At 61.1% G+C, this 57,671-nt stretch carries 52 protein-coding genes and 1 tRNA gene (2 of these 53 cut by a window edge); 25 read left to right on the top strand and 28 right to left on the bottom strand.

The genetic code is table 11. The features are described 5' to 3' along the window. From LZ016_RS13655 to LZ016_RS13695, 9 genes are all read left to right on the top strand, one after another. Positions 1-240 carry the 3' portion of a glycosyltransferase family 2 protein gene (locus tag LZ016_RS13655; RefSeq protein ID WP_241448005.1) on the top strand. Its footprint begins 774 nt before the window's first position, so only the last 240 of its 1,014 coding nucleotides appear in the window; the start codon falls outside the window, past its left edge; it ends in the stop codon at positions 238-240. A 181-nt stretch (positions 241-421) separates the two neighbouring features. Further along, entirely contained in the window at positions 422-1,825 is a 1,404-nt protein-coding gene (locus LZ016_RS13660; protein ID WP_241448006.1) for a class I SAM-dependent methyltransferase, read from the top strand. Continuing rightward, positions 1,822-2,487, top strand: a complete 666-nt coding sequence (locus LZ016_RS13665) for a hypothetical protein (protein WP_241448007.1) — start codon at positions 1,822-1,824, stop codon at positions 2,485-2,487. Before LZ016_RS13660 ends, LZ016_RS13665 begins: the two co-directional genes overlap by 4 nt. Positions 2,488-2,635: 148 nt before the next feature. Continuing rightward, entirely contained in the window at positions 2,636-5,401 is a 2,766-nt protein-coding gene (locus tag LZ016_RS13670; RefSeq protein ID WP_241448008.1) for a glycosyltransferase, read from the top strand. A gap of 31 nt (positions 5,402-5,432) precedes the next feature. After that, entirely contained in the window at positions 5,433-6,470 is a 1,038-nt protein-coding gene (gene gmd / locus LZ016_RS13675; RefSeq protein ID WP_241448009.1) for a GDP-mannose 4,6-dehydratase, read from the top strand. 22 nt (positions 6,471-6,492) lie between these two features. Then, positions 6,493-7,392 carry a GDP-mannose 4,6-dehydratase gene (locus LZ016_RS13680; RefSeq protein ID WP_241448010.1) on the top strand — a complete coding sequence of 300 codons (900 nt, stop codon included), beginning with the start codon at positions 6,493-6,495 and terminating at the stop codon, positions 7,390-7,392. 5 nt (positions 7,393-7,397) lie between these two features. Next, positions 7,398-8,495 (top strand): glycosyltransferase family 4 protein, encoded by a 1,098-nt coding sequence (locus tag LZ016_RS13685; protein ID WP_241448011.1) that lies wholly within the window; start codon positions 7,398-7,400, stop codon positions 8,493-8,495. 358 nt (positions 8,496-8,853) lie between these two features. Continuing rightward, positions 8,854-10,353 carry a capsular polysaccharide export protein, LipB/KpsS family gene (locus LZ016_RS13690; RefSeq protein WP_241448012.1) on the top strand — a complete coding sequence of 500 codons (1,500 nt, stop codon included), beginning with the start codon at positions 8,854-8,856 and terminating at the stop codon, positions 10,351-10,353. Next, a complete protein-coding gene (locus LZ016_RS13695; protein WP_241448013.1) occupies positions 10,350-11,687 on the top strand; it encodes a capsule polysaccharide biogenesis protein in 1,338 nt (445 codons plus the stop codon). Before LZ016_RS13690 ends, LZ016_RS13695 begins: the two co-directional genes overlap by 4 nt. Here LZ016_RS13695 and LZ016_RS13700 read toward each other — a convergent pair. The 3 genes from LZ016_RS13700 to LZ016_RS13710 all read right to left on the bottom strand — a co-directional run bounded on the left by LZ016_RS13700 (position 11,648) and on the right by LZ016_RS13710 (position 16,555). Further along, a complete protein-coding gene (locus LZ016_RS13700) occupies positions 11,648-12,634 on the bottom strand; it encodes a glycosyltransferase family 4 protein (protein WP_241448014.1) in 987 nt (328 codons plus the stop codon). The two genes, LZ016_RS13695 and LZ016_RS13700, sit on opposite strands and share 40 nt — an antisense overlap. 170 nt (positions 12,635-12,804) lie before the next feature. Beyond that, positions 12,805-13,854 (bottom strand): polysaccharide biosynthesis/export family protein, encoded by a 1,050-nt coding sequence (locus LZ016_RS13705; protein WP_241448015.1) that lies wholly within the window; start codon positions 13,852-13,854, stop codon positions 12,805-12,807. Between the two features lie 331 nt (positions 13,855-14,185). After that, positions 14,186-16,555 (bottom strand): calcium-binding protein, encoded by a 2,370-nt coding sequence (locus LZ016_RS13710; protein WP_241448016.1) that lies wholly within the window; start codon positions 16,553-16,555, stop codon positions 14,186-14,188. 243 nt (positions 16,556-16,798) lie between these two features. On the opposite strand from LZ016_RS13710, the gene LZ016_RS13715 reads away from it, so the two are divergent. From LZ016_RS13715 to LZ016_RS13725, 3 genes are all read left to right on the top strand, one after another. After that, positions 16,799-18,721, top strand: a complete 1,923-nt coding sequence (locus LZ016_RS13715; protein WP_241448017.1) for a hypothetical protein — start codon at positions 16,799-16,801, stop codon at positions 18,719-18,721. A 461-nt stretch (positions 18,722-19,182) separates the two neighbouring features. Then, entirely contained in the window at positions 19,183-20,403 is a 1,221-nt protein-coding gene (locus LZ016_RS13720) for a DNA modification methylase (protein ID WP_241448018.1), read from the top strand. Next, positions 20,400-20,963, top strand: coding sequence for a DUF5681 domain-containing protein (locus LZ016_RS13725; RefSeq protein WP_366512930.1), 564 nt, complete (start codon positions 20,400-20,402; stop codon positions 20,961-20,963). The genes LZ016_RS13720 and LZ016_RS13725 overlap by 4 nt, the downstream gene beginning before the upstream one ends. A 123-nt stretch (positions 20,964-21,086) precedes the next feature. Here the strand turns inward: LZ016_RS13725 and LZ016_RS13730 are convergent, their stop codons facing one another. The 13 genes from LZ016_RS13730 to LZ016_RS13790 form a co-directional block, all read right to left on the bottom strand. Then, positions 21,087-22,868, bottom strand: coding sequence for a DUF885 domain-containing protein (locus tag LZ016_RS13730; protein ID WP_241448020.1), 1,782 nt, complete (start codon positions 22,866-22,868; stop codon positions 21,087-21,089). A 748-nt stretch (positions 22,869-23,616) separates the two neighbouring features. Next, positions 23,617-23,829: an excalibur calcium-binding domain-containing protein gene (locus LZ016_RS13735; protein ID WP_241448021.1), complete on the bottom strand. Its 213-nt coding sequence runs from the start codon at positions 23,827-23,829 to the stop codon at positions 23,617-23,619. A gap of 364 nt (positions 23,830-24,193) precedes the next feature. Beyond that, positions 24,194-24,784: an SOS response-associated peptidase gene (locus LZ016_RS13740; protein WP_277622833.1), complete on the bottom strand. Its 591-nt coding sequence runs from the start codon at positions 24,782-24,784 to the stop codon at positions 24,194-24,196. Positions 24,785-24,875: 91 nt separating this feature from the next. Further along, positions 24,876-25,589 carry an alpha/beta hydrolase gene (locus tag LZ016_RS13745; RefSeq protein ID WP_241448023.1) on the bottom strand — a complete coding sequence of 238 codons (714 nt, stop codon included), beginning with the start codon at positions 25,587-25,589 and terminating at the stop codon, positions 24,876-24,878. A 339-nt stretch (positions 25,590-25,928) separates the two neighbouring features. Continuing rightward, positions 25,929-26,867 (bottom strand): M23 family metallopeptidase, encoded by a 939-nt coding sequence (locus tag LZ016_RS15760; RefSeq protein WP_241448024.1) that lies wholly within the window; start codon positions 26,865-26,867, stop codon positions 25,929-25,931. A 250-nt stretch (positions 26,868-27,117) separates the two neighbouring features. Beyond that, a complete protein-coding gene (locus LZ016_RS15810) occupies positions 27,118-27,252 on the bottom strand; it encodes a hypothetical protein (RefSeq protein WP_436286371.1) in 135 nt (44 codons plus the stop codon). A gap of 278 nt (positions 27,253-27,530) precedes the next feature. Further along, positions 27,531-27,845 (bottom strand): hypothetical protein, encoded by a 315-nt coding sequence (locus LZ016_RS13760; RefSeq protein WP_241448026.1) that lies wholly within the window; start codon positions 27,843-27,845, stop codon positions 27,531-27,533. 138 nt (positions 27,846-27,983) lie between these two features. Beyond that, positions 27,984-28,664 carry a hypothetical protein gene (locus LZ016_RS13765; protein WP_241448027.1) on the bottom strand — a complete coding sequence of 227 codons (681 nt, stop codon included), beginning with the start codon at positions 28,662-28,664 and terminating at the stop codon, positions 27,984-27,986. A 112-nt stretch (positions 28,665-28,776) separates the two neighbouring features. Continuing rightward, positions 28,777-30,207 (bottom strand): DUF1254 domain-containing protein, encoded by a 1,431-nt coding sequence (locus LZ016_RS13770; RefSeq protein ID WP_241448028.1) that lies wholly within the window; start codon positions 30,205-30,207, stop codon positions 28,777-28,779. A 26-nt stretch (positions 30,208-30,233) separates the two neighbouring features. Further along, positions 30,234-32,558, bottom strand: coding sequence for an arylsulfatase (locus tag LZ016_RS13775; protein WP_241448029.1), 2,325 nt, complete (start codon positions 32,556-32,558; stop codon positions 30,234-30,236). Positions 32,559-32,801: 243 nt separating this feature from the next. Continuing rightward, a complete protein-coding gene (locus LZ016_RS13780; RefSeq protein ID WP_241448030.1) occupies positions 32,802-33,113 on the bottom strand; it encodes a hypothetical protein in 312 nt (103 codons plus the stop codon). Continuing rightward, entirely contained in the window at positions 33,113-33,769 is a 657-nt protein-coding gene (locus LZ016_RS13785; protein ID WP_241448031.1) for a hypothetical protein, read from the bottom strand. Before LZ016_RS13785 ends, LZ016_RS13780 begins: the two co-directional genes overlap by 1 nt. A gap of 71 nt (positions 33,770-33,840) precedes the next feature. After that, positions 33,841-34,002 carry a hypothetical protein gene (locus LZ016_RS13790; protein ID WP_241448032.1) on the bottom strand — a complete coding sequence of 54 codons (162 nt, stop codon included), beginning with the start codon at positions 34,000-34,002 and terminating at the stop codon, positions 33,841-33,843. A gap of 408 nt (positions 34,003-34,410) precedes the next feature. On the opposite strand from LZ016_RS13790, the gene LZ016_RS13795 reads away from it, so the two are divergent. The 10 genes from LZ016_RS13795 (at position 34,411) to LZ016_RS13835 (ending at position 43,327) form a co-directional block, all read left to right on the top strand. Further along, complete coding sequence (locus LZ016_RS13795; RefSeq protein WP_241448385.1) at positions 34,411-34,629, top strand: helix-turn-helix domain-containing protein; 219 nt, start codon at positions 34,411-34,413, stop codon at positions 34,627-34,629. 173 nt (positions 34,630-34,802) lie between these two features. Next, the gene (locus LZ016_RS13800) at positions 34,803-35,042 is read left to right on the top strand and encodes a DUF1294 domain-containing protein (protein WP_366512931.1); all 240 of its coding nucleotides are present in this window, start codon (positions 34,803-34,805) and stop codon (positions 35,040-35,042) included. Positions 35,043-35,640: 598 nt separating this feature from the next. After that, a complete protein-coding gene (locus tag LZ016_RS15765; protein ID WP_366512943.1) occupies positions 35,641-35,937 on the top strand; it encodes a histidine kinase in 297 nt (98 codons plus the stop codon). A 252-nt stretch (positions 35,938-36,189) separates the two neighbouring features. Continuing rightward, the gene (locus LZ016_RS13805; RefSeq protein ID WP_241448033.1) at positions 36,190-36,708 is read left to right on the top strand and encodes a hypothetical protein; all 519 of its coding nucleotides are present in this window, start codon (positions 36,190-36,192) and stop codon (positions 36,706-36,708) included. Between the two features lie 748 nt (positions 36,709-37,456). After that, positions 37,457-38,062, top strand: a complete 606-nt coding sequence (locus tag LZ016_RS13810) for a hypothetical protein (RefSeq protein ID WP_241448034.1) — start codon at positions 37,457-37,459, stop codon at positions 38,060-38,062. Positions 38,063-38,808: 746 nt separating this feature from the next. Beyond that, complete coding sequence (locus LZ016_RS13815; RefSeq protein ID WP_241448035.1) at positions 38,809-39,120, top strand: hypothetical protein; 312 nt, start codon at positions 38,809-38,811, stop codon at positions 39,118-39,120. 153 nt (positions 39,121-39,273) lie between these two features. Next, the gene (locus tag LZ016_RS13820; RefSeq protein WP_241448036.1) at positions 39,274-40,170 is read left to right on the top strand and encodes a discoidin domain-containing protein; all 897 of its coding nucleotides are present in this window, start codon (positions 39,274-39,276) and stop codon (positions 40,168-40,170) included. 120 nt (positions 40,171-40,290) lie between these two features. Further along, positions 40,291-41,013 (top strand): hypothetical protein, encoded by a 723-nt coding sequence (locus tag LZ016_RS13825; RefSeq protein WP_241448037.1) that lies wholly within the window; start codon positions 40,291-40,293, stop codon positions 41,011-41,013. 108 nt (positions 41,014-41,121) lie between these two features. Further along, positions 41,122-42,318, top strand: a complete 1,197-nt coding sequence (locus tag LZ016_RS13830; protein WP_241448038.1) for a putative hexosyltransferase — start codon at positions 41,122-41,124, stop codon at positions 42,316-42,318. 88 nt (positions 42,319-42,406) lie between these two features. Continuing rightward, on the top strand, positions 42,407-43,327 hold the full coding sequence (locus tag LZ016_RS13835) for a sterol desaturase family protein (RefSeq protein WP_241448039.1): 921 nt from the start codon (positions 42,407-42,409) through the stop codon (positions 43,325-43,327). 40 nt (positions 43,328-43,367) lie between these two features. Here LZ016_RS13835 and LZ016_RS13840 read toward each other — a convergent pair whose 3' ends face one another. The 8 genes from LZ016_RS13840 to LZ016_RS13875 form a co-directional block, all read right to left on the bottom strand. Then, positions 43,368-44,348, bottom strand: a complete 981-nt coding sequence (locus LZ016_RS13840; protein WP_241448040.1) for an acyltransferase family protein — start codon at positions 44,346-44,348, stop codon at positions 43,368-43,370. A 180-nt stretch (positions 44,349-44,528) separates the two neighbouring features. Next, positions 44,529-44,747, bottom strand: coding sequence for an excalibur calcium-binding domain-containing protein (locus LZ016_RS13845; protein ID WP_241448041.1), 219 nt, complete (start codon positions 44,745-44,747; stop codon positions 44,529-44,531). A gap of 150 nt (positions 44,748-44,897) precedes the next feature. Further along, positions 44,898-45,251: a hypothetical protein gene (locus tag LZ016_RS13850; protein ID WP_241448042.1), complete on the bottom strand. Its 354-nt coding sequence runs from the start codon at positions 45,249-45,251 to the stop codon at positions 44,898-44,900. Between the two features lie 4 nt (positions 45,252-45,255). Next, a complete protein-coding gene (locus LZ016_RS13855; protein WP_241448043.1) occupies positions 45,256-45,480 on the bottom strand; it encodes a hypothetical protein in 225 nt (74 codons plus the stop codon). Between the two features lie 3 nt (positions 45,481-45,483). Next, positions 45,484-45,672, bottom strand: coding sequence for a hypothetical protein (locus tag LZ016_RS13860; RefSeq protein ID WP_241448044.1), 189 nt, complete (start codon positions 45,670-45,672; stop codon positions 45,484-45,486). A gap of 62 nt (positions 45,673-45,734) precedes the next feature. After that, the gene (locus tag LZ016_RS13865; RefSeq protein WP_277622779.1) at positions 45,735-46,325 is read right to left on the bottom strand and encodes an SOS response-associated peptidase; all 591 of its coding nucleotides are present in this window, start codon (positions 46,323-46,325) and stop codon (positions 45,735-45,737) included. A gap of 69 nt (positions 46,326-46,394) precedes the next feature. After that, positions 46,395-47,288, bottom strand: a complete 894-nt coding sequence (locus LZ016_RS13870) for a helix-turn-helix domain-containing protein (RefSeq protein WP_241448046.1) — start codon at positions 47,286-47,288, stop codon at positions 46,395-46,397. A gap of 339 nt (positions 47,289-47,627) precedes the next feature. Next, positions 47,628-47,703: transfer RNA gene (locus LZ016_RS13875), tRNA-Thr, on the bottom strand. 165 nt (positions 47,704-47,868) lie between these two features. Here LZ016_RS13875 and LZ016_RS13880 point away from each other — a divergent pair. The 3 genes from LZ016_RS13880 to LZ016_RS13890 all read left to right on the top strand — a co-directional run bounded on the left by LZ016_RS13880 (position 47,869) and on the right by LZ016_RS13890 (position 54,867). Continuing rightward, complete coding sequence (locus LZ016_RS13880) at positions 47,869-49,254, top strand: PAS domain-containing protein (protein WP_241448047.1); 1,386 nt, start codon at positions 47,869-47,871, stop codon at positions 49,252-49,254. Positions 49,255-49,356: 102 nt separating this feature from the next. Continuing rightward, positions 49,357-54,003, top strand: coding sequence for an NAD-glutamate dehydrogenase (locus tag LZ016_RS13885; RefSeq protein WP_241448048.1), 4,647 nt, complete (start codon positions 49,357-49,359; stop codon positions 54,001-54,003). Between the two features lie 3 nt (positions 54,004-54,006). Beyond that, positions 54,007-54,867: an ATP-grasp domain-containing protein gene (locus tag LZ016_RS13890; RefSeq protein ID WP_241448049.1), complete on the top strand. Its 861-nt coding sequence runs from the start codon at positions 54,007-54,009 to the stop codon at positions 54,865-54,867. On the opposite strand, the gene LZ016_RS13895 is transcribed toward LZ016_RS13890, so the two are convergent. The 4 genes in view from LZ016_RS13895 to LZ016_RS13910 are tightly spaced (at most 32 nt apart) and all read right to left on the bottom strand, a layout consistent with a single transcriptional unit that may run on beyond the window. Continuing rightward, a complete protein-coding gene (locus LZ016_RS13895; RefSeq protein ID WP_241448050.1) occupies positions 54,787-55,083 on the bottom strand; it encodes a ribbon-helix-helix domain-containing protein in 297 nt (98 codons plus the stop codon). The genes LZ016_RS13890 and LZ016_RS13895 overlap by 81 nt on opposite strands. Then, entirely contained in the window at positions 55,083-55,805 is a 723-nt protein-coding gene (gene phbB / locus LZ016_RS13900; RefSeq protein ID WP_241448051.1) for an acetoacetyl-CoA reductase, read from the bottom strand. Before phbB ends, LZ016_RS13895 begins: the two co-directional genes overlap by 1 nt. A 32-nt stretch (positions 55,806-55,837) precedes the next feature. Next, positions 55,838-56,842 carry a ferrochelatase gene (gene hemH, locus LZ016_RS13905; RefSeq protein ID WP_241448052.1) on the bottom strand — a complete coding sequence of 335 codons (1,005 nt, stop codon included), beginning with the start codon at positions 56,840-56,842 and terminating at the stop codon, positions 55,838-55,840. Beyond that, on the bottom strand, positions 56,839-57,671 hold the 3' portion of the coding sequence (locus LZ016_RS13910) for a class I adenylate-forming enzyme family protein (RefSeq protein WP_366512932.1). It continues 832 nt past the right edge of the window; the window shows 833 of its 1,665 coding nt (coding positions 833-1,665); its start codon lies beyond the right edge, outside the window; its stop codon occupies positions 56,839-56,841. The genes hemH and LZ016_RS13910 overlap by 4 nt, the downstream gene beginning before the upstream one ends.

The raw sequence follows: 57,671 nt of genomic DNA on the forward strand, positions 1-57,671 counted from the left end.
CGGATCGCGGATGCGGTCAGGCGGGGGCAATACTGGCGCAATAGCTACGAGTATCGCGTCTACCAAAAGGCCATCGAGCAAGAGCCGGACCTGACCTTCATGACCGAGCGCAGTCGCCGCTACCGGGGACCAGGTGACCTCGTTGCGCTTGGAATCATAGAAGAGGTGCCAAAGGCCCGGCAGTCCCAAGTTTTGAGAAAACTCAGCGCCTTAGTACTCGGGCGGACAGCCTTGAATTGAGCGCGGGCATCTCTTTTCAAGTTGCCGCGGCGAGATATCGTCGGCAAGAACGATGGCCAATGGGGCAGGGAAGATTTCGATAAGCAAGATGAGACAAGATCGGATCAGTGACGCCCTGCTGCCGTCGTCAGGGACGGCTGCGCCTCGCTTGGGTCATGCGCTACTTTGGACGCCATCGTACGTGCGTGACGATAAGATCCTCTGGCACGTGCCTTTCTTCTTCTGGCTTCTCGAAGCAACGCGTCCGCGCCGGTACGTGGAGCTGGGCGTCGGCGAAGGCGTAGCCTACATGGCCGTCTGCCAGGCCCTGCATCGCATGCGCGCCCACGCACAATGCTTCGCTGTAGGCGAGTGGCGGAACGAAGACGGTCAAATCGCGGTACCGGAACGCCTCGCGGCACGAAATGCCGATTTATACGAGGACTTCTCGCAAATCCTCAGCGATGGCCTCGGCAAGGCTGCTGAGGTCATCGACGACGGCAGTGTTGATCTCATGCTTGTCGACCTCACTCAGGACGAAAGCATAGCGGCCTCAGTGCAGCAGACGTGGCTGCCGAAGCTTTCATCGACGGGTATCCTGCTTCTGAATGGCATTGGCGGCGCCGACTCTGAGAACGCGAAATTGGTGGAGGCCTTGTCGAGCAAGTCTCCAACCATCCAGATGCCTGGTGGTGACGGCCTTCTCGTAGTCCTCCCGAGCCGCGGTCCTGACGAGGAGCTCGCGAATATCGCCGCGCTCACGCCGGACGATCCTGCGCACAAGCTGATCGTGCAGATGTTCACGCGGCTGGGCGCCGGCGCTTATCACGAAGTCCACGCCCGGCAGGATTCTGACCGTGTCGAGGCGCTGGACGATCGGATCCGAGCGCTGATCGAAGAGCGCGACAGTCTTGCACAGCGCGTCGAAGAGCGGGATCGCCAGTACGATGCCCGCCATCGCAAGACCGCGATACTTCAGTCGCATGTTTTCGATCTACAGATCGCGGCGGAGGCAGCCCGTGCGGAGGCTCAGCGTCTGGCAGACGAGCTTTCGGGCGCTGCGACCGACCGCGAAGAAGCTGACGATCTCTTGCGGCAGGAGCGCTCCGCCCATCGGGACACACGTGAGCGCGCGGACAAGGCGAGTGCGGAAGTCGAAGCGCTGCGCGTATCTATGGAAGAGCTAACCGGTCGGGCCGAGGAGGCGGCCAAGGAAAGGGAGCGCCTGTCTGAAGAGCTCGCGGCCGAGCGCATCAAGCAAGCGGAATCGGTGGCTCTTCTACGTGCCGAGCGTCAGGATCGCATTCAGTTCGAGCGGGAGCGTGACAAGGCCGTGGCCGAGTCGGAAACCCTCGGGAAGCGAGTGGCGGAGCTGACCAGCGCTGCCGACCAGCACTATCGTACAGTGAAGGATCTGGTGGCCGCCCTTGCGGAGAACGAGAACCTCGTCATTGCCCTCACCGAGGAATTGCGTTCGCAGCGTCAAGAGAGTGAGGCGATCGCCACAGCATTGGCGATTGAGGCTGAAGAGGTGCGTGCGGCAAATGCGCCGAGTGCGTCGGGCGGGGGACTGCTCAATCGCTTGACTGGGCGTAAGCGCAGATGACGGAGCTGGTGGGGGAGTGGCCAGAACTTACGCTGCCGGAAGCGGAAGCTGCCTGTCTTCGCGAGAAATACGAGACGGCCCACGTCATCCTCGAATATGGATCGGGAGGTTCCACCGTTTTCGCGGCCCAGCTGCAGAACAAGTTCGTCCTGAGCGTTGAAAGCGACCGCGACTGGGCCTTGTCGCTGCAACATAAGATCGACGAGGCCAATCTCACTTCGGAAACCGTACTCTACCACGTCGACATCGGCATGACGGGTCGCTGGGGCCGGCCGAAAAACGACAGCTCGTGGCGGCACTTCCATCGCTACCCCACGAGCATCTGGACCGAACCTTATTTCAGGCCGCCTGATGTGGTCCTGATCGACGGTCGCCTTAGGCCGGCTTGCTTCGTGAATTGCTGCCTCAGAGCCAGCCAGCCGGTTACGATCCTGTTCGACGATTATGCCACCCGTCCGATGTATCATGTTGTCGAAGAACTGGTGAAACCGTCTTCTTTGGCGGGAAGAATGGCCGTCTTCCATGTCGAGCCGCAGGAATGGCCGAGCTGGTCGGAAGACCTCTTCTTGGAGCTTTCCACGCTAGTGTCGTTCGAAGCGGACACGGTCGACTACAGTCAACTGCCGGACATTCCGTTTCTCAGCGCACGCAAAGCAAACTGAACAGCAACTTCAAAGTATCGAAAGCGTACCTGTGAAACATATTACCGGCGGAATTAGCAAGATAGCTGCCAATCCAAGGAATGCGTGGGCCCGCTTACTCGCAGCGATGGATCTGTCGGAGAGCGGAGATTCTTATGCGACGGGGCGCGTGCTGGCGACGCTTCGCTACAAGGACGGTCTCAACCCGGAGTTGCTTGACCAGCTGACTGCGCTGATCGCGAGCACTACGCTGACTAGTGGCCCGTCGGTCAAGGTCGACATCCCTTCAGACTACAATCGCGGTCTAAAGACGTGCTTCCATCCGCCCTTCAGGGTGATCCGCGACGAGCCGGATTTTCCGAAGCCTTATCCGCCTGGCATGGCGCTGCCGCGTATCGTCGGCAACGCGAACGACTATAGCTTCATCGAGGAGGTCGCGGACCTTCTCGCGAGCCCATCGGCCGACCTCGCCTTGGATATCGTCCATTTGTATGAACGCGACGACGCGCTCGCTTCCCTCCTCGCATCAATTGAGTCGCAATCTTACCGGGGCCGGATCCGGCTGCACCTGATCGGCGGCAAGCCCCTGAGCAAAGCGGGCTTCAAAGCTGCTGAGGTCGTGCATCACGCGATTCCATTTCCGAGCGAAGCCGCCAATGATCTGCTAAACCGGATCAGCCGCGAAACGGATCTGTTGCTGTTCGTCAGCGGGCTTGTGGCACTCGAGCCGATGGCCTTGCAGCGTATCGCCCATGCAGCGGCCGTGTCCGATCGGGTCGTTCATGCGCTCATGCCGCAAGTTTTCGACGAGAGCGTCAGCCCCTTCACCACCAGTGTGACGCGCCGCCTCCTCGCTCGGAGCTATCCTTTCCGTGATGTGTGCGGGCTGAATTTTGCCGTCTCGGCCGGACTCTATCGCACGTGCGGCGGGTTCGATACGCGCTTCTCAGACCCTTATCACGCCGCGCGCGAGCTCTGCTTCCGTTACTATAACGGCGGCTGCTATTTCCGTCCGATCACTACGACCGAGGTGAAGGATTTCAGTCGCGAAGACCGTAGCGACGCCGCGGATCGCGACTTGTACAACCACCTCTGCCCCAATCCTTGGGACCGTCGCCGCGACGGGCTCTTTGAGGTCCCGAAGATCAGCATCTACATTCCGGCGTACAATGCGTCACAGTACATAGTGCGTGCGGTCGAAAGCGTTCTTGATCAGGACGTGCAGGATCTGGAAGTCTGCATCGCAGATGACGGATCGCGCGACGGCACCATCGACATCCTCGAACATCGTTTCGGAGGTGACCCCCGGGTTCATTGGTCCAGCAATGCGAACGGCGGTATCGGGTTCGCCTCGAACCGGGCCATCGCAATGGCTCGAGGGATTTACATCGGCCAGCTCGATTCTGACGACTGTCTGAAGCCGGGGGCCGTGCGAGCGTTGGCCAAGCATCTCGACGACAATCCCGACGTCGTCTGCTGCTACAGCTCCTGCGAGCGCGTGGATCAGAACGGCAACTTTATCCAGAACGAGTATAGCTGGCCGGTTTTCTCGCGTGAGAAGATGATGGTGACGTCCATCGCCCATCACTTCCGCATGTTCCGCCGCCAGGCGTGGGAACGAACGGAGAAGTTTCGCGAAGATATCATCAACGCTGTCGACTACGACATGTACTTGAAGCTGTCGGAGGTCGGCAACTTCAAGCACTTGGACGAGATCCTGTATCAGCGGCGCTGGCACGGATCGAACACCTCGAATGTCAACGAGGCGTATCAGACCACCAATACCCACAGGGTCCAGCGCGAAGCGTTGAATCGGCTTGGGCTGCACGATTCCTGGGACATTCACCTCGAGAAGCCGGAGGAGCCACGTCGGGTAAGCTATCGGCGACGCCTTGGCCGAAAGCTCGTGATGTTTTGGCCCTATTACCGTGCCAATCCGTATCAGCGCATGCTCTACGCGCCGCACTCGGCCGAGATGGAGATCTGCGCGGGGACCATCGACGCGGCGCTACGAGAAATCCGGACTTCCGCTGAGCCCGAGAATCACATCTTCCATGTCCATTGGCTCAACTTCGTCTTCAGCGATGAAATGACGGACGAAGCCGCTCATGAGGCGGCGCAAAGCTTTCTTGCGAAGGTCGAACTGTTCAGGTCGCTTGGTGGAACTGCGGTCTGGACCATCCACAACGTCATCTCGCACGATGCCAAGCATTATGACGTGGAAGTCGACCTCTCGAAGCGGTTAGCCCAGATCGTGGACGTCCTTCACTTCCATACCGCGGAATCCGTGGCTGAGGTCGCGGCCGTGTTCCCGATCCCACATGGTAAGGTTCGGGTTGCCCGACACGGCAATTATATCGGGGCCTATTCGGACCTCGTGACCCGTGAGGTCGCGCGCGGCTACCTCGGTCTCTCTGCCGAAGACGATGTAATCCTCTTCAACGGACAGGTTCGCCGATACAAGGGCACCGACACGCTGATCAGTGCGTTCCGCCGCATCCTAGAGAAGCGCCCGACGGCCTTGCTCATCATCGCCGGCGCAGCACGGGAAGACCCCCTCGCAAACCTGGACGAGCCTTTGTCAGAATTCGAGCGGTCCCGTATCCGCCTGATCGACCGCTTCATCGACGACGCGGAACTCCAGGTCTTTCTGCGAGCAGCGGATTTTGCCGTTTACCCTTACCGCAACATCCTCACGAGCGGCTCTCTCTTGTTGGCTCTAAGCTTCGGATTGCCGGTGGTGATCCCGGAAGTCGCGATGACCCGATCCGTGCTCCAGCATAGCAATGCGGGCATCCTCTATGACGGAAGTGGAAATCAGCTCGAAGAGTCGATTTGCCGGATGCTTGCAGCCAAGGACAAGGGGGAGCTGCCGGCGATGCGCAAGGAGGCAAGGGCTCTTGCCGAGAGTAATGGGTGGCAACGGCTGTTTTGATTGCTCCGGCAATTTTCCATAGGAAAGCTCAATGAACTCGACGGCAATCGTAACCGGTATCACCGGCCAGGACGGCGCATACCTTGCGGAGCTGCTGCTTTCGAAGGGCTATCAGGTCTACGGCACATATCGTCGGACTAGTTCGGTCAACTTCTGGCGGATCGAAGAGCTTGGAATTCGAGACCACCCCGGCCTGCACCTCGTCGAATATGACCTGCTGGACCTGGGATCTTCGATCCGGCTGCTCCAGCAGACGGGCGCGAAAGAAGTGTACAATCTGGCGGCGCAGAGCTTCGTCGGCGTTTCGTTCGATCAGCCAGTGACGACCGCAAATATCACTGGCATCGGTGCTTTGAACTTCCTTGAAGCAATCCGCCTCGTGGATCGCGACGTGCGTTTTTATCAGGCGAGTACTTCCGAAATGTTCGGCAAGGTGCAGGAGGTGCCCCAAAGCGAAACGACGCCATTCTATCCGCGCAGCCCGTACGGCGTCGCCAAGCTGTTCGCCCATTGGACGACGGTGAACTACCGCGAGAGCTACGGCATCTTTGGCAGCAGCGGCATCCTATTCAATCACGAAAGCCCACTGCGTGGCCGAGAATTCGTGACGCGCAAGATCACCGACGCCGTCGCCAAGATCAAGCTGGGTAAACTCGACTGCCTCGCGCTTGGGAACCTGGACGCCGAGCGCGACTGGGGCTTCGCGAGGGAATATGTCGACGGCATGTGGCGGATGCTGCAGGCCGACGAGCCAGACACATTTGTACTTGCAACTAATCGCACGGTACGCGTCCGCGATTTCGTTCGGATGGCCTTTGCTGCTGTTGGCATTCATCTCGAATTCTCCGGCCGTGCCGGCGACGAGGTCGCGATGGACCGCGACACCGGTTCGCCGGTCGTCCGCGTCGATCCGCGCTTCTACCGGCCGGCCGAAGTCGATCTTCTGATCGGAGATCCGTCCAAGGCGCACGCAAAGCTGGGATGGGTCGCGAAGACTCCGCTGGAAGACCTGTGCCGAATGATGGTCGAGGCGGACCTGCGCCGAAACGAAGGTGGTGTCAGCTTCTGATGTTCTCGCACGGCACCTCTTGATGGCCCGGACGCTGCTCACGGGCGCGGCTGGTTTCACGGGACGTTATGTTGCCGCGGCTCTGGCTGCTCGAGGGCATGAAATCCATGCCGTCGTGCATGATACGCCCGACGAGGCGATCGGCGGCGCTTCGGAGGTCCACCAGGGCAATCTCACTGAACTGGATGCGATCAGCCGGATCGTCGAAGCCGTCCGTCCCGATCACGTCGTTCATCTCGCAGCTATCGCGTTCGTAGCCCACGGCGACGTTGAGCAAATGTATCGAAGTAATATCCTCGGGACGCGGCAGCTCCTAGAGGCGCTGGCCCGCAGTGCAGCAAAGCCTGCATCGATCGTTCTTGCGAGCAGCGCGAATGTATATGGTACTGCGCGCGAGGGCATGCAGGACGAGAGCCAGCCGCTCGCACCGGCGAACGACTACGGTGTCACGAAGGTTGCGGCGGAGCATGTCGCATCGCTGTACCGGGCGAGCTTGCCGATTATCGTCGTACGGCCGTTCAACTATACTGGCCGTGGTCAAAGCGCCGAGTTCATCGTTCCCAAGATTGTCGAGCATGCACGACGCCGTGCTTCGGTCATCGAACTCGGAAATCTCGACGTCGCCCGTGATTTCTCAGACGTTCGCGTCGTTGCTGAGGCCTATGCTCGGTTGGTATCCGCGCCCGAGGCGATCGGCGGCACCTTCAATATCTGTTCGGGACGAGCCATCTCACTCCAGGAAGTGCTCGATCTCGTCTCGCTGCTGCTGGGCCATAAACTCGATGTCCGCGTCAGCCCGAAGTTCGTGCGCGAGAACGAGGTTCGCTCGCTCTGGGGCTCCCCGGAAAAACTGAGAGGGGTCGTGGGGGGGCTGCCAATGATCCCCTTCGAGAACACGCTTCGCTGGATGCTGGAAGCCTGAGGCCGATGCACGTCACTTTATGCGTGGACGCGCTGGAGCCACAGCTTGGCGGCATCGGCCGATATACATGGGAGCTCTGCAAGGGCCTTCCTAACCAAGCGGACATCGACGAGCTTCGCTTCTTTGCGCGCAATTCGCTCCTCCACGATCCGTCGGTCCTCCTGTCGCGGGGGTACAAGCACAAGCGGGCACCATGGCCTTTTCGCGCAATGAAGCGCCGCCGTGTGGAGCGAATCTTGCGATCCGACATCGTACATGGACCGAATTACTTCCTGCCGGCGGGTGTGGAAACGGGTGTGATCACGGTGCACGACCTCTCGGTCTTCCTGTATCCAGAAACGCATCCGGCGGCTCGCGTGAAAGCGTTCGAGCGGCTATTCACGCACTCCCTTCAAAGGGCGGCGCACATCATCACGGATACCGAGACCGTACGGCGTGAATTGATCGACGTTTTCGCCGTTCCGGAGCACCAGGTGACAGCCGTTCATCTTGGTGTGGACTCTGCGTTTCGGCCGCAGAGGAGCGATCAGCTGCAGGGGCGTCTGGCGAATTACGGACTGCCTGTCGGCGGTTATGCACTGTGCGTTTCGACGCTCGAGCCGCGAAAAAAAATCGCCGAGCTCCTCGCGGCATGGCGCATACTGCCGTCCTCAGTTCGCGATTCCTTTCCGCTAGTCCTCGCGGGCGGAACAGGGTGGCGCAACGAAGCGCTACATGAGGCGATCCGTCAGGGCACTGCCGAAGGCTGGCTTCGGCATTTGGGATTCGTCGAAGACGCGGATCTCCCCAAGCTGTACGCGGGCGCCGCCTTGTTTCTTTACCCTTCCATCTACGAGGGCTTTGGTTTGCCGCCGCTCGAGGCAATGGCGAGCGGGGTGCCGGTCGTGGTGTCGGGGAAATCCTGTCTTCCTGAGGTGGGCGGCGACGCCGCAATCTACATTGATCCCGACGATTCAGATGGCTTCGTAGCGGGTATCCAGATGGGCTTGCTTGATGAAAATTGGCGATCCTCCGCGATCGCGCGCGGGTTGGATCGCTCTCGGGAGTTCAGCTGGCAGCGTTGCATCGAAGCCACAAAGGACGTTTATCGGAAAGTAATCTGACGTCATTACCTCACGCCGCGGTCCCGATCGAGCCGCCGCATCTTGACTGAAAGCTCTTGAGCGATAGGGATCTGGTTGCTCGGGTGAGGGACTGATGGGTGCACTTCCTTCCACTATCGCATTGAGCAAGCGCGACAATTTGGAACGAGAGGCGCTCCGCTCGGCCCATCGCCCCAGTGCATCCGGCCAAATGACAGGGGGCATTTTGCAGTTTTCTGACGGCCCTTCCCTTGATCCTGCATCAGTGCGAACGCCGTTTCTCTGCATGCCACCCTTTCCAGGGTCCAGAGTCAGGCGTCTCGCGGAATGGTCTACCAACCGCCCGTTCGATGGCGGTGAAGCGGCAGAGATCGTGGACTTGGCAAGGACGCTGCGGGTCGGAGGAACGTTCTGGGCGGCCCAGCCGGAACTGCCTAGCAATTATGTGCTGGTGCGATCACCCGAAGCAGCGCAGGCCGTGAACACTGACGGCGACCTGCCGGTCATTCTGTGGACTTCGGAACCGGCATGTGACGCGGGCAATGCAAGACCAGTCAGAGGCGAGTGCGATCCTTGGCACATGTTGAGCGGCGCCAGTGCGCTGTTCACCGAGGACGACGATGATGTTGTGATCATCGCGGCTCTTCTCGGCATTCCGACCTATGGGCGAGACGGAAAGCTAGGCGCCTTCGAGAAGAAGGTTTGTGGCACCGAGCAACTGGCCAAGCGCATGTTTGGCGGTCCCGGGTTCTCCAACCCTTTCACGGGGGAACGGATGGGTCCGCGCGAAGCAGTACAGCTTTGTGGCTTCTGGCGTTCGCTCATTGACGCAAATCGCGATATTTCAGGTGCACTTGGGTTCGCCTTCTGGAAGCGGGACAACATAGCGCCGCTTCTATGGAATGGTTCGAGCCCGGTTGTGTTCGGCCACGTTCCAGACAGCGCTAGCCCCGGTCGGTCCGTCGCTATCTGGCGATCGAAAGTTTCCGACACGGCGCTTGCTGCACTTGAGGCACGCGGCACGCCGCTGATCGAGGTGGAAGACGGCTTCCTGCGGTCGCAGGGCCTGGGCGCCGATTGCGTGCCGCCGCTGTCGATCACCGTCGATTCGCTCGGCGCTTACTTCGATCCTTCGCGGCCGAGTGAACTCGAGAACATCCTGCAGCACGGAGAGCTGGGTGGTCAGCTGCTCAAGCGAGCCAAAACCCTCCGCAAAGCGGTCGTAAAGGCGGGTCTTGGAAAGTACGAAATTGGTGCCCAGCAGTTGAGCCGGCCCGCCGGATCAAGGCTCCACGTTCTCGTGCCGGGGCAAGTTGAAGACGATCGCGCCGTCCTCGCCGGCGGGTGCGGCCTGACTTCGAACCTCGATTTGCTGAGACGCGTCCGAGAGCGCGCTCCGGACGCCTATATCCTGTATAAGCCGCATCCCGATGTCGTAGCCGGCCATCGCAGGGGTTCTGTTCCAGATAACACGTGCCTTAAGTTTGCAGATGTAGTAGTACTTGATTTGCCGATTTCGTCGCTGATTGAGATGGTTGACGAGGTTCACGTGAACACGTCGCTGGCGGGGTTTGAGGCGCTGATGCGGGGGAAGTCTGTCACAACTTACGGCGTTCCGTTCTACGCCGGCTGGGGACTTACAAGAGACTTCGGCCCTGTCCCTGCGCGCCGGACGACCAAACGAACCCTGGACGAGGTCGTGGCCGCCGCGCTTCTTCTTTATCCCCGATATATCGACCCAGTGACGGGCCTGCCCTGTCCTGCAGAAGTCGTGGTGGACCGTCTTGCGAAGAGTGCCGCTACTCAACAAGGGCTGGTGGTGTCGATGCGGCGCTTGCAGGGTAAAGTGATGCGCGGCCTGAGGGCGCTGGCGCCATGAACAAGCCCCTCATCGACTTTCACGGCCATTCGGGCGACGCAATTGTCGAGCGGCGCAAGGCTGAGCGAGCGAAGCCGCCCCATCCTCCGCGTCGGCCGGACGGCCGCGCGTTCGTCTTCCTTCAGGGCCCGCCAGGTCCGCTGCTGCACAAGCTTGCCGGTGCCATGCGGGAGAAGGGCGTTATCGTAGAGCGTATCAACATCTGCGCAGGCGATCAGGTCGATTGGCCCGAGAAGGCCACCAATTTCCGGGGACGTTTCCGCGACTGGCCCGTCTTCTTCGACAATTTTCTGCGCAAGAACCGCATTACCGACATCTTGCTGTTCGGCGACTGCCGTCCGTATCACGTCTCGGCCCGTCGAATCGCTGCCCTGCGGGGCATTCGCACACACGTCTTGGAAGAGGGGTATCTTCGGCCGCATTGGATGACCCTCGAGCTCGAGGGAGTGAACGGATATTCGCGCCTGAGGCGCGACAAGGAGTGGTTCTTCGAACAGGCGAGCCTGCTCCCAGCCGAACCTTTCCTTCCACCTGTCACCGCAAACTTCCGGCGTCGCGTACGTGACTCAGCGAAGCACTACGTCGCCGTGCACGCTGGAACGTTGACGTTTCCATTCCATCGGACACACCGCCCGGAAGCACCGCTCATGGAGGCGTTGGGCTGGGGTTGGAGGTACCTCACTGGTTCCTCCAGCAGGCGGAGGTCAGAGCGGAAACTGAAAGCGTTGAAAGGCAAGCCGTTCTTCCTGCTGCCGTTGCAGCTTTCGGGCGACTACCAGATTCGCAACCATTCGCCCTTTCCGGACATGCCTGCAGCCGCTGCGTTCGTGCTTGAAAGCTTTGCTGCTCACGCACCCTACGATGCGACCCTGCTAATCAAGGCGCATCCTCTCGATTCCTCGTTCTTCAATTGGAACAGGTTCGTTCGGCGGCGGGCGAAGCGGCTGAACGTCGCGGACCGCGTGCACTTCATCGACGGTGGCGACCTCGATTCCCTCGCGGCCGAGGCTGAAGGAATGGTCGTCGTCAACAGTACTTCCGCGACGCTTGCTCTGGCCGCTGGAACGCCGGTCTGCACACTGGGAGATGCCGTTTACAACGTGCGCGGGCTCACTTTCGACGGTCACCTCGATGATTTCTGGACCGACCCAGAGCCCCCATTGCCGGGCCTTTATGGTGCTTTCCGGCGTGTGATCGTCGATCGCTGCCTGGTCCGGGGCGGACTGGCGAGCGAATCTGCCGTCAACACTCTGGTGCAGAGTATGACGGAAAAGCTTTGCGGGAAGCTACCCGTTCAAAGCGTGTCGAGCCAGGAATCAACTTTCGCGAAATGATCGTCCCAAGTGGGCGCTTCAAACGATGAAAGTCGGCGGAGTTGAGCATTTCTCGCCACGCTGTCGGCACGACTATAGTCCTCAATCGCCCGTTGCCAGGCAACACGATCGGTTGGATCGAGAAGATCGGGGATGCCTTGGCCGATTTCCCGGAACACGGGCAAGTCGCTGGCGATCGCTGGGACGCCTGCCTGAAAAGCCTCTATCAATGGCATTCCGAATCCTTCGGCGAAGCTTGGGAAGAGGAGTGCCCGGGCCGCTCGCAGCTGTCTAGCGAGCTCCGCATCATCACAATCGGAGATCTCAATCACCGCGTCGCCGAATGCTTCGCGATCGAGCATTTCAATCGCCCGTTGCGCTTCCCACCCGCGTTGCCCGACGACTGTCAGGCGCGGAGCAGCGGAACCCAACTTTTCGATCAATCCACCCCAGACTTCGAGCAGGAGGATGTGGTTCTTGCGCGCTTCAACAGTCCCGAGCGTAACGAAATTCGGCCTGTCGGCGGGCGCGGGCGAACTCGCGGGCAAGCTTGTCGATCCCAGCCAAGCGGCGACGGTCGGCGCGAGCGGTTTGCGCACTTCGCTGGCGAACTGGCGAAGATTCGCGATCGTGGCCTGACTGTTCGTTATTACGCCCGCTGCAGTTTCAACCACTGTCCGCATCCGCTCGATATGCCGCTCGCGCTCACCTGCGCGGCAATATTGCGGGTGGGAAACGGGTATCAGGTCATGAACGAAATAAATGGGCCGGACGTCGGCCCGACGGACCCAGTCTCGGAGTCCAGGATCATTAAGTCCCGTATGGCCGATGTTGAGGTAGAACCGGCCATTACCTGCGCACTTCCGTTTTGCACCATGGCGCAATGCGCCCAGAAACAGGTTGCGTCGGAAGCTGACTGATGGTTCCGCAAGCAGATCGAAGAGCGCACTCGATGCCTTGCGATCCAAGATGCGCCGGTAACGGCGATGCTGGATGACTGCCTGCGCCTCATTTCGATATCGCTCGAGGTATGCCAGGCAGACGCGATCGACGCCGGTCGGTTGACGTCCGACCCAGCGGCGCCAGATCAGCCGCGTTACGTCGAGCAGCAGTGGAGCGTCGTTGGCCAGAAGCCCTCTTACCGCGTGATGTTGCGGACCGTCGAGACCGGCAGGATGGACGAAGCCACCACCCCAACGAAGCGTTGAAGGTCAGACAGTTTCGAGTTCGAGACGTAAACGATGTCGCCATCCCTCATCTGGAACCTTTGCGCCGCGAAGAAGGTCTCGGGCTGTTTCAAGTCGGCGCGATAGATGACCGGTATGCGCCCGTCCTGGTTCGTCGGAACTCCGGCTGGGATTTGGCCGAGCACTTGAGGTAGCTCCCAGCGGAAGAGGAAGACCCCCTTCGGGTCGGCGCGATCACCTTGGAGTCCACCGATACGCCCCAAAGCCTGCGAAAGCGTCAGGCCCACACCCTCAAACCGGATCTCGTCGTTTCGGCCGGCCGCACCCAGCACGGTGAAACTATAGGGCTGATAGAAGGCCGTGATGATGTCGTCTTTTTCGAGAACGATATTCTGCTTGGAATCACGGATGACGTCCGCAGCCGGCATGCGCTGCACGACACTCCCTCGAGAAATCTGAATCGTGATCCGATCGAGCGCCTGGTTAGTCCCGCCCGCTTGAGCGATGGCATCCAACAAGCGTTCCCCGCGGGGCGTGAGCGGAATGCGCTGAGGCGCCTTCACGTCTCCCAGCACCGTGACGTTCGCAGTCGCATTGCGCGAGAGCCGAACGATCGCCTGAGGCAAGTGCGCCCGGCCCCTCAGGCGTGCCACAATGGTTTGCTCGATCTGACGGAGGGTCCGTCCAGCTGCTGGAACTTCACCGGCGAACGGAATGGTGATCGTCCCTGACGGTCCGACTAGCAACTCCGGAAGACTATTGGAAAGGCTCGTCTGCACGTCAGCCCCGATATCGGTGCCAATATTAGTAGTGCCGAACAGCGCGGCCGGAGCAGCTTCCCAGATTGTCACGGAAAGGGCATCGCCGACGCCGACGACCGTGCCGACGGGAGTGGCGTCACCGAGGTTAGCCGCAAAATCTCCGCCAAGGCCGTCGGCCGTGCCTTGTAGGCCTACGCCATCGCGCACCTCGAGCACCTGGATGCCGTGAAGCGGAGACACTGCTGGCGCCCTCTCGATCGCTCCTCGGGTCGGCCCCACCGATGTCGAGCAACCGGCTACCGACATGAGAACGGCGATTAGCTGAAACTTTCGAGCCAGCGGCCGCGCCATCTGAGCACCAGCGGCGAGCGACTCCTGCGAAAGGCTCAAGATATTGATCAAAATAGCTAATCCCACCCCAACTAGACCGGCACCGTTGCCTTAGCCATCGTCGGGGACTGGAACAAGCCTGTCCTCCGGGAAAGGCGGTCGTTCGATAGCGCATTACGGTTCACTCGGCGGAATGTCGCCATGCGAGCGCCGCTACCGTCAGGCAGCGGCGCTCGTGTGATCACAGCAGGAAGTCGCCTCCGGTGAGGGTGTGGCCTCCATCGAGCATGACCATAAAGTCGGCGATGCCGTCGCCATTGGTATCGCCGTAGACGAAGGTGTTGCCGCCGGATTCCTCATAGCGCAGCTCGCCGGCGACATTGTGGAAGGCGTCGCTGCCGATGAAGCTGAAGCCCTGGCGGCCGGTGAGGAGACTGTTGGCGTCGACCTGGGTCAGGTTGATGTGATCGCCTTCGGCCTGGCTGAAGTCATGGATGCGGTCGGCCGTGCTCTCCGTAAGCCCACCGAAATCCGCGCTTCCGAACGCGAAATCGTCGGCACCCGTGCCACCCCACAGCTGATCGGTGCCCTTGCTACCGAGGAGCTTGTCGTTGCCAGCGCCGCCACTGAGCGTGTTGGCGCCACTATTGCCGGCGAGCACGTTGTCCAACTCATTGCCGGTCCCGTCGATTGCCGCCGAGCCCTGCAGCCGCAGCGTCTCGACGTTGGCTCCGAGCGTGTAGCTGATCGTGCTGGCCACGGTGTCCGTGCCGGACGCGGCATTCTCGATCACCTGATCACCGGCATTGTCGACATGGTAGGTGTCATTGCCTTTGCCGCCGCCCATCTTGTCGGCGCCGGTTCCGCCGTTGAGGTCGTTGTTGCCGTCATTGCCGACGAGCAGATTGCGGCTCGAATTGCCGGTCGCGTTGATCGACGCCGTTCCAAGCAAGCGCAGATTCTCGAGGTTGGCGCCCAGCGTGTAGCTGATCGTGCTGTAGACGCTGTCGTTACCCTCCGAAGCGTTCTCGATCGCTTGGTCGAAGGCATTGCCGACGTAGTAAGTATCGTTGCCAGCTCCGCCCATCATGACGTCGCCGCCGGCCCCACCGTCGAGGACGTTGTCGCCGGAGTTGCCGATCAGCGTGTTGGCAAGGCCGTTGCCCGTCCCCTTGATCGAGGCGGAACCGGTCAGCGTCAGGTTCTCGACGTTGGAGCCAAGGACGTAGCTGATCGTACTGTAGACGGTGTCGGTACCAGCGTTGCTTCCTTCGGTGACCTTGTCGAACGCATTGCCTACATAATAGCTGTCGTTACCGGTCCCGCCCTTCATGGCGTCGCCGCCGGCTCCGCCATCGAGGGAGTCGTTTCCGCTTCCGCCGGTTAGCGTGTCCGTGCCTGCGCCGCCCTGGAGGGTGTCGTTCCCTGCGCCGGCGTCGATAACGTTGTTGCCGGTATTGCCCACGATCACATTGTCGAGGCCGTTACCGGTGCCCTTGAGAGCCGCGCCGCCTAGCAGAGTCAGATTCTCGACGTTGTTACCAAGCACATAGCTGATGGTGGTGTTGACGGTGTCCGTGCCTTGCGACGCGTTCTCTACCACCTGGTCAAAAGCATTGCCGACAAAATAGGCATCGTCGCCTGTGCCGCCGGTCATGCTGTCCGCACCGGTCCCACCAGCGAGCGTGTCGTTTCCGCCGCCGCCGATCAGCGTGTCATTCCCGTCGCCACCGTCGAGATAATCGTGCCCGCCTTCCCAATCGGGATCGTAGACGACGGTGATCGCTCCAGAATTGTCACCGGTAATATCGGTCGATCCGTCACCTGCCAGGATGTCGTTCCCGGCGCCGCCAACCAGCGTGTCATTGCCTTGTCCGCCAAGCAGGACGTTGGCCTTGCCATCACCCGTCAGGTGATCGTTGCCATACCAGCCGCCCAGGTTTTCAATATTCGTCAGCGTCCAGTCGCCAACTTCCGTTGCTTGTACGGTCCCCTGCTTGGCGAGCGACAGTGTGATCCCATCTTCCGTGTAGAGCTGGAAGAAGGCCTGATCGAGAATCTCGACGGTGTCGGTGCCAGTACCGCCGTCGATGATCTTGTTGCCTTGGCCGACGGTAAACAGGTCGTCTCCGCCGTTCCCCGCGAGCGTGTCGTTGCCGCTCAGGCTCCATAACCAGTTGCCGGAATCGTTGCCGGTCAGATTGTCGTCGAAGTTGGTCGCGGTGATGTGCTCGATCCCGATTAGGGTATCGTTGCCTGTCACGCCGGTGTTCTGCGGACCCGTGATCCGCAGGTCGACCGTCACACCACCCGAGAGGTTGAAGTAGTTCAGGCGATCGTTGCCGTCGCCGCCGTCATACGTGTCATCAGAGAACGGTCCGTTGTCCTCAAATCCCTCGAGGAGATAATCGTCGCCCAGTCCGCCGATCAGGTGGTCCGAGCCCAGCCCGCCACTGATGGAGTCATTTCCAGCAAGACCGTCGATGATGTCGTCGCCATCGCCGCCATTGAGTTCATCGTCTCCGGCAGTGCCCGTCAGCACGAGGCCGGCCTCGGCAGTCGTGGCCACAGTGGTGGCGCGAATTGATTCGCTCGAGGTCACTTTCGTCATTCAAAATCCCCTGACTCGCCCGAAGCTTAGGTGAAGACCGATAACTCCGAATTCCGGCTTTATATCCGCTAGAAACTACAGACACTTGCGGAAGGAATTGCCTGTCCCAGAACAGAGCAGCATCATCGGAATTAACCCCGGGTTAAGGGGCGTTTCGAGCATCACTGAGCGAGCCGAGCAGACGGTTGGATGTCCCTCGTCCGAGCGATGGTTGGTCGGTCCACGCAGGTTTGAGGTCGAACGATGACGGCATCTTTTCGCATTCGGCGCCGCGAAGCCTTGGCAGGTCTCGGCATCGTCAGCGTCACGGCAGCCGCCCCAGCTGCCTGGAAGCCAATCGCCAAGCTCGTGGACCGGCGAGCGCTGAGTGGCGTCGTCCGGGTATCCAGTTTCCCTGGGGCGGACGATGCGGAGCAGATCGTCAACGCATTCAACGGGGCGCCCGATGGCGCAACGATCCTGTTCGATCCAGGCGGCGTGTCGAGGATCAGCCGGCTGGTTTCCATAGGAAATGGCGGCGACGTCCGCACCGCCAGGGGCGTCCGGGTCATCTCGAACGGCCATACCTTCGTCTACACAGCCGACGGCGCCAGGCTCGAATTCAACGGGCCGATCTCGGCAGTTCTGGATCTCGCTGCTGATTATGCCGCGGGATCGAGGATGCTAACCATTTCTCACGCCGGGAATCTTGGTGGTTTTGCTCCCGGCGGCTGGGTGAAGGTCGTTTCGGACGCCCTCGACGGCTGGAACCGCAATCGGGGCAACCAGCAGGGGCAGTACCGCCTTGGCGAATGGGCACAGCTCAGCCAAGTCGTTGACCACGGCAACATGACCGCGACGCTTACCTTGGCGAACCCTCTCCGGTTCACGCGCGGCTTCGTAAACCGCGGCGACGCCTCGGACCTCTCGGAAGTCGATACCTACACTCGTGCGAACAATGTTCGGGTGTTTGCCCTCCTGTGTGACGACTTCTCCTGGACCGGCGGAACCTTCTACGTGGAAAGCGCCGCAGCTCACCTCGGTCCCCAGGGATGGAACACTCGCTCCCTCTTGCGCGTGCAGGGCTTCGCCACCCCCGTCATTCAGAACGTGGCTTTGGGCCCTGGCGTGGGCAAAGGCCTGGAGATCCAAGGCTGCGTGAACTTCACCGCCAACGGTATCCAGGTGCGTGGTCTGCCAGACTTCCCCGCGCGAACTACGAGGGGCAGCGTTAGACCGGGCTCCCTAGGCTACGGAATTGCGATAGGTGGCTGCTGGGGTGGCGAGGTGAACAATCTCGTGGCGCAGGATTGCCGTCACGCAGTCACCGAAAGCAATTCTACGCTTCCATCCAACAGCCCCACCTACGGTCTGCTGCTTTCGATGGGGCGGACTTACGGAACCCGTATCAATAATCCTCGGGTCGCTGGGCGTTTCTCCGCCGCGATCGATACGCATCACGGGGCACATGCCTGGGTGATCTCGAACGCCATCGTGGACAGCGCGCAGGATGCATTTGGGATCAGCCTTCGTGGGCCGGACCATGTCGTCATCGCCCCGAACTTGCGGGTTGCCCGCGGCATCCAGCTCTATTCGGAATTCAACAACGATGGCGGCGCCGATCTCCCGGGTCTCGTCGGAAAAGGCAACAGGTGGATGAGCTCGGCAAAGGTAATCGGCGGCAGCATCGACTGCACCACCGACGCGCTCGTGGCTCGAGATGCTTATCTGACGATAGAGAGCGGGTTGAATATTCGGAGCCGCAGCGACCAAGTCTTCACTTGCGATGGCGGCGTCCTCGATATCGCTTCTGGAGGCGTGGGGGTGCAGGTCACGGGAGGTGCTAATCCGGGTCCCTCGGCGGGCAAGAAGCAGCGAAGCATCTTCTCTTCGGCGGACAGCAACCCGGCCTACGGCATCACCTGGGCGCCTGGAGTTCTCATACGCCCGCCGGCCAGGGTGAACGTCGATGCCTCAGCGTCGGCCGATGCCGCGCCGGTCAATGTCTTCGGTCAGGACGGAACCAGGGCGCAGGCAGTCATTCAGGGCAGGCTTACGGTGTCGCTGCCGCCCAGGGCCGCGGGTGCCATGTTCGCAAATTCGATCCGGTACCAAATAGATCGTTCGGCGGTCGTGGACTTCAGGGCCAGAAGGCCGCTTGTACCCGGCTCTCGATTTCGGAGCTGACCACGAAGTGGTGGTGCGGGATGCAGTCGCGCGAGAACCTCTCTCACACGCGATTTTCCCTAAACCGCCGCGCTTTTAGGGAAAACGCGAAAAACAGGTCCGGCATGTCTGTTCATGCGTCGCCGAAAAGAGTCGCATTCCCGAGACCTTGGCCGGCGAATTCCCTGCTCAAACCGTAGGGAAACAGATTTGATGTTCTAGGCTACGCTAGCTGCCACTCGAGCGAACATTTGGTTTCCGCGCAAGGAATACACGACAGCCGACACGGGGGGGCTTGCGGCTGCCGGCTCTGGGCTTTCATTGAACTGTCTCCAGCGATTCGCGGGGGAGGCAGGAAAGTGACGATCCAGCAGGGGAAGACGTTCGGGGGAAACAACCGCACGACGCTTCAGGAGGTGAGAGCCAGCGACCTGAAGCGCTTGTCAGGGGAACCGCGTCGACACTCGAAGCGGGAACTCGAATTGGCACGCAGCACCGTCCAAAGGCTTCCAGCCGGCGCTCCCCTCCCGATCGTAATCAACGGCGCATTGGAGATTCTCGACGGGATCGAATTCGTCGATGCCGTCCAGGAACTCGGCATTCCAACCATCCTCGTGCTGCAGCACGACGGCATGACGCCCGTTGAGGAAAAACAGTACCGGGTGGCCATCGACCAGCTTCAGTCACGCGGATCTTGGGACCCGATTGGCCTCGAAGAATGGGTGCGCCTCTTCGAACGAGATATCGAGGATTTCGATCACGCGATGCTAGGCTTCGAGAGCGGCGAGTTGGACAAGGCTCTCGGGATTCCGAACCGCATCGGTGACGAGGAAGCGGCGCTTCCCTGCGTGACTTCGACGGCAATCACCGAGCGGGGGTCAATTTGGAAGCTCGGCCATCACCGCTTGATGGTGGGCGACGCTACTAGCCCGGAAGATCTCCAGCTCTTGATGGCCGGCCGACAAGCGGATGCTGCCGTAACGGATCCCCCTTTTGGCTGCGTCGTGGACGGATTCGTGTCGAAGAAGGGAAAGCACCGCAATTTCATAGAAGGAGCAGGAGACAAGAGCCCCGAAGAGCTCGCGAAATTCTTTAGTGACTTCGCTAGGAACCTGTCGGGCGTCCTAAGGCCCGGAGCGCTAATCTTTACCTTCATCGATTGGCGCAGCTTGCACCTGCTGCAGCGCGCGTGCGAGCCGATCTTCGGCAGTCTCGTCCAGCTCGTTTGCTGGGTGAAAGACCGGGGCGGCATGGGCGGGTTGTACCGCTCGCAACACGAGCTGGTCCTGGTCTACCGACACGCCCAGGGAAAGCACGTCAATGCCGTCCAACTGGGCAAGCATGGCAGGAACCGCTCCAACGTCTGGAACTATCCCTGCGCCGCTTCGAGCCGAGGAGGGCGAGAAGGGGACATGCTCAAGCACCACCCGACGCCGAAGCCCGTCGAGATGATCGCTGATGCAATTCTCGACTGCACGCACGTCGGGGACGCGATTGTAGATCCCTTTTTGGGATCTGGAACGAGCTTGATTGCGGCCGAGCGAACCGGCCGTGTTTGCCACGGACTAGAGCTGGACCCGCGCTACGCGGATGTTGCTATTCGCCGTTGGCAAAACTGGACCGGGGTCGACGCAGTTCTCGAGAATGACGGCCGAACTTTCAATGAAATCGAAGAAGTGCTGTTCGACGCGAGCTCGCGATGACTGGGAGACGCGACTACGAAGTCGGTTATGGAAAGCCGCCACGTCACTCGCAGTTTGTCCCGGGCCAGTCCGGGTTCAAGGGGAGAAAGAAGCGCAAGCCCGAGACGCAAGCGCAGGTGATCGCCCGCGTTCGCGACGAGCTAGTCACCATCAACGGCGAAACCATGACGAAATACGAGCTCGCCGTTCGAAGCGTTATCGCGCAGACGGTGAAGAGCGGTAAGCCGCGCGATCTCAAGGTCCTTCTTGACCTGCTCGGCCAATACGGTGCGATGCCGCAGGTCGAAGCCGCTGAAGAAGCCAGGGCGCAAGGCCAAGCCGTGGCCCAGAAACTCATGGATTACTTCAACAAGACGAACGACATCGATCCGTTGGATGCAACGGCGGTCGACAGGCTAAACGAGCTGGAGACAAGGCTGGTGTTGGGGTGCGCGCACTGCGGGCCCAAGCTCCGAGACAACTGGAAAACAGCCGACTACCGAGCCAGGCTTGAAAGGTATGGAGGCTCCAGCATCCACAAATCCGTGCTGAACTCTCGTCCTGAGGGGAAGTCAGGATGAACGGGCTCCGGGACCCTGGTCTTCGTCCGGGCCCGCTAATGTTCAATCACTAGAAACCGAGAGTGCAGGCGACGCCAGGAAAGCGCACGCAAGCGCGGGGTAAGCACTGCCAATGTCCGCTCGCTAGCTGAGCCTGCCCTTGGCCCAATCGCCGATCTTCCGGTCGAGAACCGCGAGGGGCAGGGCTCCGGTACTCAGCATCTGATGGTGGAACTCTCGTATGTCGAACCTTGAGCCAAGCGCCGCCGTCGCACGGCGCCGCAGTTCGTGCATCTTGATCTCGCCGATCTTGTAGGAGCAGGCTTGTCCCGGCGCAGCGATGTAGCGATCGATCTCCACCGCGACATCCCTGGGGGCCATCGACGTGTTTGCCAGCATGTACTCGATCCCGCGCTGACGATCCCAGCGCTTCGCGTGGATGCCCGTGTCGACGACCAGCCGCACCGCGCGTAGCATCTCCATGTCGAGGTGACCGAACCATTGCATGGGGTCGGTGAACATCCCGAGCTCCCGCCCGAGCGATTCCGAATACAGCCCCCAGCCTTCTGTAAAGGCTGTTGAAGACCCGAAGCGAAGCAGCGGCGGCAGTGCCTCGTTCTCCCGCGCGAGGTTGATTTGGAAGTGATGTCCGGGAATGCCTTCATGGAGCGTCAGCGTCTCCATGGTTGGGATCGGTCGGGTGCTCAGCATGGCCATGTTGAAGAAGAGGATGCCCGGAGAGCTGCCGTCGGCGGGTCCCGGACGATAGTAACCAGTGCCGCGCTGGCCGCCGAGCGCTGGCAACGCGCGCACTTCGAACGGTGCGCGTGGACGCTCGGAAAAAAGCCTCGGTATGCCGGCCCAGATCCGACCCTCAATCTCCTTAAATCTGGCAAGCAGATCTTCCGGTTTGGTGAAGTAGTAGCGCGGATCAGTCCGCACGTGCTCGAAGAAAGCCGGCAGGTCGCCTTTGAAGCCCACTTGATTGCGGATACCGCCCATTTCGCCGCGGATGCGCTCGACTTCGGCGAGCCCGAGCTGATGAATAGTATCGGCGTCGAGGGTAGTCGTCGTGTGCCGTGCGAGTTCAGCGGCGTAGAGGCGAGCGCCATCCCTCATCGCCCAGCGTCCCGGCGACTCCAGCGCGCTCCTCCGATAATCACGTAAATAGTCCTGCCACGATCGATACCCTGGCAGGATGCGGGTCCCGATCATCGTCCGGTACGCCGCCTCCAAGCGCCTGCGCTCGTTTGCGGGAAAGTCCGCGGGCATGCGCTTGATTGCGGCGAAGAAGGGGGTGTCCTGAAGCGGCAATCCCAGCATCGCGTCGACTTGTGCAAGCACATTGTCGATCAGGATGCGCGGCTGGATGTTCCCGGCGGCACGTCCGCGCCGGGAGTTAGCGATCGCACTACTCAAATAATCGGCAAATCCGTCGAGGCGGACCAAGCCGCGCTCATAATCATTGACCGAGAGGAACGGGAGGCTGGTTCCGGCTAGCAGGTCCGGGAATTCCACGTGCAGGCCGAAAGAGGGATCGAAGTTGGCTTGGCGTGTCACGTCGAACAGACCGCTGTCGAAAGTCTCGACGATCTGGCGCGTGCGATAAGTGAACACATCGTAAGCCGTGCTGTCGACGGCGTTGAGCCCAGCGCGCTCGACCGCGCCGAGTGCCGCAAGCTCCGTGCGCTTGTTGTACTCCAGCGTACGCGCATAGCCTTCCCCGAGTGGATCGACGAAAGGCGGTGAAGCTGCTGGCGGACTCTCGTCTCCAGACAGCGGATGAAGCGCCGCGTCGGCTTGCGCGCTTCGCTCGAGCAGGCCCCTGAGGGCGACACCGGATTTCCCTTGCGCCGTCGCGGCAGTTGCGGGTGCGAGCGCCGCTGCCCCGATGACAGTCAGTGCCTCGCGACGATCGATCTTCATTGGCGCAACATCGTTCGACGCTAACTCATCCGCCATTGCGGCTCAACGTGGCTGAAAGGCCCTAATCTTCGATGCAGATTCGCACCTCAGCCTGCAACACTGGCGCATTCCGCGCCACGTCCTAGTGGCAGGAATGGGTGGAAAGCGGACACTACGCTAAATGACTGTCGGAGGGCGGTGGAGGAAGACATGGCCAAGGTCGCAGCGATTGTCGGCTTTTTGATCTGCATTGCCGCAGCGCTGGTCCTAGCCCTTACCGAAGCCAAGGAGCCTGACGTTTAGTTTCCAAATTACCGCAATGGACCGAAAGCCCCATAACAAAAGCCCTGCTCCGGATGCCGGGGAGGCGATGTGGGGAGCAGGGCTTTCGTTCGTTCCGAGCAGCTCTTCCGGGTGGACAACGCGAGCCGCTGAGGCAGAATTAACCGCCAGGCCCTGAAGGCATCCCCAATAATCTTGGCAAACAGGTGATTCGGAGTCTGTTCACGGTCCGTTCTTTGAAGCTACGCGCCGAACGATGTCCACGAAACACGTTCAAACTGCCGCCGACCTGGTCCGCTTCAAGACTGCTCTCCGGATCGAGTGCACGAGTTGCGGGAACGCGCGGACGTTGAGCGGCCTCGATGTCGTAAAGTTGTGCGGAACGCAGGATCTCCGCAGTCTCCAGCATCGGTTTAGGTGTTCGCTGTGTGGCGCGCGGGAAGCGGGGCTCACTGTCCTGTCGCCCCCGGTGCCGAGGAAATGAGCGTCAGCGATTGCCTTGCATCGGCTCGCAGGCGCGCCCGTCGCCATCCAAGTCATCGCTCCATCGCGGGTGGCCGCGGAAGATTGGCGTAGGCCCTGCCGCTCGTGCCGCCGCGCAGTTGCGAAAAGGGGCAGTGCCGTGAGTTAATGTGCCGTCCCTTATGAAATGTACGGCCGCCAAGCCGAGGAGCACGGCCAGAATGCCGAGCCCCTTCATCTGGCGATAACTGCGGTAGGGACTCCGGTATCGGCGCCGAGGCGGCCAAGAACTCCGCTTGCTCACAAGTCCTCCTGTAAGAAGGGGGTCGTCCTTCGCCTTCGTGTCGGGAATGAGGAGGCGTGCTTGCAGATCCACGCCGCAATGCGGTGTTCGCCCTGCTTCTCGTTGAACCCGGCAATCAGGCGGCGGTTGCCGCAACAGTCGCGGTAGATGCTTTCTAAACGCTCGTGGCCAGTCCCAGTAACCTTGAAGTCGATCGTCTCGATGTGATGCGGCACGTCCAGCCCGTGGTCATCCCAGCGACCATGCCCGCATTCAACGACCTTGATGCGCGTCTTCGGTCTGGCTGGTCCCCAGCGCACTAGCCGACGACCATCACGCCCTCGTCCGCATAGGGCACTGCCAGCTCGCAGATATTGTCACGATCAATCTCAAGCCAGCGATTGAAGCTGCGCGGATCGAGCATGACCGGCATCGCCTTCGGGTGGATTGCGCCCACTGTCTTGTTCGCCTGACAGGTGAGGAATGACATGAACGGGCCGCCTTCGCCCGGTCGCCAGATGCCGGCAAATGCAAAGACCGGCTGGTCCGGGTGCCCGAACCAGACCTTGGACTTGCGCTTCGTCAGTGGGTCGGGCTCCGCTGTCCACTCGCAGAAGGTCGTGACCGGTACGAGACAGCGCCTCGCAGGATCGGTCAGGGCCGATCGCCAAAAAGGGCTGCTCAGTTTCCTCACGTTCGTGACGGGCCTTCCGCCGGAAGCCTGAGGGCCCGGAAAGCCCCAGGTCATCATCTCGAGCTTGAGGCGGCTGCCATTCCGGCGAAGGACCGGCGCTTTGTAGTTGGGATAGATCTCATCGAATGGTGGTAGGTTATCGCGGTCTCCTTCGAAGGCACCGAACACGCGGCGCATTTCATCGACCGTGGCGGTCATTCGATAAAGGTTGCACATCAACGATACGGTGGCAGGGCTATGGATTGCCCGCAAGCAACGTTCCTTGAAGCTACCAAGCGCAGCGGACATCGCAGCGGGCGCCTGACTCTCATCTTGACTGCGAAGGTGCCAGATAGCCTCGCGCGACGAGCCACGTGCGAAACACTCCCGGCCAATTATCTACGGGCAAGTCGTGCCGACGAAAGCCGAAACCGTGCCCACCACGCTCGTAAATGTGCAGTTCTGCCGGTAAACCCGCCTTCGTCCATCGCTGGAAGATCTCGACGCTGTTATCGGCCGGCAATTGCGGGTCGTCTTGCGCGGCGCCGATAAATATCGGCGGCGCACTGCGGCCGGGCATTTCGCCCGCCAGAGCCGCACCGTACATCGAGACCGCAAAGTTCGGGCGCACGGCGGGGTCCGTGGCAAGCGCCAGGTCCACCGTCGCCATTGCACCCGCCGAGAAACCGATGACGCCCAGCCGGTTCGGGGCAATCGCGTACTGTCGCGCATGCGACCGGACGTAGCGGATCGCCTGCTGGGCGTCGGCAACTACGATCGCGCGGCGGGTTTCAGTTGCGCGCGCAAAGTCTTCAAGCGACGCTCCGAAGGATTCCCCCGCCTGCGGTGGCCTGACCCGGTACTTCAGAACGAACGCGGTGATGCCTTGGCTCGACAACCACTCAGCGGTCTCCATCCCGTCAACGTCCCATGCGAGCGCTCGAAACGAACCGCCAGGCAGGACGATCATCGCGGTGCCGTTTGCCCGCCCCTGTGACGCGCGAAAGACTGTCAAAGTCGGTACCGTGACGTTCGTGATCACGTGAATCTTGCCGACATTTGGTAGCGTGACGTCAGCACCCTCCTCCGGTGCCTTCCAGTCTTCTGTCCCTGGCGCTTGCCCGGGCCATATTCGCACGGTCTCCTGCTGTGTGGATGTGGCTGGCTTAAGGGCCAGTGCGGCTCCGCCCGACGTTCCCGCAAGAGGGAGTAAAAGACAGATCAAAAGCGGGTGCACTCGCATCGACAAACCCTAGTACTGAGGTCATCAGCAGAATGCAGGTTTGAGACGTTCAGGCCAGACATTAATGCGGCAGTTTGCGTTCAAACGTTATCGAGCGCACCGAGGCCTGAGAAACCGGACCTGAGCGCTGTTGCGGGATCATTCAGCTATGACGATGTCCCCGCTATCCAATACAGCGCCATGCGCGCCCGCTATTTGACCCGAGACCAAGCGTAGGTTGCGGAAGTAGGCCGGCAGTCCGTGAGCGTCATTTACTCCTGCGTGGTCCTGCAGTTCGTAGTGAAGGTGCGGCATGAGTGAGGATCCCGAGTTTCCGATTAATCCTACCACCTGACCGGAGCGTACTTTGTCGCCAACTTGGACCTTCACGCTGCCCTGCCTCATGTGATCGAGGACGCTGACCTCATGGTCATTGTGGCGGATTGCCACGTAGTTGCCCGCGCTGCTCTCCCACGTCCGTCCGTGCCAGTTGTTCTCTGCTCCGATCTTGTCATTGTCGGGCTGCCCATCGTGAGCAGCGACCACGATCCCATCGCCAGGTGCTACAACAGGCCGCTCCCAACCGTGGAAGTCCTCATTTCGAGACCCGCTTCCGCGGAACCGGAGGCCGGCCTCATCGACAACGACCAAGTCGAGAGCAAAGCGCTGGACATTATCGGTCATTCCTTCGTCGCGCGCCCACTTGGCCAAATAATTGAATCTCCGATGGTGGGACAAAGCGTCGTGGCCATCGAGCACCAAGACACGGCCCGCCAAGGGCAGCCTTAGCCCGGCGTTGGTTCTGCAGACACGAGGCGAAACTTCGGTGACTGCTGGAGCAGACTGGCCGGAAATGTCGAACTCGTAGCGTATCCGCTGGCCAGCCGTGGCCGCGGCGAAGTGGAACGGGTTGTAGATGAGGCTGTCATGCCTTGGTGGGAGCTTAGCGCCAGCCCCTAGTCCGATGAGGTCCAATGCTGCTTGCCAGGCCAGCCGCTTTTCAACGACCTCTCCTGACGCCGCCAAAACTGATGCCCGAACCTCCGTAACCGCAAGCTCCTGATCAGTTGGGTTATGAAGGATGAAGTCGACGTTCACGTAGTCCGGAACGCGCTCCGTCACGCAGACAGGACCGCTCGAAGATGTAGCCGTCACGAGTTGAGGGGCGCTCGTAAGAACCGCCGCCATCAAGGTGAGCAGTTGGTGCATTACTCAACTATTACACTTAGCTGAAGGTGCTGCAAGGCAGCGGTTCACACGGTCTTACAACCGGCCTACTTGGTGAGGGCGCCCTGGCAACCGCGAATTTGGCCGGGACGGTAACATTAGCCTCAGCAACGACCCGGGCTCACCCCGAGCTTGCTTTCCACGCTGCGTAGGTCATGACCAACGCCATCCCGACAAGTACGAAAGGACCCAGCCAGAGCCGCTCTATTGCGGCGATCTCAGCCTTGCCCGGATTGTCTGCAAGATACCTGACCATGACAGATTCTCCGATCGAGAACGTCGACTGCGCACCGCCGAAGCGCGACTGAAACTCTATGGGGGAGCTATGGCGCGGTTGGAACCGAACAACGGGCATGTACTGTCTTTTGGCGCCCGGCCGCGTAAGCACGCGCTCGGTGTATCCGACTACTTGGCCGGTTGCAGATGCGCCCCAAACGAGCCGGAGCCGTGAGTAGGACAGCGCGAGACCGGCGAGCAGCAGGCCTGCTGAGACCAACGTAAAGTAGGCGCTAAGCGGATTGCTAAGCAATCGCCCTAGCATGCCAAGGCCCGGTCGATTGCTCTGCCCAGCAGCCAAAAAAGTCCCGCCGTTACCGCCACCGCGGGCACGTAATACAGAGCGTGGTCCGTAAGATAGCCGTGGCCTTGCGGCGTGAGGACATTGTTGCGGTGCATAATTGCGCCAAGCAGCAACTCGACGAGCGTGACGGGCAAAGTGACCAAATACAGTCCGATGTTGGCGAGGCCATCGTGGTTGGTGTTAACGAAGTCGACCCAGGCGTAGACCGCAAACGCTACATAAAGCCCTGGCAGCCAAAGGCTCGCTCGCCGCTTACCAACCTCAGACATGATGTCCCCACACAAGGCCAATCGCGTAGTACTGTAGCGCGGAGGGGTTAATGTCAGCTCTGGGTGGAAAGCTGCCATTAGCGCAGGCCCTCAAAGAGGAATGCGTTGGTAGCCAAGCTGTGCTTGGAGACCGGGCGTCTACAGAGGTCGGCAGAAGTCATCATTCCACTGTTTTACGAGCGGATTTCCAATCTCGAGGCTTTCATCCGGACTGATATTGAGTGCTCGGCTGAATCGATCGAATGGCGCCCGGAACGCCATGATCGAAGTGTTTACGTCTTCAATGTCATCGAGCGCTCGCTTCACCTCGCGATAGTCCTCTTCATTCAGGCGCGTGCTTGATTCAAACTCTCCGAGTTTGGCCCAGGCTTCCGCCTCGTCATTCCTCATTTGGTCGTAGCGCCTGATGCCGTCGTAGAAGGCGGCATAGTTCAGCTTCGCATCTAGTGGGATTCTTGCAGCTATCTCGCCGTCGGTGATCTCCCAGGCCGCCGTGCGCGTCGCAAAAAATGGTGGCTCTTCGATCTCATGTTTTAGGGGCACTGATTTGCTTTCACGAAGGTCTGTTGCCCACCGTCGAAGCTCGGAAAGCCGCGCGCCGACACACGCTCGCTGGCCGAAGCGATAGTCGAAGACGGCCCGATTTCTTGCCAGCTCTGCATCGAGAGCCTTGCGAGTTGTTCTCACCTCCGTGCGCCAATGAACGCTTTGGACAAGTTCCTGAGCACCCAATGCGACGAGCACGCCCAAAACAATGGTCACAAACTCAAAAGCGAACGCCTGCCAGCCGTTTGGCGGTTCAGGAAAACGGACGCGCATGGCTTTTTCCCCCGATACGCCGAACCTATCAGGGGCATGAATGTCCGCAATGGGTCGAAAGCTGCCATAGCGCTAATGTCCGCAATGGGTGGAAAGCTGCCATTAGGCGCCGTCATCCGACGCGCTCAAAATCTCCCGGCTTCCAACTTCCATCGAACGCCGCTGCTTGCGGCCCGTAGATGCGGAAATAGACGAACCAGCCTTTACCGGGGGTCGTCTTAATCCAGCGGCCTTCTTTGCCCGCTGGCGTCTCGGGGCCGAAGAACAATTCGGCGCTGCCACCTGATAGGTCCTTCAACTCAAACATGGAGCGCAGAGCGGCCTTGTTCTGGTCGGTGCGAATCTGGCTTCGGGTATCCGTTTCGTAGACCGTGACTGACCAGAACAGGTGGCCCGGAACAGGCAGCGGCACAGTGAGCCTGTAGTTTCTCCCGCCATCGAGATAAGCGCCGGTCGTGTCTCGCAGCCCGAGCCAGTAGAGCGAACCCGCCTGCGCATCACGGCGAAACATCGCCGGTGACGCCCCGATGGCTTGGTAAAACCATTTCTCCCGCGCTTCGAGGTCCGTGTAGAGAGCCGTGTTGAAGTCGCCATCCTCGTAGCGCAGGCTCGCCCATTCCCATTTGCGGCCCGGCCATGGGAAACGATCGGGCCGGCGGTCGGCGAAGGACTGCACGCGCATCTCATCGTTCGCGATGGCCGCTGCACGAGTGAGGATATCCTTCATCCGTGCGTCGGGTGCGAAGGGTTTGCCCTTCTCGATACCGAGCGCGGCGAGTTCGCCATACTCATTGTGATAGCCCTCGTAAGCGGGTTCATGGTCGACCGTCTTGTGAAGCACCTCCCAGAACTTGAAGTCGCGCTCATAGGCGAGTGGCGTGCCTTGCTGTTCGACACCGGTCAGGTCCTTCCACTGCGGCTCGCTCCATTCGGTCTTTGAATCGAGCGGATACACCTTGATCGTGGTCAGTCGCGTCTTGGCACCCTCCACATCCCCGCCAACCGGCAACGCTCGGGCGCCGACGATCTGCAGGTTGCTGCTCGCCTCGTGGACGTAGATCCCATTGCCCGAGGGCAACTCACCTTTGAATCCCGGCGGCACCAAAATGTGTTTGCCGCCCTTGCCCGCATCAGGGCCGGGCAATCCCATGTCTGCCACCCAGCGTTGGTTGACGTCGATCGAGCAGACGATCAGCGGACCCGGCTGTAGTTCGATCACCAGGGGTCCGATCCCAAGGTCGAGAAGAAGGGGTCCGTAGGGGGTGTCGTTGTTGGTGGTGTAAAGCACCTGCTCGGGACCGGAGTGCATCACCCCGAACACCTTGTTGGGGACCAATCCGCAATCGAGGTCGCCTTGCACGATCGCAGCACCGGAGACGGTCGGATAGAAGAAGCGGTAGGCGGTGATAGCGCGGTTCAGGTCCGTGTCGTCGTAGGCCCGCTGGGCGCTCTGCGCATCAGGATAACCAAGCTTAAAGTTGATCTCTCCGGCTACTGAACCAGTCTCCGGCTCACGAATGAGGTCTACCGTCATGTCGGACATTGCAGTCTCCAGATTCGAGACAAGTATCAGTCTCTTGCTAAAGCGGCCGCCATCTTCTGCTCCACGTCGATGTAGTGATCGCCAGCGACGTCGAAAACGACCTTCTCGATCGTCCCGCCGGAGAAGTTGAATGCCGATCCATATTCGCTGCTGACGGGGTCGCCGCTGTCGCGTCCGACCGCGAGGCCTTCGCCGGCAAGCGCGTAGTGGCCAGACTGAGTGCGGAAATCGCCTTCCGCGACGGCATTGTCGTCGACGTAGAGGGTCATTTTGCCCTGGGCCTCGGCATATTGACCGACTCCTGATTTGGCGAACTCCACTCCGACGATGTGCTTGCCGGACTTCGGCGCCGCGCAGCGCAATTGCTGTTCGGGAGGGATGCCGAGGAAGTTGTACGCGAAGACGAGTTCGCCGTCCTTCACGAACAGCGAATAGCCGCCAAATCGCGAACCCTGGGCGAAAATCACGCCCTCCGTGTCAGCCGTGAAGTCGACCTCTGCCAGCGCCTTGAAGGAGGCACCAAGCGTGCGGGCGGACGACGCCTCGGGGACTTCGGTCGTCCCCGGATAGTAGGTGTAGCGTCCGCTCTTGAGAGGCGCCGCGTGGAATTCCGCTGCATGGAATGCCACGATGCCAAGATCGATCAAAGGCAGGACATTGTTCTTCTTCGCCTCTTCGAACCAGAGGGCCTGCAATTCCCGTAGCTTCTCTGGATGCTGGGCCGCGAGGTCGTGGGCTTCGGCTCGGTCCTCTTCAGTATTGAAGAGCTGCCAGTTGTCCTTGTCGAAGTTGCCCTGGTCGGACGGAAGCGGACCGTGCTCGGTCGCGGCTTTCCAGCCTTTGTGCCAGATGCCCCGCGTACCCGTCATCTCATAATATTGCGTCTCCTTAGTCGTGGCCCCGTCGGCATCGTCGAAGCTGTACTTCATCGATACCCCGGCGAGAGGAGCCTGTTTCACGCAATCAATCTCCTGGGGCATCGGTACGCCACAGCATTCCAGGATGGTCGGGACGATGTCGGTGCAGTGGTGGTACTGGTGGCGAAGTTCGCCCTTCGCTTTGATGCCGGCAGGCCAGTGGATCACCAGTGGGTCACAAGTGCCGCCGGCGAAAGAGGCATACCGCTTGAACATCTTGTACGGCGTCGAGAAAGCGACAGCCCAACCGGTCGGATAGTGATTGTAGGTGTCGGGCGAGCCGAGCTTGTCGATCATCGCCATGTTGCTTTCCATCTCATCTGGATAGCCGTTGAAGAAACGGTTCTCGTTGACCGACCCGTTGGGGGAACCTTCTCCCGAGGCGCCATTGTCAGCGCAGTAAAGAATCACGGTGTTGTCCAGCTGCCCGGACTCTTCGAGATAGTCGATCAGCCGGCCGATCTGGACGTCGGTGTATTCGGAGAATGCAGCATAGACCTCGGCCATCCGGCTGAAGAGGCGCTTCTCATCGGCGCTCAGCGTGTGCCAAGGGCGAACGCTATCCGCGTCCGGCAGCACCCCATCGGGCAGCGGGTTAATCGGCGTAAGGTCCGTGCTCGCCGGCAGGATACCGCGCTCGATCATCCGCTTGAGAACCCACTCGCGGTAGGCTTCATAGCCGTCGTCGAACTTGCCTCTGTACTTGTCGATATACTCTTGGGGTGCGTGGTGCGGCGCGTGGTTCGCACCGGGGCAGTACCACATGTACCACGGCTTCTCCGGATCGGACTGCTTGCTGTCGCGAATGAACGTGATCGCCTTGTCGGCTATGTCCTTCGAAAAGTGATAGCCCTCTTCTGGCAGGTACGGCTGGTCGACGAAGTGATTGTCCTCGATCAGCTCAGGATACCATTGGTTGGTCTCGCCCCCGATGAATCCATAAAAGCGGTCGTAGCCAAGCCCCAAGGGCCAAGCCTTCTTGCTCGCGCCAATGCTGAATGCGTCGACGGGAACATTGTGGTTCTTGCCGATCCAGAAGGTGCTGTAGCCGGCGTTGCGCAGAACGTGAGCAATAGTTCCGTTCTCAAGTGGGATATGGCCGTTGTAGCCCGGGAAGCCCGTCGCAGCTTCGGAGATCGACCCAAAGCCGTTGGCATGGTGATTGCGGCCAGTAAGGAAACAGGAACGCGTCGGAGAACAAACTGCCGTTGTGTGCCATTGAGTATAGGTCAGGCCATTCTTCGCCAGTCGATCAAGGGTCGGCATCTCTATCCGCCCACCGTAAGTGGACCACGCCGCCTGACCCGTATCGTCATAGAGAATGACCAACACGTTGGGCGCGCCTTCCGGCGCCTTCTCGGCAAGAAAAGCGTCCCAATCCGCCCGTGAATCGCGAATATCGAGCTCGATCTTACCTTTGAAGGGACGCGGCATGATGACCTCCTGGCAGCAGGACTAAGGTCAATAATTCCGGTCAATTTCCGGGCTATCAGGGCAAACCCGCAAAGTCCGGCTCTAATGGCAGCTTTGGGTCGAAAGCTGCCATTAGGAAAAAGGGAAGGCTGGCGGAGTAAGCGCCGAACCTTCCCTTCCGTGCTAGGCCCAATGCTCGGGGGGCGTCAGCAGCCTAGCGAACATGAAAACAGTCAAGATTAATCAAGTCGGGGTGCCAGCCCGTTAGGCGCTTGGTCCCTCCTGTCCGAGTTCCCATAGAGCCGCGCGAATTTCGGCCTTCACGGAATCGGTGCCGCCGACGTAGCGGAGCCATGCGAAGGCCCTGCGGTCCGACGAGGCCGCCGCTGCCAGCCAAACCGCCCGCTTCGCGAAGGATCCGGCGTTGGCGTAGAGCGTTTCCAGCGGAGCGATTGCCGGATGGTTGATAAGGTCGATTATTAGCTCCGCGTCCTCGCGGTTGATGCGGCTGGCAATCTCGCGATCACTGCCGTTGTCCGTCCACTGCGCGGGGCCGGTTGCAAGCTGCGTCGCCATTACGCCCTCCCTGTGGTGAGGAGGCGCCGGGCATCCAGGCGGATCTTGTCGAGCGTGGGTGCGTCCTCGCTGTGGAAGCCCTCAAGCAACGTTGCCAGCAACTCCAGCTTGTAGAGAAGCGCTTCGTTGTCGGGCGCCGGCGTGTCGATCACTGCGCGGAAAGCATCGGCGCGACGATCTACAAGGCTGTCGAACAGCGCTTCTTGACGATCGTACTCGGCGAACGCCGCGTCGTGGCGGGCTGAGTATGCTTCGAAGTCGTCAACAACGCGGTTCGCGTCCGCGTCCAACTTGGCAAGCTCTGCGTCGGTGAGGGTTCGCCCACGTCCGCGCTCTACACTAAGGCTCCAGAGGGCTGCTTCGAAATTCCGCTTCCGGCTCCAGCCATGCCCCATCTGGTAGCGGCGGAAGAAGACGTCTTCGCGCGGGCACCGAGCGTCCGCGATGTCGTGAAGCTTCTCCAGTGCCGCGCTTGCCCGCTCAACCTTAGCAGCCACCGCTTTGTAGTTGGCGACCGCCGTGCTCCATGCCCCTCGGTCATAGACGGAGAACGCATGCGACGCGCTCAGTGGAACCGAGACGGCAACCGGAGCAAGTGCTAGACCGGCAAGGGCCTTGCGACGGGTGAACGTGTTCTTATTTTCGGTCGTAGCCATGGAAGCCTTCCTTCCTTTGGTTAGGCCCCGGCGTGCACTAGTCCTGCCAGCCGGGGCCGTTGGTGATTGGGTTAGTCCTCAGCGCCTTCCAGTTCGGCGCAGAGGCGATCGAGCTCCGTCACGTCGGCGGGTGTTGCGGTGCCGTCCACTTCGCGCTCCACAAGCTCCCAAAGGCGCTCATTGAGGGCGTGAGGCATAACCGCCACCGGCTGAAGAATGGGGAAGGCGGCCATTACGCGGCCACCTTCGCAATGAAGCTGCTCTCCAGAGCGTGGGGCGTGAAGTCCTTCTCCAGATCGACGGCAGGGCGACCGAACGCGGCGCGGACGGTGTTCTCCGCCTTCAGCAGTTCGACGGCCCTTTCCGGCTGTCCGTCCTGCTCATATTTCCAGAGGCTAAACGCCAGCCCGAGGGGGCGGCCCCTTGTAGGTCTTGCCCATCAGACGCGTGGTCGCGATATGCTTAGTAGCCATGCCAAGCTTATCCTTGGTTTGGTCAGGCTCAGGGTCGGGTTGCAGCCCGCCCTGGGCCGTCACCTCATGTGAGGCAACAACGCATAATCTATGCGCTTAGATGCCTTGCGTCAAGGTCTAAAAGCAATTATTTATGCGGTTATGGAAGTGACGCCAGCACAATCACGGATGGGGCGAGCCGCACTAGGTTGGTCACAGCGGCAGCTCGCTGAGGCCGCTAAGACCCGGCAGGAGACTGTGAGCGGGTTTGAGGCCGGCAATGACTCGCGACGATCGACGGTCGCAAAGATGCGGGGAGCCTTGGAGGCTGCTGGCGTGGTCTTCCTCAGTTCCGGCGAAGCTTCGCTGGCGGGGGGCGAAGGGGTGAGGCTTAAGGGCTCAGCCTAATGCTGGCGGCTAGTGGCAGCTTTCGACCCATTCCTGCCGCAAGCGGTAGTGGGAGGCTTCGACCCATTGCGGACATACGGCAGCCGCTCCGCTTGAACGATTGAGTAAGCACGGCAGGCTATCAACGCCCAACGTCGAGCCTACCACTTCTTGCCATTCCGGCGCTTCTGCTCGTGAACTCCTGGACAATCCCGCGCTTCTGGCAGGACAAGCAGCGTGCTCAAGCTGGCGAACGACGCATTCCGGAAAGCGACCTACTCCGGCTCGCGCTGATAGGCGGTTCGCCGGGGGCGCTGCTGGCACGCAGGCTCTTCCGACATAAGACGCGCAAGGAGCCGTTCTCTACGCAGCTCTTCGTGATTATTGCATTGCAGGTTGGTGTCGCGATCGGCCTCGGGATAGCATTCGCTTAGCCGTTTCACGTCGGCTTTCGGCCCATTGCTGCCGCTTACGCACTAGCGATGGAGGGCGTTCAAGGTCGGAATGAGAGAGGTAAGTCGCACGGTTGGTCGAAAGGTACGGACGGCAACCGTGATCGCTTCACCCGTCGACCGAGCCTTATGCCTTCCAACATGGCTTTAGTTTGGACCTCCGTCTCGCTCACTCGCAGTTGCTTCGCGATCTCTCGGACTGGCATTCCGCTCCAGGCCAATCGCCGAAGTTTCTCAAAGGCGATGGTCGTCCATCGCATGCGACGATGAAGCTTCATTCTGCGCTCCTGCGATGAGGCGGGAGCACGGTTGTCTCTCAGCCGCCGGCGCCCCAAGAAAGTGGCCGGTGATGCGCTTGTGAACTGCTGGTCGCCGGTCCTGTTCCGACGGGCTGGTTGTTCCAACTCTCCAACCATTTCCGGCCGCTACGTTCCGACGGCAGCTTTCGACCCAAAGCAGACATTACATTCAACGCTTTCGACCGATGATCTTACTAGGCTGATTTAGCAATTTCGCTTAAACCATTGAGTCGAATCACAAAAAGTTACCTTTTAACGGGAGGCGTCTCGTGGGCCAGAGTATGCCGCCCAAAGCGGACGAAGACTCGATACGAGCGAGCGAACGTCAACGGATCTCGCGGGACCTGCACAATTCCACGTCGCAACTCCTAACAGCTCTACAGCTCCAAATTGGACACCTTCGAGGGCTAGAGCGAGAGGATGCCCAACCTCTCGTCGAGGAGATGGCTCAGACAATTGAAGAAATTCGGCTGAGCATCCGACAGATTGAAACGTCCCACGGGTTTGAGGGCTGCGACGAAGCTCGGCTCGTAATTGCGAGCCGTTTTTACAGGCTGAATACTACGCTCAGCGGCTAGGCGTGCCAGCCCGCTTTCTAGCCATTCCTGCCATCAGCGCAGGCAGCTTTCGACCCAAAGCTGCCACTAGCACGTGATGTTCTCGTACGTGATGCCAGGCGCGGAACCATCGTATAGCGCGAACAGGACTTACGGTGACAGCCAGCGGAGCTCTGCCTTTGGGAAGTTGGCGGACTCGGACCTCCTTTGAAATCACGGAACGGCCGCGAGTGACCATCCGTTAGTAAGCCGGCGGGGTTCAGGAGTAAAATTATGGACCACGTGATCTCAGCCGTGTTCGACAATCGTGAAAAAGCGCGACGCGCCGTTATGGAACTGCGAAGTGCAGGCATTCCTGAGGACGCAATTTCCCTCGTCGGTCGTCCCGATGACGTAGAAACGGACGCTGATAATGATGGAGCCGGCAAGGGTTCCGTCGCTGGCGCCGTCGCGGGCGGTGGTGTTGCGGGCGCGCTCTTAGGTATTGCGGCGCTTGCTATTCCAGGCGTGGGGCCCTTGGCGGCCGCGGGAGCTATCGCGGCATCGGCGGTCCCTACGGCGGCCGGAATTGGCGCTGCCGCTGGAGCAACTACCGGCGCAATTGCCAGGATGCTGAGCGACCACGACGTCGATCGCAACGACGCAGAATACTACGAGGAGCACATTAACCGAGGTGGCACCTTTGTATCGGTCGATACTCGCCGGGCTGAAGGTTCCGCCGAGCAGGCGTTGATAATCCTCGAACGGTGTGGAGGGCACAGCGCGTCTCGTCCCAGAACGATGACCGCCTAAAGGTGAGGTGCGCTCCTGCGTCGTATGCTCGACGCGGGAGCGCACCGCGCCCTCGATCCTTGAGAAAGCCGCGACAGTCGGTGAGCTAGCCGACCCCTAACCCGTCGCGGGCCTGATGGTACTCGCATGATGCGAATGCTTGGCGAGGCTGAACTGGCGAAGCGGGGCGCACTGAAGGTGGCAACAGATGGGCGGCCTGCGCGTCCATGACCTTCCTAAACCATCAGGGCTTGGCATTGGGCGCGGAGCGAGCCAGGAGAGGCTTGGCGGGCATCCAACGGCCTTCCGGTGTCCGCTCGATCGGGATGCCACAACCGTCACATAGTGCATCGAACCCTGGATCCCTCGGGATGATCGAGGCGAGCAGGGGTCGATGCATTCCGAATAGGCACCGGAGGCTCATCCCGTCAAATCTTGCATGCTGTTCGAACGCCGCCAATCGATTGGCGGCGGGCTCATTGATTTTCGTTCTGAGCGTTACCCCGCGGATACAGTTCGCGACGCTGCAGAGCGCCAAAAGTCTGCGTTGAGGCTAATGACAGCTTTCGACCCAGAGCAGACTGCTCCCCGGACCGTTCAATTTCCCTAACTGCCAGGATAATGAGGCTATCCGCTAATCCCCTCTGCCGTCTATTCGGCAACGCACTTGAGCCGACGCGGCGGGGTAGAGTTGCCTGGAAAGTGGTGGGACGGCGAGGTGACTGCAACAGATCCGGCGAAGAGAGTACTCCAGCGCGCACAGCCTGTCGTGGATCAGTTTTACGGCGCGGTGATCGCTTGTGGGCGGACACCGCCGTTCAAACCTCAGGTCCGGGTGTCGGCCGGCCCAAGCGTTCCCCACTACGATCATGAGCAAGCTGCGGTCGTGCTGTGCCCCTGGGAGTTTCTCTCCCCCGCGCAAAAAGCCGGGATGGAGGCCTCGGCGAAGGCCGGCACGTTGGGTCTTTCTCCTACCGACCAATACGGCGAGATCTTCAATGAGCTGCTGGTGCCGCACGAGCTTGCCCATTGGTTACAGATGGTGGCGTTCAAACCGATCGATCGCTGGACTGCCGAATACGAAGCCAACAGGATCATGGTCGCGTACTGGCGTGAGCACCCAGCCCCTGCGCCCGCCGCCTCCAGCGAGGACCGCTTCATCAATTTTAGTGCGCACGGACCGGGGTTGACCAGCCCGGTGCCAGCCGAGTTTGAAGATCGTCCCGAGACCTACTTCAACGTAAACAGCGATGCACTGGAACAGAATCCGCGTGGCTATGCCTGGTACCAAAAAATGATGGTACGCCGTGCGTGTGCCGAGAGGCCGCGGCCCACATTTTCCTCGCTTGTAGAGAGCATCTGGCCGAGCGCATGATGGCGACTGATTTGCCGTGCGCAGAGTGCGAATCAGGGCGTATCGAATGTCTGCTTTCGACCCAAACCTGCCATTAGCGTCTTAGCAGTCGACAGCCCGCGCCCGAGGGAGGGGGTGCCCAAAAGTCCGGACCCTCTAAGGTGGAGAGCGGGCACGATCCTCCGTCATAACGCTAATCCAGTTTTTTTCTGTCCTGGGTCCCCAACCACAGTTTGCGGACCAGTACGCGCGCGGGCGCACGCGCGAGGCGCGATAGAAAAATATGCAGTTAGCGTTTTCGTCGCGGTCTAGGGCCGCTCTCCGCTTTCAACGCCCGCAAGGTTTCAGGCGCCCCCCTCCACCATCGCCCGCTCGGTGATAATACACCGTAGAAAACACCGGCTAGATCAGCGGCCTGATCGCGGCTTTCCGCTCCCCACACTGCCGACACTTCAAGCGCCGCCGCAATGAGTCCAGAGGGCTAAGCCCGCAGCTCTGGACCGCCTCTACGCCTGTCATCGATCGACCAGCCCCACAGGCCTTGCAGTCGATCCTCAGACCCGCCCCAAAGCGGACCAGATCCCCTGTCGTCCTGATGTGCTTCGTGGACACGGAAACGGCCCGTAGCGCCGCAAGAACAGGACGGGAACAGATTCTTGAAAATGACGGGTCCGGAACACACATACTGAGTGACGAAACCACGTGTTTCGCAGGATGCCGCAGGGATCGAACCCTGTGGCTTTTTTTGTGTCTGCGAGGGGGTGCAGATGAGGGAAGCCACGAGCGCTTCAGAGGCAACGGTAAAGGCCCTGCTGGCGCAGGGGAACAAGCCGCTTGGCCACGTCCGGCTGCGCTCCCAGGACTACGTGCAAGCCGCCCTGTTCGAGCTGGCGGATACGATTAGCTGGAGCCTTGGCGTCCCTGTCGTGGCCGTCACTGCGATCATGGACACGATGCCGGCGGACTTCCTGCCGCTGCTGGATGACTTTGAGGGGTGGTGGACCATTGCTGAGGCTGTCGCTGAACAGCTTGGCCATTCGGACCACAGCTATCCGGTCCTGTTGGATAGGCGTCACTGAAGGAGCAAATTGAATGACGCAGCAGACGATCAGCCTGATTGCAGCACCGAAGGCGGGCGCCGGAGCACACAGTATCGTTGCGGGCTCAGGGGATACCCTGAATAGCCGCGTCTCGGATCTCACTCTCGCCCGTCAGTCCGGGGAGGTGGCCTGATGGCGGCACACCGCTACTGGAAACTCACGATAAGCGCGGTCAACGGTGATGCTAACGGCTACTGTGCAATCGCTGCGCTATTGGCTGCGGAAAGCAAAGGCGGGCCTGATTGCCTTCAGGGCATAACGGTTACTGTTTCATCGACCGCATTCAGTTCGCCTGGAACGAACGTAAACGACGGCTCGCGAAGCACGTTTTGGCATTCCAACTCAACGCCAACCCCGCACACAGTCGTGTTCGACTTCGGCGCCACGGCTGGAAACTGGAAAGATCTTCTCGAGCTTCGGATCGTCAATCGAAACACTCAGAACGCGACGGCTCCGAAGAACTTTACCTGGGCATGGAGTGATGACGACTCCAGCTACACACCCGTCATCACCCAGACTAATCAGACGACCTGGAGCCCGCCCCTCGCCAATGTCTACTGGGCGACGGGATGCCCGGAGGGCACCGGCTATCTATTTCACCGAATGACCATCACGCAGTCGGCAACGGCGGGAAGCCAACTGTCCGCGACTGAAATGGAGTTGCGCGAAACGGCCGGCGGCGCCGACTATACGAGCAGCACGGCAATGACCATCTTCGCGACTGCGGGAAATGTGAGCGCCGCCAACCTGTTCGACAACAACACGGGCACTGCTTGGACTGCAAGCGCCGTCGCTCCTCAAGCCATCACAATAGAACTGCCTCAGGCGAAAGCGTGCGCTCAGATGACCTTGCGCGCCGCGGGTACAGTCGGACAGACACCGAGCGATTTTACCATTGATGGCAGCAAGGACCGCTCCAGCTGGACGAATGAGATCACGGTCACTGGGCAGACAGGCTGGAGCTCGGGCGAGACGAAGACATTCGGGGCGGCCATTACGAGCTCTCGGCGCCGCATGATTTTTTCCTAGTCGCGAATCTTACGCGGCATATCTGATGATGAAGCGTGATCAAGAAGAAAGCCGCAAGGAGTAGTGCTTCTCGTTGGCTAGAACTTGCGGCATTATCCTTGCAACGCAGGGGGATGCACCATGGACAGCGTACCCGATGATCGAACAGATGAACTGGGAGTGCGAAAGTTCGTCATACCGATAGTCGCGGTATTAGTGTTCGGGTTGACGGTCGTCGTGGGTTTGTTCCTGACGCGGCCTGCCACGGCGCCCTCGCGCGATTTGCCGTCTGTTGCGGTTGCTGAGGTCGACGAATCTCAAAAGGGTGAGACGGTCCAGATTCCCTCGCTCGGCCTCAGCGTCTTCCGACCAGCGGACTGGGTTACAGTTACTGCCGACCAAAACAGCCGAAACATTCGCAGCGTGCAAATGGACGATCCCGAATTTCAGGAGATGGCGGCTCGCTATGCCAATGCTCCCGTATTCGCCATCGCCAAATATCCGGAGCCGTACGCGGACCTGAATCCGAGCTTTAAGATAAATGTTCGACCGTTGGGCGGGCTTGCCAGGCTTGCGCCCGAGGACATTCTCACAGCTGCTCTTCCGACGTTCAGCAGGGCCTTCAGAGACGCACAAATCTTGGAAGGCCCGCGATCAGCTCAGGTTTCGGGACGTAAGGCGGCCTATGCCAAGCTGGCCTACACTCTAAGAGCCAACGATTTGGCCGTACCAACCATTTCAGAGATTTGGGTTGTTCCCAAAGGCTCAATCTTCTTTCTGATCGGCGCTGGGACTCGCGCTGACGAGAAGAACGGTACGAGGGCCGAGATTCGGCAAATTATGGATAGGCTGCGAATAGAGTAGAAATGTCCCGATCCAACATGCTCGGTCTCTGCAAAGGGGACGTAGCCGTCCACTAGTCGCTGTTACTGTTGCGTGTTACTGACTTTCAGACACACGAAGGGTGGGCCGGTGGAGCAAAAACTTGCGGGACGACCGACCGTCAGGTCTCCTGCTATCATCGTAATCGCTGCAACTATAGCTGTCGCATATTCGATCCCCCTCGGCTTCCAGCATCTCGATCTGCACAAGTTCTTGCTTCCTTGGTATCGGCACATTGAGCAGACGGGACAGATCGCTGCGTTCGCAGCACCATTCGGTAATTACACTCCGCCATATCTTTACCTCCTGAGTTTAGCGACGTTGATTCCTGTCGATCCGCTTTATGCGATCAAAGGAATTTCCGTATTCGGCGCCCTCCTCCTTTCGGCCTCCGTCTACTACTTGCTCTCAGGGATACCCCGGCGAGACGAAGCGGCGATTTCCGTTTTGCTGCTACCAACGGTCGTCTTCAACGCCGCTGTCCTTGGGCAGGCAGATGCCTTTTGGACCGCCAGCGCCGTGATGTCTGTGGCTGCGGCTTTAAGGGGCCGGCTGTTGGCAATGGTTGCATGGGCTGGGCTATCGTTCGCGCTGAAGGCCCAAGCAGCATTTCTCGCGCCCTTTGTTATCGCCGTCCTCGTATCTCGCAGAGCGCCGCTCAGATATTGGCTGGTCCCGACCCTGGTGTATGCAATGGCCATGTTCCCAGCATGGCTCGCTGGTTGGCCAGCTCAAGATCTGGCCACTGTCTATGTGCGGCAGATGGCATGGCAACCGGATAGCGGAGCGCGCTTTGTGAGCAACGCGGCGAACTGGTGGACAGTCGCTTGGTGGCTCGACGTTGTCCCACCGCTTTGGGTTGGCGGGGTTCTCGGTGTTGGGGGGGTGACCGCTTACGTCTATGCGTTTCGTCGGATTGAGCGCCGCCAAATGCTGGCGGCCGCCGCTTTCAGTGCGGCTCTGCTGCCTTGGTTGCTGCCCCTAATGCATGAGCGCTTTCACATCCTGGCGGATGTGCTGGCGTTCGCCCTCGCGTGGGCCTTGCGAACGAGACTAGCAGTTGCGGCTGCGGTGGCGATGCAAACTGGATCGGCCTTGGCCGTGGTTGGATATACCGCGTATTATTCGATCGGCATGGCCACTGTTGGCTGTGCATTCGTGATTTTGGCGCTGGCTGCCCTCGCGCGGTTGAGTGAGCTCCAACCGGGCCCAAATGGCGCTCACGAAACTGAGCTTGCAGGGCGGAGGTGCGCGGACAGCAGTCTGGCGAAGGCCGGTGTCTCGTAATGGCTTAAAGCAACGGACGGGAGTGTTGGCCGGGTTGTTAAACTCGTGATATTGACCACTCTGCTCTTGGCGAGGGGCGGCCCGCATAATGAATTATCTGATTAACCTAGGCCTCGGCGCCAGCTTGGCTCTGTTCTTACTGAGCCTCTGCGTCGCGATCGAGTACGTGTCCCCGCGAGGCCGCTACACGTTGCGCCAGCGTATTCCGGGTACTCTCATGCAGGTGGTCGGGAGTACGCTACTAATCTCGCTCATCATCCCGCTCCATATGCTTTGGGACGGACTTGGGATTGGCCCCGTCGTAACGGTACCGCTTTGGTCGTGGCTCTCGCCCTTGGGCGTGGCCGGCTACGCGTTGCAAGTTCTGGTAGCCCTCGCGCTGCTAGACTTCCTGCGTTACTGGCGACACCGGGCGGAGCATGAGTGGTTTTGGCCCATTCATGCCGTCCACCACGCGCCGCGAGAACTCCATGCAGCTAATTCTATAGGCCACCCCCTCCAAGCCATTCCCGAGTTCTTTTTCGTTGCAGTGCCTCTGAGTTTTGTCGCGTTCGACGGACCCGGGACGCCAATCGCCGTCAATCTCGTCTCCAGCCTGCTCACGGTCTATATTCATACTGCGTCGGACTTCCATTTTGGGCCCCTACGTGCGGCCGTCGTGGACAATCGCTTCCACCGCATCCACCATTCGGTGGAGGCGCATCACATCGACAAGAATTACGGCATCTGCTTCAGTTTGTGGGATCGTATTTTTGGAACTGCCTATTGGCCAAGACCAAATGAGTGGCCAGAGGTTGGAATCGAAGATGCGCCGCCAGCGACCGTGCGAGACTTTCTTCTTTACCCACTGCCGCACAAGCGTCCGGATCTGATCGATGACTATGCGTTGTCGATACCTTCTACTCGCGAGGCTCGGGAGCCCTCTCTAGCAGTGCTAAGCTCTTCCTTAATCGGCGAAAGCGACCACGCCGCTACTGGCAGCGATGGGCCGACAACTGCCATTAGTTGATAGCCGCACGGGCAGCTATGGCGGGTCACCGACCGGGGACTCACCGACCGGGGACTATCAGTCGGTTATCATCCTCTCGGCCTAGCGCCTTAACCTTGCGGCTCCACGCCTCGACTGTCTGCCACGAGAGCTCGGCAAGCGCTGCTGAGGCTGCGAACGTTAGCGCGAACGTGGGCAAAAGCGTCATGTGTTCGCGAAGCGCCTCCGCAACGGGGGCGTGCCAGAGATAGACCGCGTACGATCGTTTCCCCAGCCACACTAGAATCGGGTGACGGAGGAACGGAAGGCTCGCAGCTGAGCCTATGAGAACGGCACTTGAAACTTCGGCAACGGGGATGACCAGGAACGCGTAGGGGAACCACGCCACCAGAACGAGGGCGGCTAGCACCCCAAGCGACACGATGCCCGCCCAGCGACCAAAGCGAAGCCCGCTAAGGTATAGCGCGGCTCCGAGGATCAACCCGGTCGCGTGCGTGTCAAAGCGAACATAGGACTGAATAAAGTCGGTGGCGTAGGTGGTCCGCCACAGCGTGCCCATAACGTAGGCACAGGCAAGCCACACTAGCGGAGTCTTGGCCCGTAGCATGAACGGAAGCGCTAGGGGCCAGAGGAGATAAAACTGCTCCTCGATCGCTAGTGACCATGTGTGCCCGAGATAGTGCGGCACCCGCCAGAAGGCGATTGCGTAGTCACTGAGATACAGAGCCGTAATCAGCGCATCCCTGCCATGCGGATAGTTTGGCCAGACGAGCGGCGCGATTGCCAAGTAGGCCGCCAACATAAGTAACAGGGGCGGCATGAGCCGCAGGAAGCGCCGCCAATAAAAGCGCCGAAAGTTGAGGCATCCTGCGTCCCGCCAGTCGCTAGCCAAGATCCCCGTTATCAGGAACGCTGAAAGGACAAAGAATAGGTCAACTCCGACGAACCCGCCGGAGAACGGGCCGCCAAGTTCGCTGTGCATTAGGACAACCGCTGTGACAGCAATTGCCCGCAATCCGTTCAGCTCTGGGCGATAGCCCAACGCGACCCCCCCTATCACCGAGCGCCAGCAAGCTAACGCAGATCAAGCGCGAGGGCTATTGTTCCAATTGTCGTGGCGGGACGGCCTCTCATATCGGTCGGCGACGTGCCAAGTGTTCGCTGTGTAGCGCGGGAAGCGGGGCTGACTGTCCTGTCGCCCCCGGCCCCTAGGAACTGAGCGTTAGCGATTGCCTGGCAGCGGCTCGCAGGCGCGGCCGTCGCCATCGGCATCCAAGTCATCGCTCCATCGCGGATGGCCGCGGAAGATTGGCGTAGGCCCTGCCGCTCGTGCCGCCGCGCAGTTGCGAAAGGGGGCAGTGCCCGGAGTTATCGTGCCGCCCCTTATGAAGTGCACGGCCGCCAAGCCGAGGAGCACGGCCAGAATGCCGAACCCCTTCATCTGGCGATAACTGCGGTAGGGATTCCGGTATCGGCGCCGAGGCGGCCAAGAACTCCGCTTGCTCACAAGTTCTCCTGTAGAAGGGGGTCGTCCTTCACCCCGGCAAAAGGCCGAACGCGTACAGGATCAAGTACAGCCATAAGAGCGCTCTCAAGGCAGGAACTCACGCCTGAATGCTTCGGCATCATCCTCGCGTTCGAAACCGATCACCGTGGCACGCGCCTTCGTGTCGAACAGCACGAAGGAACACGCGTTCTTGCATATCCAGGCAGCTATGCGGTGCTCGCCTTGCTTCTCGTTGAAGCCGGCAATCAGACGCCGGTTGGCGCAGCACTCGCGGTAAATGCCTTCCAGGCGTTCATGGCCGGTGCCCGTAACTTTGAAGTCGATCGTTTCGATGCAGTCGGGATAGTCTAGGCCGTGATCTTCACAATCCCAGCGTCCAGGGCCGCACTCAACGACCTTGATGCGCGTCTTTGGTTTGGCTGGTCCCCAACGCGGCATTTGCTTAGTTCAGATCTTTGCCAATCTCAGCGATGGCGTGGTCGCATATCCGCTTCACCGCATGCGCGAGTTCGATCGCGTATCCTGCCCCGTCGGTGACGCTCACGGCTCCAATGACCGTTCCAACGACCCGACAGAGATAGACCTCCGCGCTTTCACCGCGCTCCGCTGCATCGAACGCGAATTTGTCGGCTAGATCGGCTGCGTCCTGGGCCTCTCGATCGATCATGATCTACCGTTCCATCTCGACCTCATCGTAGTCGATGGTGCCGAGCCACTGAGACATCACTTCAGCTACCTTTCCAGTTGGCCCGAGGTTCTGGCACCAAACGTCTCGCCCCTCCGGGGAACAAGCCCAGACGCAACCATCCTCGTCCGGGCCTTCAATCTGAAACAAAGCTTCCTGCAAAGGTTCGTCCATGATCGGCTCTCCTCTCTCCGATGCTGGGACTCGGAAGCCGCAGCGCGGTTCCCGTCACGGTACTAGCCGACGATCATCACGCCTTCATCTGCATAGGGCACCGCGAGCTCGCACACGTTTTCGCGATCGTTCTCCAGCCACCGGTTGAAGCTGTGCGGGTCGAGCATAACGGGCATAGCCTTGGGGTGGATAGCGCCCACGGTCTTGTTCGCCTCGCAGGTGAGGAACGACATGAACGGCCCGCCTTCACCCGGCCTCCAAATCCCAGCGAACGCGAAGACTGGCTGATCCGCGTGACCAAACCACACCTTAGACTTCCGCTTGGTCACCGGGTCCGGTTCGGCGGTCCACTCGCAAAACGTCGTGACGGGCACGAGGCAGCGACGCTCGGAATCTGTCAGTGCGGAGCGCCAAAAAGGGCTGCTTAGGTTCCGCACGTTGGTGACGGGGCGTCCGCCCGCCGATTGGGGACCGGGAAAGCCCCAGGTCATCATCTCCAGCTTGAGGCCGCTGCCGTTGCGGCGAAGCACGGGCGCTTTGTAGTTAGGGTAGATCTCGTTGAACGGTGGCAGATTGTCGCGGTCGCCTTCGAAGCCGCCGAACACGCGGCGCATTTCGTCGACCGTCGCAGTCATGCGATACAGATTACACATTCTGCCAACGTGGCAGGGCGGTGAAACGTCGGCAAGCGAGCCTTCCCGAGTGTCCTTTGGGTTTTGGCGTTAGGCGGCTGCTTCGTCGTCGTCATTGGCCGGAGATGTCTCGTCCGGCGCGCTCCACCTGCAGAATTCCTCAGCAGGGACTTGGATCACCGCAAGGTGAGACAGGTTTACATGCTCCTCCTCGTACCAGCCCGACGATGAAACCATCACGAATGCGTTTGCCTCCACCCTGAACCAGTGGATGTCGAGGCCAAAGAGTTCGCCAATCACGCGCTCACATGCGTAGTATTCGTCGCTCGTCTCCTTGCCGTCCAAGCCGAAAAGGCGGACGCGCTCCGTGTCCGAGATTGCCTGCTCCTCTCCGATCAGCTCAAAGTGATCAGCGATCGCTTGCGAGAGAATGGGGCCGTGCTCCTTCTCATATTCCCAGCGGTTCACAGCGCGATAAACCTCGGGGTGCGCGTAGTAGTCAGTGACTTCGTCGTCGTCGCTCTTGAGCCAAAGCCTTCGCATCGCTGCAGGATTCGCGAAGACGTTCCAGTTGTTGAGCGTGTCGAAAGAGAACCAGGATCGATCGTCCTTGGCTATCTCAACCACTTCGCGCCTCCTGACTTGGCGGAGGACGCCATTCCGCATTCCGAGACTGATGGGATAGGAAAAGATGGTTCCTGCGATCTCGAACCCGAAGTTGCCGTAGGGCGTGATGCTCGCTGTTTCGCCTCCGCCAGCGGCGTAAGGAGAATGCCTCCACTCCTCGACCTCTATCTCATGACCGAGGACATCTGCGACGCCGCACTCGAACAAAACGGCGATGTCCCGTACCAGGCGCGGCGGAAGCTCATGCCAGTTTCGCTCGAACTGTGAGAGTTCGGTTTTGGCAATTCCGAGCTTGGCCGCCAACGTCGCCTGATCGAGGCCGTATTTCTTACGCAGCTTACGAATGCCGTTCGCCATTTAGGATCTCCAGAGCGGCCACCAACCTGGGTCCATCGCCAGCATCGCGAGTATCCACAGGAGCGCTGCGGCGTATCCGAGCCACTCCCTCCAAGTGATCTTTCGCAGCGATGTGAGAATGCGCTTCAGCCGGGGCGCGGTCATGCGTCCCCGCCTACTGTCTCTGGGCACCAATGATCTTCGGCGTTGTGAGCGGTTTTTCCGCTGATTGTTGGGTGCGCACGGAACTGGCGGGAAGCTGCGAAATAGCTCCCGCTGATTACGTGGCGATTACGTGAGCCCAATTCTGCCCGTTTCACGAGCAGACCTGGAAGGCAGAAAAATGGCGGTTTTTCAGGCTGGTGCCGCTTACAGGACTCGAACCTGTGACCCCCTCATTACGAATGAGGTGCTCTACCAACTGAGCTAAAGCGGCTTGCTTGTCGGAAGCGGCGCACGCCCTAACAGCGCCTCCCCGACCGGGCAAGGCCTATCCGTCACCGACAGGCAAGCTTGTCACCTGAACAGATAGGGTTAACGGTTTCTTCAGGCTTCACCCGCATTTTCCGGCCGACAACAAGGGGGAATGGGGTCCGAAGTAATGGACAGTTACCGCGAGCATCCTGACGATTTCGAGCCGGTCCTGGCGTCGGACACCCCGGCGTCCGACGTTGCGTCCGAGATCGGCACCGACGAGCGCCGGATGCACGTGCGCGCGTACAATTATTGGGTCTCGCTCCTCGATGGGCGCGACTACCCCTCGATCGAAGACCTTGAGCCGGGCGAGGTCCAGGATTTCGCCGCTCACAGCGTTCTTCTCGACTTCACCGCGGGCCGCGACAATCCGGCGACGCCCTACATCGGCAGCGCCATTCGCGAGGAGTGCGGGCTCGACGAGAGCATCAAGACCATTTCGCAGGTGCCCCCCCGCTCGCTCCTCTCGCGCCTGACCGACCATTATCTCCAGATCATCGCCAACCGCGCGCCGATCGGCTTCGAAGCCGAGTTCGACAATCAGCGCGGCCAGACGATCTGCTACCGCGGCATCCTCATGCCGTTTTCGTCCGACGGCGATACGATCGATTTCATCTACGGCGTCATCAATTGGAAACAAGTAGAGGGCGCTGCCTCCACTCACGACCAGCTTCCCCAGGCTGACGTGGAGGCGGCGCCCCAGTTCGTCGACGCCGAGGGTGAAGACGAATTGGTTCTCGATGAGGCGCATTTTGCCGAGCTGCCTCAGGCAGAAGCCGTGGAAGCTGCCGCCGAGGAAGCTACCGCAGACGAAGAGGTTCTAGAGCTCGAAGAAACGGTCGCCGCGCCTGTCCACTTCTCGTGGGAGGATGGCCCGCTTCACGATCCGGATTCGGACGAGCCGCTCCCCGAGATCACCCTCGACCAGGATGCCGGTCTTGCTGACCGTCTTTGGGCCGCGCGCGAGACTGCGGACGCGGTTAAGTCCGCCGATTCGCGTACTCGCGCCGCGCTCTATCGCGCCTTGTCGCAGGCGTACGACTTCGCCCTCGCGTCAGAGCGCGAGCCGGAAGATTATGCCGAGTTGCTCGAGGAATCGGGCGTCAAGGCTCAGGCACGCGCCCCGATGACGGCGGTCGTGAAGCTCGTGTTCGGGATCGACTACGACAAGTCTCGCCTGACCGAATTCGCCGCCGCGCTGTCCTTCGCGCGCCGGAAGGACATCGAGCAAGGCGAGTTCCTGAAATTCATCGAAGGCCAGGCCGGCGGCCTGAAGGCGCTCGTCGCTGCGGAGCGCCAGGCCAAGCGTCCGGAGCCAAAGCCCGATGCACGCGCCGAAGCCGCCAAGGCCAAGCTGCGGGAGGCGAAACCGCTATCGCTCGAAACGGTCAGCGCCGACGCCGAGTTCGCGCTCGTCCTCGCGCGTCGCCGCCCCGATGGCGGAGTCGAGCCGGTTGCTCTCGTCGACGACGAGGCGATGGTCGAGCGCGCCGTCCGCCGCGCCGGCATCTAGTAAGAACGTCAACAACAATTCCGGGGCAGCCGGGGTTGTCCGGCTCCGAAGCAGAGGTCTATAGGCCGCGGGCATCGCACGTCTGCGGAGCCAATCGATTACATGACCGCCCATACGCGCCTCGCGAGGCCCCTCGTTTCGTCCATTCGTAAGGCGCTGACTCAAAACGCGCTTCCTGAGGAAACCGAGGGTCTGACGGCGGCCGCCGAAAAGGACGCCGCGGAGTTCCTCGCCGTCGTGGGAGCGCAGCGGAAGCGCGGCGAGGCGCCCATCCTAATCGAATCGACAGGCGGCGAAGCCGGGCGCAGGCGCATGCGGATCGGCATCGTGAACGACGACATGCCGTTCCTGGTCGACTCCGTCGCCAATGCGATCGCGCGGCGGCAGCTCACGATCCATCGCCTGCTCCACCCGGTTGTTTGCGTCGATCGCGACACGAACGGGAAGCTCCTGAGCGTGGAGCCGCTGTGCGGCGACAAGGATCGCCGTGAGTCGCTCATGTATATCGAGCTGGAGCGTACGCATGCCCGCGGCCGCAAGGAACTCGTCGACGAGATCAAAGCCGTGCTCGCCGACGTGCGCTATGCCGTTCGCGATTGGCCGAAGCTGCAGGCCAAGATGCGCCAAGACGCCGCGGCGGTTGAAGATCCCGAGGGACGCGCCCTGCTCGAATGGTTCGCCGACGGCGCGATGACGCTGCTCGGCTACGAAGTCGAGCGCGCGACTGGCCAGCCGTCCGACACGCTTGGCATCTTCAGCATTCCTGGCGCCCCGACAGACGAGGGCGGCGCTCTCGGAGCGATGCGCTATTTCGAGGCCGGCGGCGAAGTGCCGCTGATGGCCAAGGCGGAACGCAAGTCCAGCGTGCATCGCCGCGTACCACTCGATCTTGTCGTCGTGCCCATCCGCGAGAACGGAAAGGTCACGGGCATCGGCGTCCATGGCGGCCTCTGGACCAGCCAAGCGCTGGGCTGGCCGGTGGAAGAGGTGCCGCTTCTGCGCAAGCGGCTTGAGCAGCTCGACAAGGAATTGGGCTTCGACCCAAAGGGCCACAGCGGCAAGGCGCTGCGTCACGCAGTTTCGTCTTTGCCGCGCGACCTACTCGTCAACGTCAGCTGGGAGTCGATGCGCGACCTGGTGATGATGGCTATGTCGCTGGCGGATCGTCCGCGCCCGGCCCTGCTACTTGTTCGCAGCATTCTGAAGGGTCAGCTGTTCACCTTCGTCTGGCTCCCGCGCGACGAGCACAATACCCAGCGCCGGGAAGCGATCGGAGCGATGCTCGAAGAGGTCGTCGGACGGAACATCACCAGCTGGTCGGTGGAGACGGGCGAGGGCGACCTGGCCCTCATCCGCTACACGCAATACATCGACAATGACGCGCCGACTCCGGATTCCAAGGCGCTCGACGATCGTCTCAACCAGATGGTTCGCGGCTGGGCTCCGGCCGTCGAGGAAACGCTGATCGAGCGCGTCGGTGCGCCTCGTGCGACGCGCCTTACCATTGGTTACGCAGGCGAGTTCTCGGACAGCTACCGCACCCGCACGAAGGCCGAGGAAGGCGCCGAGGACATTCTGCGCCTGTCCTCGCTGGAAGGACCCGACGACCGCGGCGTCCGCCTGTTCCGACGTCCGACCGACGTCCCGGGCGAGCTTCGTATCAAGACCTATCGCCGTGGCGGTCTCATCCCGCTGTCCGACGCCGTCCCGGTCCTCGAAAACTTCGGCTTCCGGGTTCTCGAGGAGATGCCGTCGCAGGTCGGGCCCGGCGGCTCGATCGGCTACATCCACGATTTCCGGCTCGAGCTTCCCGGCGCTGACATCGACGCCATCATGGCGCGCGCTCCGCAGATCGAATCCGCGATTTCCAGCGTGTTCAGCCGCGAAGCGGAGAACGACGAGTTCAACCAGCTCGTGCTCTTCGCAGGCCTCGACACGAAACCGGTCGTCTGGCTTCGCTCCTGGTTCCGCTACCTGCGTCAGACCGGAAGCTCGTTCGGCCTCGTCACGGTGGTCGACGCGCTGCGTCGCGCACCGAAGGCGACCAAGGCGCTCGTTGGTCTGTTCACCGCTCGTCACGATCCGTCGATCCGGCGCGGCCGCGAGGAGAAGATCGAGCAGTTTCGCAAGCAGTTCGACGATGCGATCGCGGCGGTGCGCTCGATCGACGACGACCGCATTCTCCGCCGGCTACGCGCGCTGATCGAGGCCACGCTCCGGACCAATGCATTCTCGCAAAAGCCGGACGAGGCGCTGGCCTTCAAGATCAACTCGTCGTTGGTCCCCGGCCTTCCGCGGCCAGTGCCGTGGCGCGAGATCTGGGTCTACAGCCCGCGCGTCGAAGGCGTGCACCTCCGCGGTGGACCCATCGCGCGTGGCGGCCTCCGCTGGTCCGATCGCCGTGACGATTTCCGCACCGAGATCCTGGGGCTGATGAAGGCTCAGGTCGTGAAGAACGCGGTCATCGTTCCGACCGGAGCGAAAGGCGGCTTCTATCCGAAGCAGCTTCCCCCGGCGTCCAACCGGGATGCCTGGTTCGCGGAAGGAACCGAGAGCTACCGCATCTTCATCCGTTCGCTGCTGTCGATCACCGACAACATCGTCGAGGACAAGGTCGTGCACCCGGCTGGTGTGGTCGTCCATGACGGCGAGGATCCGTACTTCGTCGTCGCAGCCGACAAGGGCACCGCGACCTTCTCCGACGTGGCCAATGCGCTCGCGCTGGAGCGGAACTTCTGGCTCGGCGACGCCTTCGCCAGCGGCGGCTCGCACGGCTACGACCACAAGGCGATGGGCATCACCGCCAAGGGTGCCTGGATCTCCGTGCAGCGGCACTTCCTCGAACTGGGCATCGACGTTCAGTCGGACCCGATCACCGTTGCAGGTGTCGGCGACATGTCGGGCGACGTGTTCGGAAACGGCATGCTTCTGTCCAAGGCGATCAAGCTGGTCGCAGCCTTCGACCACCGGCACATCTTCATCGACCCGACGCCAGATCCTGCATCGAGCTGGGTCGAGCGCGAACGCATGTTCAACCTGCCGCGCTCCAGCTGGGACGATTACGACCGCAGCCTGCTGTCAAAGGGCGGCGGCATCTATCCCCGTACACAGAAGTCGATCGAACTGAGCGCGCAGGCGCGCCAGGCACTCGGCATCACGGAAAAGAGCGTCGATCCGGCGACGCTCATGAATGCCATCCTGAAGGCGCCGGTGGACCTCCTCTGGTTCGGCGGCATCGGCACCTATGTGAAGGCCTCCACGCAATCGAACGCGGACGTTGGCGATCCCGCGAACGACGCCATCCGCGTCGACGGCTTGGAGGTGAATGCTCGCGCGATCGGCGAGGGCGCGAACCTCGGCATCACGCAGGCCGGCCGTATCGAGTTCGCGGAGAAGGGCGGGCGTATCAACACCGACTTCATCGACAACAGCGCCGGTGTCGATTGCTCGGACAAGGAAGTGAACATCAAGATCCCGCTCAACCGCGAGATGCGCGAGGGAAGGCTGGCTTTTGAGAAGCGCAATGCGCTGCTCGCCAAGATGACGGACGAGGTCGCGGACATCGTCCTGGAGGACAACCGGCTGCAGACGCTCGCCCTGTCGATCGCGGAAAGCGGAGGCGCCCGTGCACTTCCAGGCTACGTCCGTACGATCGAACTGCTCGAAGCGTCCGGCCGACTGGACCGCAAGGTAGAGGGGCTGATGTCCAGCGACGAGCTTCTGCGCCGCGGCCAGGAAAATCGCGGACTGACGCGGCCGGAGCTCGCGGTCGTCCTTTCCATGTCCAAGTTGGCGCTGCAGGAAGCTGCCGAGGACCTGAAGCTCGCCGACGACAGCGTCGTTCAGCAGGAGCTTCCGGAGGCATTCCCGAAGCCGATGCGCAAGCCGCATGCGGAAGCCATTCGAGCCCACCGCCTGCGCAATGAGATCCTCGCCACGCGAGTCGCCAACCGCCTCGTCAATCGCCTCGGCCCGAGCACGGCTCTCGACCTGACGGAAGAAGAGGGAGCCTCTCTCGCCCAGGTCATTGCGGCCTTTCTGGTGGCGGAAAGACTTCTCGACCTGCCAAAGCTGTGGATGGAGATCGAGGAAACGCCGCTCCCGGAAGTCGCGCGCATCGAGCTCTTCTCGATCGCTGCGAGCAGCGTTCGCAATCACCTGTCCGATCTTCTGCGGTGCGCCGGTGCGGGGACGAGCGTGAGCGAGATGTGCAAGCTTCTTGAACCGGGCGTACGCAAGATTTCCGCGGCGACGGCGAAGCTCATCCGTTCGGAAGTCCGCAACGAAGCCGAGGCCCGGCGCGAGCGCCTTTTGACGATGGGCGCGACCGACGACATCGTGCGCGGTCTGGTCCGCCTGTTCGAGCTCGACGGCATCTTCGGCCTTGCCGCTCTCGCCGCGACGAAGAAGCTCGACGAGCTGGCGCTTGCCCGCGCCTACACCAAGCTCGGTGAGGCGCTCGGCATCGATTGGGCGCAGCAGCAGCTGGCCCGGTTCGTGCCTGCGGACCAATGGGAGCGGTTGCTGACCGCCGGCCTGGCGCGCGACTTCGAGCAGCTTCGCATCGACTTCCTGTCGCGCATCCGCGGCAAGGATCCGGACGCCGCTGCCGAGGAGTGGATCACGTCGCAGGGTCCGCGCCTTGCGCAGTTCCGCAACCTCATCGCGAGGGCTCGCACGGAAGGCTCGGTCAGCGCATCCATGCTGGCCCAGATCGCGTCCCAGGCGCGTATCCTGCTCGCCCGCTAGTCCGTGCGTCTCGCATTTCTGGTCCCGGCGCCGGACTATCCGGACCCGTGGCGGTGGGCGTTCGACGCCGAAGCCGCGGCGCTCGAACGGCGCGGCGTGGCGGTCGATCCGGTCGTCTGGACGGATGCAGCGGATCTCGACCGGTACGACCTCATCCTGCCGCTCGTCACATGGGGCTACCACCTCCGCTACACAGAATGGCTCGCGTTCCTTGAGCGTGCGGAGCGGGAGAGACTGCCGGTCGCGAACCCACCGGAGCTGCTCCGGTGGAACAGCGACAAGGCCTATCTCGCCGAGTTCACGTGGAAGGGGATTCCCTGCGTCCCGACGATAGAGGCACAGGCGCTAAGCGACGCCGATCTACACCATGCCGCCCAGCAATTCGGAACCTCCGAGCTGGTGGTGAAGCCGCCGGTCTCGGCCTCCGCCACTGGTACGCACCGCATTCGACCCGGTGACGCCATCCCCGCCGGCGAGCGCGAACAGCGCATGATGATCCAGCCCTTCCTCCCGAGCATCGCGACGGAAGGCGAATATGCTCTGATCCACTTTGACGGTGTCCTCAGTCACACTCTGGTGAAGCGCCCGAAGGCAGGCGATTTTCGGGTGCAGCCAAGCCTCGGCGGTACCACCGAACCGTGCGACACGCCTGACGGCGCGGAAGATCTGGCGCAAGCGGTGCTGGCCGCTGCACCCGCGCCTGCAACCTACGGGCGCGTCGACATCATCCGAGGCCTGAACGGCGAGCTGCTGGTGATGGAGCTTGAGCTGGTCGAGCCCGCTTTATGGCTCGACGTCGCTCCGCATGGCGAGGCTGCCTTCGCCGACGCGGTCATCGCCGCTGCGGAGCGCTTGTCGAAATAGCCACTGCCGCAGCATCGAGGCGAGGTTCGGGGGCTTCGTACCCTCGATCCGCTCGGCATCGATCCGCGCAATCAGGGCATTGAGCGGCTGACCGGAATTCAGGGCCGCTCGTTCCAGCGCGGCCCAGAACATTGGCTCCAGGGCGACCGATGTTTCGTGGCCCGCTATGGTCACGGACCGTTTGACGGGTGGCGAGAAGTCTTGCGGCTCCGCCATCAATACATGTGCTGTCCACCGTTGATCGACAGTGTCGAGCCGGTGATGAAGCCGCCATTCTCGTCGACCAGGAAGGCGACTCCGCGGGCGATCTCGTCGGCGCGGCCGAGCCGGTTCACAGGGATGCGTGCGATGATCTTCTGCAGCACTTCCTGCGGCACTGCCGCGACCATGTCTGTGTCGATGTACCCCGGCGCGATGGCGTTCACCGTAACGCCCGAACGGGCGCCTTCCTGCGCCAGCGCCTTGGTGAAGCCGTGAATGCCGGACTTGGCCGCGGCATAGTTCACCTGGCCATACTGGCCGGCTTGGCCGTTGATCGACCCGATGTTGACGATCCGGCCGTAGCCGCGGCTCGTCATGCCGTCCCACACCGCCTTGGCCATGTTGAAGCAGCCGCCGAGGTTCGTATCCATCACCTCCTGCCACTTCTGGTGGTCCATGCGCTTCATCGTCGTGTCGCGCGTGATGCCGGCATTGTTCACGAGAACGTCGACCGAGCCGACTTCCTGCTCGACCTGAGCAACGCCGGCCTGGCAGGCGTCGAAGTCCGACACGTCCCACTTGAACGCGGGGATGCCGGTGCGTTCGCTGAACTCGCGCGCGCGTTCCTCATTGCCCGCGTAATTCGCGGCGACTTTCATGCCCTGGTCACGAAGCGCGACGCTGATTGCTTCGCCAATTCCACGGGTACCGCCAGTCACGATTGCAACGCGTGCCATGAGTCTCTCCCTGTCTCTCTCCAGGGCCCGAATTATGGATGCGGAAGCCAGCCTGCAAGTTCACGCCTGATAAGCGCCTCCAGCATCGCCATGCCATCGGCCGAATCGTTGAGGCAATGGAGACGCGCAAAACGATCGCCGCCAGCGGCCAGAAACGTCTCCTTGCCGCGAATCCCGAGCTCTTCGATCGTCTCGACGCAGTCGGCGGAGAATCCCGGCGCGGCGATGGCGACGCGCGTTACCCCCTCCTTGGGATATCTCGCGAGGACCTTGTCGGTGGCGGGCTCAAGCCATTTCGCACGGCCGAACCGCGACTGGAAAGCGATCTCCGTTGGAATGCTCAGTCGCTCGCCCAGCAAGCGCGCCGTCTTCTGGCAGTGGCAGTGGTATGGGTCGCCAAGCTCAAGCGTGCGCTGGGGCATGCCGTGAAAGCTCAGCACCAACCGCTGCGGCTCGAAGTCGAGCGCGCCCAATTGCCGTTCAAGGCTGGCCGCCAGCGCGTCGATGTGGACAGGCTCGTCGAAGTAGGGCGGCAGCGTTCGCAGCGACGGCTGCCAGCGCATTGCCGCAAGCGCCGCGAACACCGCGTCCTGCGCACTCGCGGTCGTGGCGCCGCAATATTGCGGATAGAGCGGCGCAGCGACGATGCGATCGCACCCCAGGTCGACCAAGCTCTGCAAGGACTTCGCGATTCCCGGATTGCCGTAGCGCATTGCGAAATCGACGATCACATCCGAGCCGAGGCGCTGCTGCAGCGCTTCGGCCTGACGCCTGCTGATCGCGGCGAGGGGCGATCCTTCCTCAGTCCACACCTGCTTATAAGCGTGCGCCGACTTCTTCGGCCGCGTGCGCAGGACCACGCCGTGCAGGATCGGGCGCCAAAGCCACTGCGGGATCTCGATGACGCGCGGGTCGGTCAGGAACTCCGCGAGGTAGCGCCGGACCGCTCCGGGCTCAGGTGCGTCGGGCGTCCCTAGGTTGATCAGCAGCACGCCGATGCGGCGCGGCTGCACTTGCGGATGATCGTTGGGCTTCAACTGCGGTACTGCGCCTTGATCGCGACGCGGTCGATCTTGCCCGTGCCGAGCTTGGGAAGCGGCTCGTCCGAGAAAATGAAGCGCTCGGGAATCTTGAAGGCGGCAATGCGCGGCTCAAGGAACGCGCGAAGGTCTTCCTCGCTCAGGTCGCTGTCCTCGTGAAGATAGATGACCGCAACAGGCACTTCGCCAAGCCGCTCAGAGGGCATCCCGAAAACGGCGGCCTCGGCCACCGCGGGGCAGGCGTAGATCTCGGCCTCCACCTCCGCGCAGGCGATGTTCTCGCCGCCGCGGATGATAATGTCTTTCTTGCGGTCGACGATGAACAGGTAGCCGTCCTCATCGAGGTAGCCGATGTCGCCGGTGCGGATGTAGCCGTCGGCCGTGAACGTGGCTTTCGTCGCTTCCGGGTCTTCCCAATAGCATTTGATGTTTGCGGCAGAGCGGATCGCGATCTCGCCGCGTTCGAACGGCAGTAGGGGAGCGTCGCCCGCGCCGAGGATCGCTAGGTCGACGAACGGCTTGTGCGCCCGCCCCGTGGAATCCGGCTTTGCGGCGTAATTGCCCCATACGTTGGAGCAGCCGACAGCATTCGTCTCCGTCAGGCCATACCCGAGCGCCGGCTGGGCTTTCGGGAATTCCTGCCCCAGCCGCTTGACGTGGCTAACCGGCCGGGGAGCGCCGCCCGCCGCGATGTCCGTCAGCGACGATAGGTCGTATTTGTCCCGATCCGGGTGATTCATGAGCTCCATGCTCATCGTCGGCACGCCGACGAAATAGGTGATGCCTTCCTTCTCGATCAGACGCAGCGCCTCGCCCGCATCCCACT

The organism is Sphingomonas telluris, from assembly GCF_022568775.1.
Lineage (GTDB): Bacteria > Pseudomonadota > Alphaproteobacteria > Sphingomonadales > Sphingomonadaceae > Sphingomicrobium > Sphingomicrobium telluris.

Excerpts from the sequence above, each read along its gene's own strand:
- LZ016_RS13715 (WP_241448017.1), top strand. The coding sequence starts at position 16,799 with ATGACGGCATCTTTTCGCATTCGGCGCCGCGAAGCCTTGGCAGGTCTC.
- LZ016_RS13835 (WP_241448039.1), top strand. The coding sequence starts at position 42,407 with ATGAATTATCTGATTAACCTAGGCCTCGGCGCCAGCTTGGCTCTGTTC.
- LZ016_RS13685 (WP_241448011.1), top strand. The coding sequence starts at position 7,398 with ATGCACGTCACTTTATGCGTGGACGCGCTGGAGCCACAGCTTGGCGGC.
- LZ016_RS13850 (WP_241448042.1), bottom strand. The coding sequence starts at position 45,251 with ATGCCGCGTTGGGGACCAGCCAAACCAAAGACGCGCATCAAGGTCGTT.
- LZ016_RS13740 (WP_277622833.1), bottom strand. The coding sequence starts at position 24,784 with ATGTGCAACCTTTATCGAATGACCGCCACGGTCGATGAAATGCGCCGC.
- LZ016_RS13865 (WP_277622779.1), bottom strand. The coding sequence starts at position 46,325 with ATGTGTAATCTGTATCGCATGACTGCGACGGTCGACGAAATGCGCCGC.
- LZ016_RS15810 (WP_436286371.1), bottom strand. The coding sequence starts at position 27,252 with ATGGTCAGGTATCTTGCAGACAATCCGGGCAAGGCTGAGATCGCCGCA.
- LZ016_RS13855 (WP_241448043.1), bottom strand. The coding sequence starts at position 45,480 with ATGATCGATCGAGAGGCCCAGGACGCAGCCGATCTAGCCGACAAATTC.
- LZ016_RS15765 (WP_366512943.1), top strand. The coding sequence starts at position 35,641 with ATGCCGCCCAAAGCGGACGAAGACTCGATACGAGCGAGCGAACGTCAA.
- LZ016_RS13860 (WP_241448044.1), bottom strand. The coding sequence starts at position 45,672 with ATGGACGAACCTTTGCAGGAAGCTTTGTTTCAGATTGAAGGCCCGGAC.
- LZ016_RS13845 (WP_241448041.1), bottom strand. The coding sequence starts at position 44,747 with ATGAAGGGGTTCGGCATTCTGGCCGTGCTCCTCGGCTTGGCGGCCGTG.
- LZ016_RS13770 (WP_241448028.1), bottom strand. The coding sequence starts at position 30,207 with ATGTCCGACATGACGGTAGACCTCATTCGTGAGCCGGAGACTGGTTCA.
- LZ016_RS13735 (WP_241448021.1), bottom strand. The coding sequence starts at position 23,829 with ATGAAGGGGCTCGGCATTCTGGCCGTGCTCCTCGGCTTGGCGGCCGTA.
- LZ016_RS13895 (WP_241448050.1), bottom strand. The coding sequence starts at position 55,083 with ATGGCGGAGCCGCAAGACTTCTCGCCACCCGTCAAACGGTCCGTGACC.
- LZ016_RS13820 (WP_241448036.1), top strand. The coding sequence starts at position 39,274 with ATGGCGGCACACCGCTACTGGAAACTCACGATAAGCGCGGTCAACGGT.
- LZ016_RS13870 (WP_241448046.1), bottom strand. The coding sequence starts at position 47,288 with ATGGCGAACGGCATTCGTAAGCTGCGTAAGAAATACGGCCTCGATCAG.
- LZ016_RS13775 (WP_241448029.1), bottom strand. The coding sequence starts at position 32,558 with ATGCCGCGTCCCTTCAAAGGTAAGATCGAGCTCGATATTCGCGATTCA.
- LZ016_RS13710 (WP_241448016.1), bottom strand. The coding sequence starts at position 16,555 with ATGACGAAAGTGACCTCGAGCGAATCAATTCGCGCCACCACTGTGGCC.
- LZ016_RS13665 (WP_241448007.1), top strand. The coding sequence starts at position 1,822 with ATGACGGAGCTGGTGGGGGAGTGGCCAGAACTTACGCTGCCGGAAGCG.
- LZ016_RS13680 (WP_241448010.1), top strand. The coding sequence starts at position 6,493 with ATGGCCCGGACGCTGCTCACGGGCGCGGCTGGTTTCACGGGACGTTAT.
- LZ016_RS13790 (WP_241448032.1), bottom strand. The coding sequence starts at position 34,002 with ATGGCCGCCTTCCCCATTCTTCAGCCGGTGGCGGTTATGCCTCACGCC.
- LZ016_RS13725 (WP_366512930.1), top strand. The coding sequence starts at position 20,400 with ATGACTGGGAGACGCGACTACGAAGTCGGTTATGGAAAGCCGCCACGT.
- LZ016_RS13795 (WP_241448385.1), top strand. The coding sequence starts at position 34,411 with ATGGGGCGAGCCGCACTAGGTTGGTCACAGCGGCAGCTCGCTGAGGCC.
- LZ016_RS13815 (WP_241448035.1), top strand. The coding sequence starts at position 38,809 with ATGAGGGAAGCCACGAGCGCTTCAGAGGCAACGGTAAAGGCCCTGCTG.
- LZ016_RS13730 (WP_241448020.1), bottom strand. The coding sequence starts at position 22,868 with ATGAAGATCGATCGTCGCGAGGCACTGACTGTCATCGGGGCAGCGGCG.
- LZ016_RS13695 (WP_241448013.1), top strand. The coding sequence starts at position 10,350 with ATGAACAAGCCCCTCATCGACTTTCACGGCCATTCGGGCGACGCAATT.
- gmd (WP_241448009.1), top strand. The coding sequence starts at position 5,433 with ATGAACTCGACGGCAATCGTAACCGGTATCACCGGCCAGGACGGCGCA.
- LZ016_RS13805 (WP_241448033.1), top strand. The coding sequence starts at position 36,190 with ATGGACCACGTGATCTCAGCCGTGTTCGACAATCGTGAAAAAGCGCGA.
- LZ016_RS13780 (WP_241448030.1), bottom strand. The coding sequence starts at position 33,113 with ATGGCGACGCAGCTTGCAACCGGCCCCGCGCAGTGGACGGACAACGGC.
- LZ016_RS13885 (WP_241448048.1), top strand. The coding sequence starts at position 49,357 with ATGACCGCCCATACGCGCCTCGCGAGGCCCCTCGTTTCGTCCATTCGT.
- LZ016_RS13785 (WP_241448031.1), bottom strand. The coding sequence starts at position 33,769 with ATGGCTACGACCGAAAATAAGAACACGTTCACCCGTCGCAAGGCCCTT.
- LZ016_RS13765 (WP_241448027.1), bottom strand. The coding sequence starts at position 28,664 with ATGCGCGTCCGTTTTCCTGAACCGCCAAACGGCTGGCAGGCGTTCGCT.
- LZ016_RS13880 (WP_241448047.1), top strand. The coding sequence starts at position 47,869 with ATGGACAGTTACCGCGAGCATCCTGACGATTTCGAGCCGGTCCTGGCG.
- LZ016_RS13825 (WP_241448037.1), top strand. The coding sequence starts at position 40,291 with ATGGACAGCGTACCCGATGATCGAACAGATGAACTGGGAGTGCGAAAG.
- LZ016_RS13760 (WP_241448026.1), bottom strand. The coding sequence starts at position 27,845 with ATGTCTGAGGTTGGTAAGCGGCGAGCGAGCCTTTGGCTGCCAGGGCTT.
- phbB (WP_241448051.1), bottom strand. The coding sequence starts at position 55,805 with ATGGCACGCGTTGCAATCGTGACTGGCGGTACCCGTGGAATTGGCGAA.